At 68.8% G+C, this 56,612-nt stretch carries 55 protein-coding genes, 1 tRNA gene, 1 pseudogene and 1 riboswitch (2 of these 58 running past the window's edge); of the genes and pseudogenes, 33 read left to right on the forward strand and 24 right to left on the reverse strand.

Annotation, left to right across the window (positions count from 1 at the left end; translation table 11 throughout):
- From ribD to LC041_RS07330, 3 genes are all read right to left on the reverse strand, one after another.
- Positions 1 to 384: the beginning of a bifunctional diaminohydroxyphosphoribosylaminopyrimidine deaminase/5-amino-6-(5-phosphoribosylamino)uracil reductase RibD gene (gene ribD, locus LC041_RS07320; protein WP_226532445.1), read on the reverse strand. It extends 660 nt beyond the left edge of the window; only the first 384 of its 1,044 coding nucleotides appear in the window; its start codon is at positions 382 to 384; the stop codon falls past the left edge of the window.
- A 63-nt stretch (positions 385 to 447) separates the two neighbouring features.
- Positions 448 to 592: riboswitch (FMN riboswitch) on the reverse strand.
- A gap of 80 nt (positions 593 to 672) precedes the next feature.
- The gene (locus LC041_RS07325; protein ID WP_226532446.1) at positions 673 to 1,536 is read right to left on the reverse strand and encodes an Fpg/Nei family DNA glycosylase; all 864 of its coding nucleotides are present in this window, start codon (positions 1,534 to 1,536) and stop codon (positions 673 to 675) included.
- A gap of 48 nt (positions 1,537 to 1,584) precedes the next feature.
- Positions 1,585 to 2,148: a GNAT family N-acetyltransferase gene (locus tag LC041_RS07330; protein WP_226532447.1), complete on the reverse strand. Its 564-nt coding sequence runs from the start codon at positions 2,146 to 2,148 to the stop codon at positions 1,585 to 1,587.
- 76 nt (positions 2,149 to 2,224) lie between these two features.
- Here LC041_RS07330 and mfd point away from each other — a divergent pair, with 76 nt between their 5' ends.
- The gene (gene mfd / locus LC041_RS07335) at positions 2,225 to 5,800 is read left to right on the forward strand and encodes a transcription-repair coupling factor (RefSeq protein ID WP_226532448.1); all 3,576 of its coding nucleotides are present in this window, start codon (positions 2,225 to 2,227) and stop codon (positions 5,798 to 5,800) included.
- A gap of 35 nt (positions 5,801 to 5,835) precedes the next feature.
- On the forward strand, positions 5,836 to 6,432 hold the full coding sequence (locus LC041_RS07340; RefSeq protein ID WP_226532449.1) for a gamma carbonic anhydrase family protein: 597 nt from the start codon (positions 5,836 to 5,838) through the stop codon (positions 6,430 to 6,432).
- Between the two features lie 75 nt (positions 6,433 to 6,507).
- On the opposite strand, the gene gdhA is transcribed toward LC041_RS07340, so the two are convergent.
- Together gdhA and LC041_RS07350 are read right to left on the reverse strand one after the other, a co-directional pair.
- On the reverse strand, positions 6,508 to 7,878 hold the full coding sequence (gene gdhA / locus LC041_RS07345; RefSeq protein WP_226532450.1) for an NADP-specific glutamate dehydrogenase: 1,371 nt from the start codon (positions 7,876 to 7,878) through the stop codon (positions 6,508 to 6,510).
- Positions 7,879 to 8,009: 131 nt separating this feature from the next.
- A complete protein-coding gene (locus LC041_RS07350; RefSeq protein ID WP_226532451.1) occupies positions 8,010 to 10,703 on the reverse strand; it encodes a phosphoenolpyruvate carboxylase in 2,694 nt (897 codons plus the stop codon).
- Positions 10,704 to 10,822: 119 nt separating this feature from the next.
- Between LC041_RS07350 and nhaA the strand changes: the two genes are divergently transcribed.
- The 4 genes from nhaA (at position 10,823) to LC041_RS07370 (ending at position 14,897) form a co-directional block, all read left to right on the forward strand.
- Positions 10,823 to 11,992, forward strand: a complete 1,170-nt coding sequence (nhaA, locus tag LC041_RS07355; protein ID WP_226532452.1) for a Na+/H+ antiporter NhaA — start codon at positions 10,823 to 10,825, stop codon at positions 11,990 to 11,992.
- Between the two features lie 37 nt (positions 11,993 to 12,029).
- Entirely contained in the window at positions 12,030 to 12,698 is a 669-nt protein-coding gene (locus LC041_RS07360) for a MazG family protein (RefSeq protein ID WP_226532453.1), read from the forward strand.
- A gap of 72 nt (positions 12,699 to 12,770) precedes the next feature.
- Entirely contained in the window at positions 12,771 to 14,021 is a 1,251-nt protein-coding gene (gene hisS / locus LC041_RS07365; RefSeq protein WP_226532598.1) for a histidine--tRNA ligase, read from the forward strand.
- A gap of 69 nt (positions 14,022 to 14,090) precedes the next feature.
- On the forward strand, positions 14,091 to 14,897 hold the full coding sequence (locus LC041_RS07370) for an SGNH/GDSL hydrolase family protein (RefSeq protein ID WP_226532454.1): 807 nt from the start codon (positions 14,091 to 14,093) through the stop codon (positions 14,895 to 14,897).
- On the opposite strand, the gene LC041_RS07375 is transcribed toward LC041_RS07370, so the two are convergent.
- Complete coding sequence (locus tag LC041_RS07375) at positions 14,869 to 15,408, reverse strand: VOC family protein (protein WP_226532455.1); 540 nt, start codon at positions 15,406 to 15,408, stop codon at positions 14,869 to 14,871. The two genes, LC041_RS07370 and LC041_RS07375, sit on opposite strands and share 29 nt — an antisense overlap.
- Before the next feature lie 87 nt (positions 15,409 to 15,495).
- On the opposite strand from LC041_RS07375, the gene LC041_RS07380 reads away from it, so the two are divergent.
- The gene (locus LC041_RS07380) at positions 15,496 to 16,290 is read left to right on the forward strand and encodes an AraC family transcriptional regulator (protein ID WP_226532456.1); all 795 of its coding nucleotides are present in this window, start codon (positions 15,496 to 15,498) and stop codon (positions 16,288 to 16,290) included.
- Between the two features lie 2 nt (positions 16,291 to 16,292).
- On the opposite strand, the gene LC041_RS07385 is transcribed toward LC041_RS07380, so the two are convergent.
- Both LC041_RS07385 and LC041_RS07390 read right to left on the reverse strand, forming a co-directional pair.
- Positions 16,293 to 17,522, reverse strand: a complete 1,230-nt coding sequence (locus LC041_RS07385) for an APC family permease (protein WP_226532457.1) — start codon at positions 17,520 to 17,522, stop codon at positions 16,293 to 16,295.
- A 43-nt stretch (positions 17,523 to 17,565) separates the two neighbouring features.
- Positions 17,566 to 18,036, reverse strand: coding sequence for a PaaI family thioesterase (locus LC041_RS07390; protein ID WP_226532458.1), 471 nt, complete (start codon positions 18,034 to 18,036; stop codon positions 17,566 to 17,568).
- A gap of 109 nt (positions 18,037 to 18,145) precedes the next feature.
- Here LC041_RS07390 and LC041_RS07395 point away from each other — a divergent pair, with 109 nt between their 5' ends.
- The 10 genes from LC041_RS07395 (at position 18,146) to LC041_RS07440 (ending at position 27,669) form a co-directional block, all read left to right on the forward strand.
- A complete protein-coding gene (locus LC041_RS07395) occupies positions 18,146 to 18,544 on the forward strand; it encodes a GntR family transcriptional regulator (RefSeq protein ID WP_226532459.1) in 399 nt (132 codons plus the stop codon).
- Positions 18,541 to 19,599 (forward strand): DUF1648 domain-containing protein, encoded by a 1,059-nt coding sequence (locus tag LC041_RS07400; RefSeq protein ID WP_226532460.1) that lies wholly within the window; start codon positions 18,541 to 18,543, stop codon positions 19,597 to 19,599. Before LC041_RS07395 ends, LC041_RS07400 begins: the two co-directional genes overlap by 4 nt.
- Positions 19,596 to 20,543: a CPBP family intramembrane glutamic endopeptidase gene (locus LC041_RS07405; RefSeq protein WP_226532461.1), complete on the forward strand. Its 948-nt coding sequence runs from the start codon at positions 19,596 to 19,598 to the stop codon at positions 20,541 to 20,543. The genes LC041_RS07400 and LC041_RS07405 overlap by 4 nt, the downstream gene beginning before the upstream one ends.
- A gap of 31 nt (positions 20,544 to 20,574) precedes the next feature.
- Positions 20,575 to 21,234 carry an O-methyltransferase gene (locus tag LC041_RS07410; protein WP_226532462.1) on the forward strand — a complete coding sequence of 220 codons (660 nt, stop codon included), beginning with the start codon at positions 20,575 to 20,577 and terminating at the stop codon, positions 21,232 to 21,234.
- 112 nt (positions 21,235 to 21,346) lie between these two features.
- Complete coding sequence (gene eno, locus LC041_RS07415) at positions 21,347 to 22,627, forward strand: phosphopyruvate hydratase (RefSeq protein ID WP_226532463.1); 1,281 nt, start codon at positions 21,347 to 21,349, stop codon at positions 22,625 to 22,627.
- 197 nt (positions 22,628 to 22,824) lie between these two features.
- Positions 22,825 to 23,253, forward strand: coding sequence for an FtsB family cell division protein (locus tag LC041_RS07420; protein WP_226532464.1), 429 nt, complete (start codon positions 22,825 to 22,827; stop codon positions 23,251 to 23,253).
- Positions 23,254 to 23,300: 47 nt separating this feature from the next.
- Complete coding sequence (locus LC041_RS07425; RefSeq protein WP_226532465.1) at positions 23,301 to 23,843, forward strand: DUF501 domain-containing protein; 543 nt, start codon at positions 23,301 to 23,303, stop codon at positions 23,841 to 23,843.
- Complete coding sequence (locus LC041_RS07430; protein WP_226532466.1) at positions 23,840 to 25,147, forward strand: S8 family peptidase; 1,308 nt, start codon at positions 23,840 to 23,842, stop codon at positions 25,145 to 25,147. Before LC041_RS07425 ends, LC041_RS07430 begins: the two co-directional genes overlap by 4 nt.
- Before the next feature lie 25 nt (positions 25,148 to 25,172).
- Positions 25,173 to 26,684 carry an NAD(P)/FAD-dependent oxidoreductase gene (locus LC041_RS07435; RefSeq protein WP_226532467.1) on the forward strand — a complete coding sequence of 504 codons (1,512 nt, stop codon included), beginning with the start codon at positions 25,173 to 25,175 and terminating at the stop codon, positions 26,682 to 26,684.
- A 298-nt stretch (positions 26,685 to 26,982) separates the two neighbouring features.
- Positions 26,983 to 27,669, forward strand: a complete 687-nt coding sequence (locus LC041_RS07440) for a DedA family protein (protein WP_226532468.1) — start codon at positions 26,983 to 26,985, stop codon at positions 27,667 to 27,669.
- A 9-nt stretch (positions 27,670 to 27,678) separates the two neighbouring features.
- Here the strand turns inward: LC041_RS07440 and LC041_RS07445 are convergent.
- Positions 27,679 to 27,751 (reverse strand) — tRNA-Leu (locus tag LC041_RS07445).
- An 86-nt stretch (positions 27,752 to 27,837) separates the two neighbouring features.
- Between LC041_RS07445 and LC041_RS07450 the strand changes: the two genes are divergently transcribed.
- The 3 genes from LC041_RS07450 (at position 27,838) to LC041_RS07460 (ending at position 31,052) form a co-directional block, all read left to right on the forward strand.
- Entirely contained in the window at positions 27,838 to 29,085 is a 1,248-nt protein-coding gene (locus tag LC041_RS07450; RefSeq protein WP_226532469.1) for an alanine racemase, read from the forward strand.
- Positions 29,082 to 30,395: a D-arabinono-1,4-lactone oxidase gene (locus tag LC041_RS07455; RefSeq protein WP_226532470.1), complete on the forward strand. Its 1,314-nt coding sequence runs from the start codon at positions 29,082 to 29,084 to the stop codon at positions 30,393 to 30,395. Before LC041_RS07450 ends, LC041_RS07455 begins: the two co-directional genes overlap by 4 nt.
- A 90-nt stretch (positions 30,396 to 30,485) precedes the next feature.
- Positions 30,486 to 31,052 (forward strand): LemA family protein, encoded by a 567-nt coding sequence (locus tag LC041_RS07460; protein ID WP_029262976.1) that lies wholly within the window; start codon positions 30,486 to 30,488, stop codon positions 31,050 to 31,052.
- Between the two features lie 12 nt (positions 31,053 to 31,064).
- Here the strand turns inward: LC041_RS07460 and LC041_RS07465 are convergent, their stop codons facing one another.
- Together LC041_RS07465 and LC041_RS07470 are read right to left on the reverse strand one after the other, a co-directional pair.
- On the reverse strand, positions 31,065 to 31,973 hold the full coding sequence (locus tag LC041_RS07465; RefSeq protein WP_226532471.1) for a hypothetical protein: 909 nt from the start codon (positions 31,971 to 31,973) through the stop codon (positions 31,065 to 31,067).
- Entirely contained in the window at positions 31,970 to 33,226 is a 1,257-nt protein-coding gene (locus LC041_RS07470; RefSeq protein ID WP_226532472.1) for a winged helix-turn-helix domain-containing protein, read from the reverse strand. The genes LC041_RS07465 and LC041_RS07470 overlap by 4 nt, the downstream gene beginning before the upstream one ends.
- Positions 33,227 to 33,314: 88 nt before the next feature.
- Between LC041_RS07470 and LC041_RS07475 the strand changes: the two genes are divergently transcribed.
- Positions 33,315 to 34,511: an AI-2E family transporter gene (locus LC041_RS07475; RefSeq protein ID WP_226532473.1), complete on the forward strand. Its 1,197-nt coding sequence runs from the start codon at positions 33,315 to 33,317 to the stop codon at positions 34,509 to 34,511.
- Positions 34,508 to 35,737, forward strand: a complete 1,230-nt coding sequence (ilvA, locus tag LC041_RS07480; protein WP_226532474.1) for a threonine ammonia-lyase — start codon at positions 34,508 to 34,510, stop codon at positions 35,735 to 35,737. Before LC041_RS07475 ends, ilvA begins: the two co-directional genes overlap by 4 nt.
- A gap of 80 nt (positions 35,738 to 35,817) precedes the next feature.
- Here the strand turns inward: ilvA and greA are convergent, their stop codons facing one another.
- A complete protein-coding gene (greA, locus tag LC041_RS07485; protein ID WP_047523206.1) occupies positions 35,818 to 36,306 on the reverse strand; it encodes a transcription elongation factor GreA in 489 nt (162 codons plus the stop codon).
- A gap of 98 nt (positions 36,307 to 36,404) precedes the next feature.
- A complete protein-coding gene (locus tag LC041_RS07490; protein WP_226532475.1) occupies positions 36,405 to 36,791 on the reverse strand; it encodes a DUF4307 domain-containing protein in 387 nt (128 codons plus the stop codon).
- 68 nt (positions 36,792 to 36,859) lie between these two features.
- Here LC041_RS07490 and LC041_RS07495 point away from each other — a divergent pair, with 68 nt between their 5' ends.
- Positions 36,860 to 37,165, forward strand: coding sequence for a hypothetical protein (locus LC041_RS07495; protein WP_226532476.1), 306 nt, complete (start codon positions 36,860 to 36,862; stop codon positions 37,163 to 37,165).
- A 41-nt stretch (positions 37,166 to 37,206) separates the two neighbouring features.
- Here the strand turns inward: LC041_RS07495 and trhA are convergent, their stop codons facing one another.
- Positions 37,207 to 37,938, reverse strand: coding sequence for a PAQR family membrane homeostasis protein TrhA (trhA, locus tag LC041_RS07500; protein ID WP_226532477.1), 732 nt, complete (start codon positions 37,936 to 37,938; stop codon positions 37,207 to 37,209).
- 97 nt (positions 37,939 to 38,035) lie between these two features.
- Between trhA and LC041_RS07505 the strand changes: the two genes are divergently transcribed.
- The 3 genes from LC041_RS07505 (at position 38,036) to LC041_RS07515 (ending at position 41,526) form a co-directional block, all read left to right on the forward strand.
- A complete protein-coding gene (locus LC041_RS07505) occupies positions 38,036 to 38,815 on the forward strand; it encodes an isoprenyl transferase (protein ID WP_226532599.1) in 780 nt (259 codons plus the stop codon).
- A 39-nt stretch (positions 38,816 to 38,854) separates the two neighbouring features.
- Positions 38,855 to 39,985, forward strand: coding sequence for an aminotransferase class V-fold PLP-dependent enzyme (locus LC041_RS07510; RefSeq protein ID WP_226532478.1), 1,131 nt, complete (start codon positions 38,855 to 38,857; stop codon positions 39,983 to 39,985).
- Positions 39,986 to 40,143: 158 nt separating this feature from the next.
- On the forward strand, positions 40,144 to 41,526 hold the full coding sequence (locus LC041_RS07515; RefSeq protein ID WP_445241956.1) for a PhoH family protein: 1,383 nt from the start codon (positions 40,144 to 40,146) through the stop codon (positions 41,524 to 41,526).
- Between the two features lie 220 nt (positions 41,527 to 41,746).
- Here LC041_RS07515 and LC041_RS07520 read toward each other — a convergent pair whose 3' ends face one another.
- From LC041_RS07520 to xseA, 7 genes and pseudogenes are all read right to left on the reverse strand, one after another.
- Complete coding sequence (locus tag LC041_RS07520) at positions 41,747 to 42,121, reverse strand: endonuclease domain-containing protein (RefSeq protein WP_226532479.1); 375 nt, start codon at positions 42,119 to 42,121, stop codon at positions 41,747 to 41,749.
- A gap of 324 nt (positions 42,122 to 42,445) precedes the next feature.
- Positions 42,446 to 42,583 (reverse strand): annotated as a pseudogene (locus LC041_RS17440) (type IV toxin-antitoxin system AbiEi family antitoxin domain-containing protein); the annotation flags it as partial.
- Between the two features lie 299 nt (positions 42,584 to 42,882).
- A complete protein-coding gene (locus LC041_RS07525; RefSeq protein WP_226532480.1) occupies positions 42,883 to 44,277 on the reverse strand; it encodes a class II fumarate hydratase in 1,395 nt (464 codons plus the stop codon).
- A complete protein-coding gene (locus LC041_RS07530; RefSeq protein ID WP_226532481.1) occupies positions 44,274 to 44,948 on the reverse strand; it encodes a carbonic anhydrase in 675 nt (224 codons plus the stop codon). Before LC041_RS07530 ends, LC041_RS07525 begins: the two co-directional genes overlap by 4 nt.
- The gene (locus LC041_RS07535) at positions 44,945 to 45,598 is read right to left on the reverse strand and encodes a DUF4245 family protein (RefSeq protein WP_226532482.1); all 654 of its coding nucleotides are present in this window, start codon (positions 45,596 to 45,598) and stop codon (positions 44,945 to 44,947) included. The genes LC041_RS07530 and LC041_RS07535 overlap by 4 nt, the downstream gene beginning before the upstream one ends.
- On the reverse strand, positions 45,595 to 45,837 hold the full coding sequence (locus LC041_RS07540) for an exodeoxyribonuclease VII small subunit (protein ID WP_226532483.1): 243 nt from the start codon (positions 45,835 to 45,837) through the stop codon (positions 45,595 to 45,597). The genes LC041_RS07535 and LC041_RS07540 overlap by 4 nt, the downstream gene beginning before the upstream one ends.
- A 36-nt stretch (positions 45,838 to 45,873) precedes the next feature.
- Positions 45,874 to 47,151, reverse strand: coding sequence for an exodeoxyribonuclease VII large subunit (gene xseA, locus LC041_RS07545; protein ID WP_226532484.1), 1,278 nt, complete (start codon positions 47,149 to 47,151; stop codon positions 45,874 to 45,876).
- Between the two features lie 64 nt (positions 47,152 to 47,215).
- Here xseA and LC041_RS07550 point away from each other — a divergent pair, with 64 nt between their 5' ends.
- From LC041_RS07550 to LC041_RS07565, 4 genes are all read left to right on the forward strand, one after another.
- Entirely contained in the window at positions 47,216 to 48,295 is a 1,080-nt protein-coding gene (locus LC041_RS07550) for a 4-hydroxy-3-methylbut-2-enyl diphosphate reductase (protein WP_226532485.1), read from the forward strand.
- 2 nt (positions 48,296 to 48,297) lie between these two features.
- Entirely contained in the window at positions 48,298 to 49,086 is a 789-nt protein-coding gene (locus LC041_RS07555) for an IclR family transcriptional regulator (protein WP_226532486.1), read from the forward strand.
- Positions 49,087 to 49,344: 258 nt separating this feature from the next.
- Complete coding sequence (locus LC041_RS07560) at positions 49,345 to 49,884, forward strand: DUF6264 family protein (RefSeq protein WP_226532487.1); 540 nt, start codon at positions 49,345 to 49,347, stop codon at positions 49,882 to 49,884.
- Positions 49,885 to 49,914: 30 nt separating this feature from the next.
- Positions 49,915 to 51,162: a hypothetical protein gene (locus LC041_RS07565; RefSeq protein ID WP_226532488.1), complete on the forward strand. Its 1,248-nt coding sequence runs from the start codon at positions 49,915 to 49,917 to the stop codon at positions 51,160 to 51,162.
- A gap of 84 nt (positions 51,163 to 51,246) precedes the next feature.
- Here the strand turns inward: LC041_RS07565 and fbaA are convergent, their stop codons facing one another.
- Positions 51,247 to 52,275, reverse strand: coding sequence for a class II fructose-bisphosphate aldolase (fbaA, locus tag LC041_RS07570; RefSeq protein ID WP_226532489.1), 1,029 nt, complete (start codon positions 52,273 to 52,275; stop codon positions 51,247 to 51,249).
- Between the two features lie 185 nt (positions 52,276 to 52,460).
- Here fbaA and glpX point away from each other — a divergent pair, with 185 nt between their 5' ends.
- On the forward strand, positions 52,461 to 53,447 hold the full coding sequence (gene glpX, locus LC041_RS07575; RefSeq protein ID WP_226532490.1) for a class II fructose-bisphosphatase: 987 nt from the start codon (positions 52,461 to 52,463) through the stop codon (positions 53,445 to 53,447).
- 203 nt (positions 53,448 to 53,650) lie between these two features.
- The gene (locus LC041_RS07580) at positions 53,651 to 53,941 is read left to right on the forward strand and encodes a hypothetical protein (protein ID WP_226532491.1); all 291 of its coding nucleotides are present in this window, start codon (positions 53,651 to 53,653) and stop codon (positions 53,939 to 53,941) included.
- Positions 53,942 to 53,975: 34 nt separating this feature from the next.
- On the opposite strand, the gene LC041_RS07585 is transcribed toward LC041_RS07580, so the two are convergent.
- Positions 53,976 to 55,265 (reverse strand): DNA recombination protein RmuC, encoded by a 1,290-nt coding sequence (locus LC041_RS07585; RefSeq protein ID WP_226532492.1) that lies wholly within the window; start codon positions 55,263 to 55,265, stop codon positions 53,976 to 53,978.
- A gap of 64 nt (positions 55,266 to 55,329) precedes the next feature.
- Complete coding sequence (locus tag LC041_RS07590; RefSeq protein WP_226532493.1) at positions 55,330 to 55,932, reverse strand: exonuclease domain-containing protein; 603 nt, start codon at positions 55,930 to 55,932, stop codon at positions 55,330 to 55,332.
- Positions 55,933 to 55,991: 59 nt separating this feature from the next.
- Here LC041_RS07590 and LC041_RS07595 point away from each other — a divergent pair, with 59 nt between their 5' ends.
- Positions 55,992 to 56,612, forward strand: partial view of a class I SAM-dependent methyltransferase gene (locus tag LC041_RS07595; protein ID WP_226532494.1) — the 5' portion only. Its footprint extends 120 nt past the window's final position; 621 of the gene's 741 nt are visible here — the first part of the coding sequence; the start codon lies at positions 55,992 to 55,994; its stop codon lies off the right edge, out of view.

Below are 56,612 nucleotides of genomic sequence, written 5' to 3' on the forward strand. Positions count from 1 at the left end.
GCCCGCCTCGACGTCGATCCCGGCCGCGCGCAGGCGATCTGCTCCTCCGCCCGAGGCAGCTCCCGGGTCATCGAGCGCGTAGACGACGCGGGCGATGCCCGCCTCGATCAGCGCAACGGCGCACGGGCCGGTGCGGCCGGTGTGGTTGCAGGGTTCCAGGGTGACGACCGCGGTGGCCCCGCGGGCCTCGAGGGGGTCGAGCTTCGAGAGCGCGTCGACCTCGGCGTGCGGGGTGCCGGCGCCGTGGTGCCATCCCTCGGCGAGCACCGCGCCGTCGGGGGAGAGGATGACCGCACCCACCTGGGGGTTCGCCCCGCGCGGTCCGCGGGCGGCGAGGTCGAGCGCGCGAACCATCGCGTCGTGCTCTGCCGCGTTCACTGCCATCCGTCGTCCTCCTCTGAGGCTCCGAGGTCAGGCGGGGATGGCGGAACGGACGCACGGATGCGTCTCGTGCTGCCTCCCTTCCGGACTAGCGAGGTCTCCCTCGCATCACCGTCGGTCCCGGAGTTCCACCGGATCGGCATCCCGATCTCTCGAGACGCTCGCGGACTGTCACCGCCGGTTCGGATTCTCACCGACCCCGGAGCACGTTGTTGTTCTGAGTGTACTCAACGCGTCTGCGCGCATTTCATTCCACGACGGGGACTTCTCACCCGCCGCTCGCGCTCGACGTCACTTGAGTAGCCGCGACAGCCGCCGGTCGGCGAGCACCTTGCCACCGGTCTGGCAGGTGGGGCAGTACTCGAGCGAGCGGTCGGCGAAGAACACGCTGCGTACGGTGTCTCCGCACACCGGGCACGCCTCTCCTCGACGGGCGTGCACCTGCATCCCGCGGCGCTTGGCGTCTTTCAGATCGGCCGGCGGCTTGCCGGAGGCTTCGGCGATCGCCTCGGTCAGCGTCGCGCGCAGAGCGGCGAACAGGCGGTCGATCTCGGCGTCGTCCAGCTTTCCCGCGATCGCATACGGTGACATGCGCGCCGCGTGCAGGATCTCGTCGGAGTACGCATTGCCGATGCCCGCGATCACCGCTTGGTCGCGCAGCAGTCCCTTGATCTGCATCCGCCGATCCTCCAGCAGCCCGGCGAAGGTCTCCCTGGTGAATGCGGGGTCGAGAGGATCGGGCCCGAGCCGCGCGATGCCGGGAACCTCTCGCGGATCACGGACCACGTAGACGGCGAGTGACTTCTTCGTTCCGGCCTCCGTGAGATCGAAGCCGCTGCCGTCGTCGAGTGCGATGCGCAGCGCGATGGGGGACTTGCCCGGCTTGAGGAGCGTGGTCGGCAGCGCGTCGTACCACCGGAGCCACCCCGCCTTCGCGAGGTGGAAGACGAGGTGCAGATCGTCGCCGCAGGAGAGCACCACGAACTTGCCGTGACGAGCGGACGCCGTGATCGCCCGACCCTGCACGGCGGTGACCGGCGGGTCGTAGGTCTTGAGCGCGGCGATGGCGGCCACGGTCGCCCGCGTGATCGTCCGCCCCACGGCGCGCTCGTCGAGAAAGGTGGTCAGACCCTGGACTTCCGGCATCTCCGGCATGCGTTCATCCTGTCACCGGCCGCCGACACTGTCACCCGGTAGGGCGCCTCAGAGCACCGGCCAGTCCACCGGGGCGCGGTCGTCGTCGGGCAGCAGCCCCGCGATCCACCCGTCGTCACGGCCGCGCTGGCTGGTCAGCGCCTGGCGCTGCAGACCTTCGTAGCGGAAGCCGAGAGCGCGCGCGGCCCGTGCGGAAGGGACGTTCCCCACCACGGCCTGCCAGCGGATGCGGGCGAGGCCGAGGTCGGCGAAGCCCCAGTCGATCACGGCGTGGGCCGCCTCGACGAGATACCCCTTGCCGCGCGCGGAGGTCTCGACCCAGTAGCCGAGCTCGGCGGTCGCGCCCGTGAAGTGGTCGCCCATGTTGTGGAGACCGATCATGCCGACGAGGGCGCCGTCCGCGTAGACGCCCCACACGGCCTCCGTTCCCGCGTTCCAGTGCTCGGTCACCAGACGCACGAAGGCCTCCGCATCTTCGCGGGAGTACGGGCTCGGCACCGTGGTCCAGCGGGGGAGCTCGGGGTCCTGACACGCCTCGGTGATCGCATCGACGTCGGCATCCGTCGGAACATGAAGGACGAGACGTTCGGTGGTGAGCACGACGGATTCCATCCCGACAGCCTACGCAGGCGAGCGCTCGCCGGCGGACGGCGGCGGGAGTGTCCCTGGGCGCGACTAGTCTTATCCGGTGACTGTTCCGGGGATTCTGCGCGCCTTGGAAGAGGCGTCTCTGTACCGCGACGCCCTCAGTTGGGCGCGCACCGACGCCGACCTCGGCCTGGTCGACGGACTCGACGCGCCGACCCTGGCCGGGCTGCTGGCCCGACGTACCGCGGCGGGACATCCGGCCGCTCTTCTCGCGGTCGTGCCCACCGGTCGGAGGGCGGAGAGCCTGGCACTGGCGATGCACGCCTACATGCCAGACGCCGACGTCCTCACGTTCCCCGCCTGGGAGACGCTCCCGCACGAGCGGCTCAGCCCGAGCCCCGACACGGTGGGCCAGCGCCTCCAGACGCTCCGCCGGATCGCCGAGTGGTCTGGGGATCACCCGTTGATCGTGGTCGCCTCCGTCCGGGCAGCGCTCCAGCCGATCGCGGGAAACCTCGGCGAGATCGCGCCGCTCGAGCTCCTGGTCGGCGGTCGTGGTCACGAACTCGACCGTGTCGTGGAGCAGCTGGTCGAGCGGGCGTATTCGCGCGTCGACATGGTGTCGCGGCGAGGAGAGTTCGCGGTGCGCGGCGGCATCCTCGACGTGTTCCCGCCGACCTCCGAGCACCCCTACCGGGTGGAGTTCTTCGGCGACGAGATCGATCAGATCCGCGCGTTCTCGGTGGCCGACCAGCGCTCGCTGCCGGGCGAAGTCACGAGCGTCGACCTTCCTCCCACCCGGGAACTGCTGCTGACGACAGAGGTCCGCGAACGCGCCCGCGCGCTCGTCGGCGGCTTCCCGGCGATCTCCGGCATGCTCGAGAAGATGGCCGAGGGCATTCCGGTCGAAGGCATGGAGTCACTGCTCCCCGCCGTCGCCGGACCGTTGAAGTCGCTGGCAGAGTACCTGCCGGCCGGGAGCGCGACGGCGGTCATCGATCCCGAGCGCGCGAGCGCACGCGCGATCACCCTGGGCGACACGAACCGCGAGTTCCTGGATGCCGCGTGGAGCGCGGCCACCTCCGGGGCCTCCGCTCCCATCGACCTGGGGGCGGGCGACTTCCTGACCATCGCCGAGCTCCGGGAGGTCGTGCGCGACCGCGGCGGCGTGTGGTGGCGGCTCAGCCCGTTCGGTGCAGGCCTCGGCGAGGGCGATGCCGAGGCGACCAACCTCGGCGCCGCCGTCATCCCCTCCTTCCATGGCAACGTCGACGGGGCCATTTCCTTCGTCGAGGCGAAGGTGACCGACGGGTGGCGCGTGGTCGTGATCGCCGCCGGTCACGGCCTGGTCGATCGTGCACGCGACGTCCTCGCAGACCGGGGACTGGCGGCTCGCGTGCTCGAGGCGCTCGACGAGGCGCCGGAGCCCGGTGTCGCGACGCTCGTCACCGGGTCGATCGAAGCGGGCTTCCAGATCGAAGAGGCGAAGCTCGCGGTCCTCACCGACAACGAGTTCTACGGTCGTACGATCGGCGGGGACCAGCGCGTCGTCAAGAAGCTCGCCTCCCGCCGCAAGAACGTCGTCGATCCGCTCCAGCTCAAGCAGGGCGACTTCGTCGTGCATGCGACGCACGGCATCGGCCGGTTCGTGGAGATGACGAAACGGGAGGTGTCCACCGGCGGACGCAACGCCGCCAAGTCGACGCGCGACTACCTGGTCCTCGAGTACGCACCCTCCAAGCGCGGGTACCCGGGCGACAAGCTCTTCGTTCCGACGGATCAGCTCGACCTGCTCTCGAAGTACGTCGGCGGTGAGGCCCCCACGCTCTCGAAGATGGGCGGCAGCGACTGGTCGCAGGCCAAGGGCAAGGCGCGCAAGGCGGTCCGCGACATCGCCGTCGAGCTCGTGAAGCTCTACTCCGCGCGCATGAGTGCCAAGGGGCACGCCTTCGGCCCGGACACGCCCTGGCAGCGTGAGCTGGAGGAGGCTTTTCCGTTCGCTGAGACGCAGGACCAGTTGCAGACCATCGACGAGATCAAGGCAGACATGGAGCGGCCGATCCCGATGGACAGGCTGCTCTCGGGCGATGTCGGCTTCGGGAAGACCGAGGTCGCTGTCCGTGCCGCGTTCAAGGCGATCCAGGACGGCAAGCAGGTCGCCATGCTCGTGCCCACCACGCTCCTCGTGAAGCAGCACCTCGAGACCTTCACCGAGCGCTTCGCCGGCTTCCCGGTCAAGGTGCGCCCGCTGTCGCGCTTCCAGACCGACAAGGAGGCGCGGCTGACCCTCCAGGGGTTGCTGGAAGGCTCGGTCGACATGGTGATCGGCACCCACCGCATCCTCACCGACCAGGTGATGTTCAAGGACCTCGGTCTCATGATCATCGACGAGGAGCAGCGGTTCGGAGTCGAGCACAAGGACTCGCTGAAGAAGCTGAAGACCAACGTCGATATCCTCGCCATGAGCGCCACCCCGATCCCGCGCACCCTCGAGATGGCGGTCACGGGCATCCGCGAGATGTCGACGCTGGCGACTCCGCCCGAGGACCGTCACCCGATCCTCTCGTTCGTCGGCCCTCGCAGCGACAAGCAGATGGCCGCCGCGATCCGACGCGAGATCCTGCGCGAAGGACAGATCTTCTTCGTGCACAACCGCGTGCAGTCCATCCAGCGCGTGGCGAGCGAGCTCGCGGAGCTCGTCCCGGAGGCCCGCATCGCCGTCGCTCATGGACAGATGGGCGAGCACCAGCTGGAACAGGTCGTCGATGACTTCTGGGAGCGCAAGTTCGACGTCCTCGTCTCGACGACCATCATCGAGACCGGCCTCGACATCGCCAATGCGAACACGATCATCATCGACCGCGCCGACAAGTACGGACTCAGCCAGCTGCATCAGCTTCGGGGTCGTGTCGGACGAGGGCGTGAGCGCGCGTACGCGTACTTCCTCTACGACGACACCAAGCCTCTCTCCGAGACCGCGGCAGACCGGCTGCAGACGATCGCGGTCAACAACGACCTCGGATCCGGCATGCAGGTCGCGCTGAAGGACCTCGAGCTGCGGGGGGCGGGCAACCTCCTCGGCGCCGAGCAGGCCGGACACATCGCCGGTGTCGGATTCGATCTGTACCTACGCATGATCGGCGAGGCCGTGGCGACCTTCCGTGGGGACGAGGTCGAGACCGGACAGGAGCTGCGGCTGGAGCTGCCTCTCGACGCGCGCATCCCCGAGCACTACATCGACAGCGAGCGCCTGCGCCTCGAGGCGTATCAGAAGCTCTCGGCCGCTTCGGCTGCGACGGCGAAGGAGGAGGCGATCGACCTCGTGATCGAGGAGCTCGTCGACCGCTACGGCACACCACCGGAGGAAGTCGAGGGCCTGGTCGCGGTATCGCGTCTGCGCCGCCGGGCCGCGCGCGCCGGGCTCACGGATGTGGTCGTCATGGGCTCGAACCTGCGTATCGCGCCCGCGCGGCTCGAAGACTCGATCAAGGTGCGGTTGCAGCGGCTGTACCCGAAGGCGAAGCTCGTGGCCGGGGGAGAGGCGCTGGTCGTGCCGATGCCCATGGTTCCCGCTGCGGTCGGCGTCGGTCTCGAGCCGCTGCCCGATCCGCAACTGCTCGAGTGGGTCGGTCAGCTGTTCACTGCGATCTTCCCCGAGCCGGTCGCGGCCGAGTAGCGCACGGCGACCGCGGGCGGTACTAGTCTGGCCGCATGTTGTACGAGCACCTCGGGGCTCGGCCCCGCATCCATGACACCGCCGTCATCGCCCCCACCGCCGTCATCTCCGGCGACGTCGAGATCGGGCCGGGCTGCCAGGTGCTGCACGGCGCCGTGATCACGGCCGAAGGGGGAGCGATCACGCTCGGCGAGCACGTGATCGTGATGGAGAACGCGCTCATCCGGGCGACCGCCGCGAACGCGGTGCACATCGGCTCGCACACACTGATCGGCACGCTGTCGAGCATCGCGGGCGCGACCGTGGGCGAGGAGACGTTCCTCGCATCGGGGTCGCGGCTGTTCAACGGTTCGCTGGTGGGGTCGCGCTGCGAGGTCCGCGTCAACGCGATCGTCCTCCGCCGCGCCGTCCTGCCCGAAGGCACGGTGGTTCCGATCGGCTGGGTGGCCGTCGGCGATCCCGTGCAGCTCTTCTCGCCGGACCGGGGGGAGGACATCGCGGCGGCCCAGCCCGACCTCGACTTCCCGGGGCACGTCTTCGGGGTCGACCGGGATACCCCCGACCTGATGGTGCAGCTCACCGAGCGCTACGGCACGTCACTCGCGCGGCACGCTGGTGACAGCGAGGTCTGACCTGTCGCGCCCTTCGAATCGCGCAAACTGTCGTGTATCCGGCCGGGATAGGACCGTTTGCGCGATTCGAAGGGGTCAGATGACGCCCTGGGCGAGCATCGCGGCGGCAACGCGCTCGAAGCCCGCGATGTTGGCACCCGCGACGTAGTCACCCGCGACGCCGTGACGCTCCGCGGCGTCGAAAGCCGCATCGTGGATGTCGGCCATGATCTCGCGCAGCTTGTTCTCGCTGTCTCCGAAGCTCCAGCGCTGGCGCGAGGCGTTCTGGCTCATCTCGAGGGCCGAGGTCGCGACCCCGCCCGCGTTGGCGGCCTTCCCGGGGGCGAACAGCACGCCCGCCTGCTGGAACGCCTCCACGGCATCGGGCACGCAGGGCATGTTCGCGCCCTCGGAGACCACGCGCACGCCGTTGGCGATCAGAGCCTCGGCATCGGCCAGTCCGAGCTCGTTCTGGGTGGCTGACGGCACTGCGATGTCGACCGGGACCTCCCAGACGCTGCCGCCTTCGACAAAGCGGGCGCTCGGGCGGCGGTTGGCGTACTCGACGATGCGGGCGCGCTCGACCTCCTTGAGCTGACGGAGGAGGTCGACGTCGATGCCGGCGTCGTCGACGACGTAGCCGGAGGAATCGGACGCGGTCACCGGCGTCGCGCCGAGCTGTGTGGCCTTCTGGATCGCGTAGATGGCGACGTTGCCGGAGCCCGAGACGCCCACGCGTTTTCCAGCGAGGGAATCGTTGTGGACGGCGAGCATCTCCTCGGCGAAGAACACCGCGCCGTAGCCGGTCGCCTCGGTGCGCACCTCCGCGCCGCCCCAACCGGTGCCCTTGCCGGTGAACATGCCCGACTCGTGGCGGTTGGTGACCTTGCGGTACTGGCCGAACAGGTAGCCGATCTCGCGGCCGCCCACTCCGATGTCGCCGGCGGGAACGTCGGTGTGCTCGCCGAGGTGACGGTAGAGCTCGTTCATGAACGACTGGCAGAAGCGCATGACCTCGGCGTCGGACTTGCCGTGCGGGTCGAAGTCGGATCCGCCCTTGCCGCCACCGATTCCCTGACCGGTGAGCGCGTTCTTGAAGATCTGCTCGAAGCCGAGGAACTTGATGATCGACAGGTTCACCGAGGGGTGGAAGCGGAGCCCGCCCTTGTACGGGCCGAGCACCGACGAGAACTGGACGCGATAGCCACGGTTGACCTGCAGCTTCCCGGAATCGTCGACCCACGGCACGCGGAAGAGGATCTGACGCTCGGGCTCGACGAGCCGCTCCAGGATGCCGCCCTCGACGTACTCCGGGTGCTGTTCCAGGACCGGCGCGATCGAGTGCAGCACCTCATGGACGGCCTGCTGGAACTCCGGCTCGTGCGGACTGCGCGTGAGAACCGTGTCGAAGACGGGCTGCACGGCGGGGGTGAGCGGATGGAAGTCGACGGGAGTCGTAGCGGTCACGCGGAAGGGACTTTCTGGTGGGGGATGATGGTGCAGGCGATCGTGTCGCGTGAGGCTTCGCCGGATCCGGCGCGAGATTTCACTCTAGCGTCGGTCCAGCACGCGCGAAGCACGCGGCGGGTTGGCGCCGATCACCCGGTGTTCTGCAGGCCTGCGGCGACTCCACTCACCGAGAGCAGGAGCAGCCGCTGCTGTTCGGCATCGGCTCCGGAGCCCGTGGGCTCCTCGCCCGCCGAGCGCAGCGCGCGCAGCGCACGCAGCTGCAGGAGGGAGAGCGCATCCACGTAGGGACTGCGCAGCTGCACGGCGCGCTGGAGGACCGGCTTGTTCTCCAGGAGGCTCTCACCGCCGGTGAGCCGGATCACCCAGCGCCTCGTGGTCGCCAGCTCATCGAGGACGAGCTGGGCGAGGTCGTCGCGGTCGCCGAGAGCCAAGTACTGGCGGGCGATGCGCTCGTCCGTCTTGGCCAGGCTCATCGCGACGTTGTCGATCATCGTGCGCAGCAGCGGCCATTCCCGGTAGGCCTCGGCCAGGAGTTCCTCGTCGCCGACGGCATCCAGTGCGGTACCGAGCCCGAACCAGCCGGCGAGGTTGATGCGCGCCTGCGTCCACGCGAACACCCACGGGATCGCCCGCAGGTCCTCCAACGACTCGACCGAGAGCCCGCGGCGTGCGGGGCGGGACCCGAGAGCGAGGAGGCCGATCTCCTCCAGCGGCGTCACCGTGGCGAACCACGGGGCGAAGCCCTCGGCCTTCACGAGTGAGAAGAAGCGCTCCCGCGAGGCCGCATCCATGACCGAGGCGACGTCGGCGTAGCGCTCGGCGGCGCGGCTGGTGCGCGCTTCCTCCGTGGGCGACGAAGCCAGCAGCGTCGCGGCGGCGACCTGGTCGATGTGCCGCATGGCGATGGCGGGCTCGCCGTAGCGGGCGAAGATGACCTCGCCCTGCTCGGTGAGCTTGAACCGGCCGTCCACGGAGTGCGGTGGCTGAGCGAGGATCGCGGAGTTCGCGGGTCCTCCGCCGCGTCCGAGGGCGCCGCCGCGACCGTGGAAGAGCGTCAGGGCGATGCCGGACTCCTGGGCCCAGCGCGCGATCTTCTCCTGCGCCTCGTACAGAGCCAGGTTCGCAGCGACGGGACCGACGTCCTTGGACGAGTCCGAGTAGCCGAGCATGACCTCGAGACGGTTGTCCGTGGCCGCCATGCGATCGCGGAACTCCGGGAACGTCACGGCTTCGGCGAGGATGCCCGGCGCCGCCTGCAGGTCGGCGAAGGTCTCGAACAGCGGGACCACATCGAGGACCGGCGCGTCGTCACCCAGTGCGTATCGTGCGAGGCGATGCACGTTGGCGAGGTCGGAGGCGGCCTGGGTGAAGGAGACGACATAGCGGCCTGCGGCACGGAGACCGCGATCGTTCTGGATGTCGGCGATCGCGCGGAAGACCTCCAGCACCTCCTCGGTCTGGGCGCTGAGAGCCTCACCGGCGTCGAGCTCGGCCAGTGCCTTGGCGTGCACCTGCGAGTGCTGACGCACCTCGAGCTCGGTCAGGTGGAAACCGTACGTCTCGACCTGCCAGATCAGGTGCTGCACGCCGCCGAACGCGTGACGCTGTGCGCCGGCGTCCGCGAGCGACGACTGCACTGCCCGCAGATCGGCGAGCAGCTCCTCGGGGCGGGAGTATGCCCGTGCACCGTCGCCCTGACGCGTGGCGGCGATGCGGCGCGCCATCACCAGCAGGACGCGACGGTGGGGCTCGTCCGGTGAGCGGGTCGCGAGCTCGGCGGCCAGGTCGGGATCACTCGCGGCGAACCGGTCCCACAGTGCTGTGACGTCGGCGCTCGGCGGGGTGTCGTCCGCGGAGAGGGTGAGCGCCCGGCCGATCCGTTCGAGCGCGCGCTCGAGACCGCGCAGCACATGGTCGGCGGCGATCTGCGAGGCCTCACGGGTCACGGAGGCTGTGACGAACGGGTTGCCGTCCCGGTCGCCGCCCACCCAGGAGCCGATCCGCACGAAGGCGGGAACGACAGGGGCGCTGGCGCCGGACTCCTCGCCGCGGAGGGCGTCATCGATGCGGCGGTAGACGTGCGGCACCGTCGTGAAGAGCGTCTCGTCGAACACGCCCATCACGGTGCGGACCTCGTCGGTCGGAGACGGCTTCTGCGATCGCAGCGGCGCCGTGCGCCAGAGCGTGTCGATCTCCTCCAGCATCCGACGGCGGGCGCGGTGCTCCTCGGCGCCGCCTTCGCTCGCCGCATCGTGCTGCGTGAGGAGGTCGGACAGGCGGCGGATGCTCGATGAGACCGCGCGACGACGGGCTTCGGTCGGGTGCGCGGTGAAGACCGGGTGGAAGCGAAGGCCCTCCAGGCGCCGGCGTGCCTCGTCGTCGCCGACCTCGGTCCGCAGTCGCGCGTAGGCGGTCGCCACGGTGTCCGCGGCATCCTCGCGCCCCGGCTGCCCTGCGCGCTCGCGCAGCACGCGCACGCGCTGGTGCTCCTCGGCGAGGTTGACCAGATGGAAGTAGCAGGTGAACGCACGCGCGACCTCGTCGGCGCGGGCGACGGTGAACGACTCGGCGATCGCCGCGGCGCGCTCGAACGCGTCGGAGGTCTCCTGGTCGTAGGCCTGGATCGTGGCGAGCCGGAGTCTTTCGACGTCTTCGAAGAGCCCGTCGCCGCCGGCCTCGCGCAGTACCTGCCCGAGCAGCTGCCCGAGCATCCTGACGTCGGTGCGCATGGCATCGGGGATGCCGCGGCCGGCTTCGAAGCGGCCGATCACGCGGATCGCCTCGGTGTTCGTGGGTTCGGAGAAGGAGTGTGCGGGGGTCACACTTCGAGAGTATCCCGCACACCGAGGGTGTTCCGCACGCATGACGGACGCGTGACCGCGGGGCCCGGGCCGGGGAGGAGCCGGAGCGCGGGGACCGCCGGGACCATACGATGGGATCGATGCGCATCTCAGCGAACCCCCTCCGCGGGCAGCAGTTCCCCGCCGTTCTCCTCCTTCTCGCGGCCGGTCTCGGCTTGCTGCTCGCCAACCTGCCGACGCACGATCCGTTGGCCGCGTTCCTCGAGTTCCACCTCGCCGTCCCCGGCACGGACCTCGACCTGTCGATCGAGCACTGGGTGTCGGACGGACTCCTCGCGGTCTTCTTCCTCGTGGTCGCCATCGAACTGCGCCACGAGCTCACCCACGGCGAGCTCGATTCGCCGCGCAAGGCCGTGCAACCCGCGATCGCGGCGACCGGTGGTGTCCTGGTGCCGATCGCGGTGTACCTGCTCATCGCCGGGGGAGACGGCTCGACCTCTTCCGGCTGGCCCATCCCCACTGCGACCGACATCGCCTTCGCCCTCGGTGTGCTGGCGATGTTCGGGCGGGGCCTGCCGTCGCGCGTGCGCGTCTTCCTCCTCGCGCTCGCGATCCTGGACGACATCATCGGCATCATCTTCATCGCGGTCCTCTTCGCCGGCGATGTGCAGTGGCTCCTGCTGGGCCTGGCGGTCGTGGGCGTCGCCGTGTTCTGGGTGCTCAGCCGCTTCCTGCACGCGAAGGGCCACCCGCTGATCGCGGTCGCGATGGTCGTGGTCGGCGTCGTGACCTGGGGTCTCGTCGCCTCATCGGGCATCCACGCCACGATCGCCGGTGTGCTGCTGGGGCTCGTCATGGCTCCGGTTCCGGCCGCCCGCACCCGTCACGCGCTCGAGCCGACCGTGAACGGCGTGATCCTCCCGATCTTCGCTTTCGTCGCCGCCTTCGTCGTGATCCCCGCGCTCTCGCCCACGCAGCTCTCTCCCGCCTTCTGGGGAATCGTCGTCGCGCTGCCCGTCGGCAAGATCATCGGGATCTCGTTGTTCGGCTGGATCGCGATGCACATCCGCCCGAAGGGCTCTGACCCGGCGCTCCCGTTCGCCGACATCCTCGCCGCCGGTGCCCTCGGCGGCATCGGATTCACCGTGTCGCTGCTCCTGGCGAATCTCGCCTTCGCCGACGATCGCGGCATCCGGGACCAGGCGATCCTCGGTGTGCTCGTCGGGTCGTTGATCGCTCTTGTGCTGTCGGGACTCATCGTGTCGCTGCGAGCGCGCTGGTACCGTCGCACCGCATCCGCCTCGTCCTGAGCGCGGAGCCTGTTCCGCTCTGATCGAAGGAGGACGCATGAGCTCGTATCCTGAGCTCGGCGACGCAGCGGCCGATCCGCTCCGTGCCGCCGCGGAGACCATGCGGGAGGTGCGCGCGCGCTGCGTCTGGTCGCAGCGCATCACACACCACGACCTCGTGCCGTACCTGATCGAGGAGTCGCACGAGGTGATCGATGCGGTGGAGACGGGCACCCGGGACGATCTGCGTGAAGAACTGGGAGATCTGCTCTGGCAGGTGCTGTTCCACGCGGCGATCGCCGCGCAGGACCCCGATGACCCGTTCGACATCGACGACGTGGCTCGCACTCTCACCGAGAAGATGGTGCGCCGGCATCCGCACGTCTTCGCCGATGAGGTCGCCGAGACCCCGGAGCAGGTGCTCGTGCATTGGAACGCGGCGAAGGCTGCGGAGAAGCGCACCCGTCGCAGCGTGCTCGACGGCGTGCCGCGGGGGATGCCGGCCCTCGCCCTCGCCCAGAAGCTGGTAGGTCGCGCCGCCGAGGTGGAAGTGGCAGTCGAACCGCGCGAGAAGATCGACGCTCCGACGTCGGAGGCCGAGCTCGGTGAGGCGCTGCTCGCGCTGGTGGCGATCTCCCGCACCGCAGGATGGGATGCGGAGCGCGCCCTGCGCGACCGGCTGCGTGTACTCGAAGACGACGTGCGAGCGGCCGAAGCGGCATCCTGATCGTGCGGGCGCATCGACCCGGGGTCGACCTGGGAAGATGGAGCCGTGGCTACTGTGAACCCGCCGCGCGGCATGCGCGACATCCTCCCCGCCGACAAGGCCCGCCGTGAGCGCGTGCTCTCCGTCATCCGCGAGCGCTACCTCGCGCACGGCTTCGACGAGATCGAGACGCCCGTCGTCGAAGACTACGACCGTCTCCATGCCGGGATCGGCGGCGACAACGAGAAGCTCTCGTACAACATCCTTCGTCGTGGCCTCGACGCCGACGCGATCCGCGCCGCGGCCGAAGACCCGGCGGCGCTCTCGGACCTCGGTCTCCGCTACGACCTGACCGTGCCGCTCGCACGCTTCTACGCGAGCAACCGCGGCCAGCTCCCCACCGTCTTCCGGTCGATCCAGATCGGATCGGTCTGGCGTGCCGAGCGGCCGCAGAAGGGGCGCTATCGTCAGTTCGTCCAGTGCGACATCGACATCATGGGTGACGACTCCTCGCGGGCCGAGGCGGAGCTGATGGTCGCCTCCCTCGACGCCGTCGACGCGCTCGGGCTCGACGCTGCGACCGTGCGGATCAACGACCGTCGGGTGCTGGACTGGATGCTCGACAGTTTCGGGTTCTCGTCCGAGGAGCGCCCCGGAGTGCTCATCACGATCGACAAGCTCGACAAGATCGGACCGGAGGGGGTCGCCGCGGAGCTGCGCGAGCGCAGCGCCTCGCCCGCAGCGGCCGATGCGTTCGAGGCGTTCCTGCGGCGTCCTCAGACGATGGAGTACCACGCCTTCGGGGAACGGCAGATCCGCAAGGCGCTGCCCGAGGGGGTGCCCGTCGAGCTCGTCGAACACCTGGTCGGCATCGGCGAGGCGGTCGCGGCGGGGCGCGGGCAGTCCGACATCCCGCTCGTGTTCGACCCGTTCCTCGTGCGCGGCATGGGGTACTACACGGGCACGATCTTCGAGCTCGCGCACCCCTCCGTCGGCTACTCGCTCGGCGGTGGCGGACGCTACGACGGCATGATCGGACGGTTCCTGGGTCAGCAGGTTCCGGCGGTCGGGTTCTCGCTCGGCTTCGAGCGTCTCGTCGAGCTGGTCGCCGACGAAGCAGACGCCGAGGCGCGGGCTGTGGTGCTGATCCACGACCCGGATGTCCCGGTGGACGAGCTGGTCCGGCACAAGGCCGCGCTGATCGCCGAGGGTGCCCGCGTGCGGCTGGAGCGACGGACGAAGAACCTCAAGGCGCTGCTCGAGCGGTCGGCGGCCGATGGCTACACGGCGTTCGCGACGGTCACGGCAGGCAGGCGCGATCTGGAGGTCAAGCCGCTCTCCTGACGCCGTCGGGCCTGAGAGTGGGCGCAGACCGTTCACGCCGCGTTCACGCCGATCGGATCGAATCGGGACATGAGCGGCCGTTTTCGTTCCTTGATGCTCGTGGCGCTGCTCGTCGTGGCGGTCGGAGCCTCCCTCCGGGTGATGCTCGTGCAGCAGGCGGCGCTCGCGCGGAAGCGCATCGGCAAGCCGCTGGGGGAGGAATCCATCGATGCGGACCGCGTCTGGCGTGGCGCCCTCGACGGCGAACCACTCGATCTGCTGCTGCTCGGCGACTCCATCGCCGCGGGACTCGGGGCCGAGCGCCGCAAGGAGACCCTCGGCGGGCGTCTGGCGAGGGCGACCGGGCGCCGGATGCACCGACCGGTGCGCCTGCGCACGGCGGCGGTGGTCGGGGCGGAGTCGCCTGACCTGTCGGCTCAGCTCGATGCGCTCCCCGCCGGATACCGTCCGCACGTCGCGGTGATCGTGGTGGGCGGCAACGATGTGACGCATCGGCTGCCCGTGGCCCTGTCGGCGCAGTGTCTGCAGGAGACGATCCGCCGGTTGAGTGCGAGTGGGGTCGGAGTCGTGGTGGGCACCTGCCCCGACCTCGGCGCGTTGCGCCCGGTGCCGCAACCCCTCCGTCGGATCGCCTCGAGCCTGTCGCGTCGTCTCGCAGAGATCCAGGGGGCGACGGCGCGACGGGCGGGCGCGGAACCGGTGGATCTCCGCCGCGCAGTGGGGCCGATGTTCTTCGACGAGCCGGAGAGGATGTTCAGCCTGGACCGGTTCCACCCGAGCGCCTTGGGCTACCGCCGCACGGCGGAAGCGCTGACACCCGCCGTGTGCCGGGCGGCGGAGCGATCGCTCAGCTCGCGTCGGCGGGCGCCTCGCTGAACGATGCCGCCCATTCCGCGACCCGTCGGCTGCTCTCTTCCTCGGAGATGTCCTCGACGCGAGTCATGACCGACCAGCGCACGCCGAACGGATCGCGGATGCTGGCGAACCGATCGCCGGAGACGAAGAGTGCGGGTGCTTCGCGCACGGTGGCTCCGGCGGCCACGGCCTTCTCGACGACGGTGTCGACGTCGGAGACATAGAGACCCATCGAGTAGCAGTCGTCATCGCCTTCGGGCGCGCGGACGAGGTGGTACTCCGGATTCGGTTCGCCCAGCTGGAGACGGCCCAGCCCGAAGTCGAGGTCGGCGTGCACGACGACGCCGCCGAACTCGGTGACGTCGACGACCCGCGCGCCGAACACGTCGCGATAGAAGTCGATCGCCTGCTTCGCGCCTCGGATCGCCAGGAACGGGGTGAGGGAGGTGGCCCCGTGCGGGCGGCCGTCGGTGGTGTGGGCGCCGGTGGCACCGGTGGTCGGGGCGGCTGTCGTGGAGGTGTCGTCGCTCATGTCGCCACGGTACGTCGCGCGGGCGGACCACGGCTTGAAGATCCGCGACAACCTCCGCGCGTCGGTGGCAGCGCCTACCCTGGCCCCATGGTGAATCCGACTCGTGGCGTGCTCTATCCGGCGCGGCTCCCGGAGTTCCATCGGCTGCCCGCGCCGGCGGAGGTCGCGGAGTTGGTCGCGTGGTTCTGGATCCCGGAGTGGGACATCGCTGCCGGGCGCTCATCGCGGCAAGAGATGGTGGCCTACCCCGCGCTCAACCTCGTCGTGGATGCCGATGCCGTGACGCTGTCCGGTGTCACGACCCGCGTCTCCCACCGCGACCTGCGAGGGCGAGGCTGGGCGGTCGGTGCCCTGCTGCGCCCCGCCGCGGTGGCCGCGCTGATCGAAGACCCGGCTGTGCTGATCGACGGCGAGCGCGCACTGACCGCACCCGAGACCGCGGTGGCTGAGCTCCGCCACGACGTGGTGGCCGCGATGGGCTCTGGCGAGGGGCGCCGGGAACGCGCGGCGGAGGTCTTCGCGCAGTGGCTCGCGGCGCGCGTGGGGTCCGTCAGCGAGACGGCCCGGCAGGCGAACGCGCTGGTGGATGTGCTGATGGGCGATCCAGCAGTGCTCACGCCGGAGGAGGCTGCGACGCGCCTGGCCGTCTCGGTGCGGACCCTGCAGCGGATGACGCATCGTCATGTGGGCATCTCGCCGGCGGCGATAATCCGGCGACGACGTCTGCAGGAGGCGGCGCAGCGTGTCCGGGACGAGCCGGGCGTCGACCTCGCCTCGATCGCCGCTGACCTCGGCTATTCCGATCATGCCCATCTCACCCGCGACTTCCAGTCGATCCTGGGCATCGCACCCCGGGTGTACCGCGCCGAGTCGAACCTCTGAGATCAGGATCGGAAGACGCGGAGACGTACCAGCCGATAGGCGACCCCGAGGAGTACCACCGCTGCTCCGAGGAGGGAGGCGACCACCGGAAGCGTGTTCACCAGCAGGAGACAGCCGAGTGCCCCGAGAACCTGCAGCGCGCGGGGGTAGCGGCGAGCGCTTCCTGTCTGCCGGAAGGCAGCCGCATTCGCGATGAGGTAGTACAGGAGCACCCCGAACGATGAGAACCCGATGGCGTCGCGGAGATCAGCGATGAGGACGATCGTGATCACGGCGATCGCGATCACGATCTCCGCGCGCTGCGGCACCTGATGACGCTCATCGATCTTCGCCAGGAACCTCGGCACGTCGCTCTCGCGTGCCATGGCCAGCGTGGTCCGTCCGATTCCGGTCAGCAGCGCAAGGAGCGCTCCGAGGGAGGCGGCCGCCGCAGCCACGCGCACGACCGGCGCGAGGGCGGGCCACCCGACGGCCACGAGGACATCAACGAGAGGTGCAGTCGAGTCCGCCACGTCGGCGCCGAGCACGAGGACCACCACGACCGCCACGAGCAGGTAGACGACGACGGCGCCGCCCAGCGCGACGACGATGGCACGCGGAATGGTGCGCGCGGGGTCGACCACCTCTTCGCCCATCGTCGCGATGCGGGCGTAGCCGGCGAAGGCGAAGAACAGCAGTCCGGCCCCCTGCAACACGCCGTAGGCCGTGGCGTCGGGGAGAGGAGTCGCGTCGGTGGTCGCGCCGACACCGAACCCGAACCCGACCGCGACGGCGATGCCGAGGAGTGAGCAGACGACCAGCACGCGCGTCAGCAGCGCGGTGCGCGTGACACCGAAGCAGTTCACGATGGCGAGAGCGGCCACCGCGGCGACCGCCACCGGAACGGTCCAACCTTCGGGGGCGGCGTAGGCGGCGAAGGTCATCGCCATGGCGGCGCAGCTGGCGATCTTGCCGATCACGAAGCTCCAGCCGGCGACGAAGCCCCACCAGGGACCGATCTCCGCGCGCGCATAGGCGTAGGTTCCGCCCGCGACAGGATGGACCGCGGCGAGCTGCGCTGAGGACGTGGCGTTGCAGTACGCGACGACGGCGGCGATGGCGAGCGCGACGAAGACTCCGCTTCCGGCAACGCCGATCGCCGGTGCCCACACCGCGAACACGCCGGCGCCGATCATGGAGCCGAGGCCGATGGCGACGGCGTCCGCGAGCGTCAGGCGACGAGCGAGGGGCATCCCGTCATCGTGGCATGCGGCGGTGAACGGCGGGTGACGGCGGTCAGCTCCGTGCGGCGGTGACCCGCTTCTTCTCGCGGATGTAGACTTCGCGGCGCACCTTCGCGACGACGTCTCCCTCGCGATCGGTGATCACCGTCTCGAACCACTCGAGCACCTTGGCTCCGCCGCGTGCGCGTTCGCGGATCTCCTCGACCCTCTCCTTCGACACCTCGAACTCGGCCGTGAGCACGCCTCGTCCCGGCTTGAGGAACTCGATCTCGCCACGCGTGTCCCACACGACGTGGTCGCGGCCGAGCTGGTGCATCACCAGCATGAAGAAGTAGGGATCGGTCATCGCCGACATCGAGCCGCCGAACGCGGTCTTGACGTAGTTGCGGGTGAAGACGTTGACGTGCAGTTCGACGGTGGCGTGCGTCCAGTCTTCGCTGAAGCGGCGAATGCGGATGCCGCTGAAGAGATTGGGGATCCACAGGCTCATGCCGATCGCGAGTCGGCGGGGAGTGATGCGCATGAGGTCAGTGTGGAGGATGTCGCCGAGAGAGACAAAGACGTGTGGAGGGTTGTGACAGTTATTCTAGTTCACATAGAATAACTAGCGATTCCGGAAGGGGGACCGTCGTATGCTCATCCGCGTCGATGCTGACAGCCCTCGTCCGCTGTACGACCAGGTGGCGACCTCGATACGCGCCGACCTGCTCGCCGGCGCCTTGGCCCCCGGCGACCGGCTTCCCGCCGCGCGTGACGTCGCCGAAGCGCTGTCGATCAATCAGCACACCGTGCTCCACGCCTACCAGCGGCTGCGCGACGAAGGGCTCGTCGACCTGCGCCGGGGCCGGGGCGCGGTCATCGCGGCGTCGGCCGCGCCTCTCGCCGAACTCGCCCATGACATCGATGACCTGGTGCGCCGTGCCACGGCGCTCGGTGTCTCCGCCGATACGCTCGCGGGCATCGTGCGCTCCCACCGTGATGCCCGCTCCGACCTCGACCACTCCGACCGTCGCGAGGAGGACTCGCCGTGACCACGTACGACCTCACCCGCACCCCGCAACGGCTCCTGAAGCGCGCCCGATGGACATTCTCCGTCGTCGCCGTGCTGGTGCCGATCGTGATCACGGCGGCCGCGCTGGTGGTGCTGCTCTCGTGGCTGCCGTCGTTGCCGGAGGAGGTCGCGACGCATTGGGGGGTGAACGGCGCTGACGCGTTCGGGCCCGCGACCACGTATCTCTGGCTCCTCCTCGGGGCGGGCTTCGGGCTCCCGCTGCTGATCGCCGTCACGACACTCCTCGCGGTCGGTTCGCACTGGGGCGGTGCGGCCCGCCTGATGGGCGCGCTCGCTGCCGGGATGGCCGCCTTCGCCGCAGTCGCGAGCATCGGGTCGCTGGCGATCCAGCGCGATCTGGCCGATGCGTCCGACACCCCGGGCATCGGCGGTGTCGTCGCCCTCGCGTTCGCCGCCTTCCTCATCCTTGGGGGAGCGGCGTGGGCCCTGCAACCTCGCGTCCGCGCCCCGCGGGGACGTACGCTCGAGCCGCGCTACGCCGTGCACATCGAGAAGGGGGAGCGCGTCGTATGGATCGCCACGACGAGCATGCCCCGCGGCGTGATCGCCTTCCTGCTCGTCGTCCTGCTCGGGCTCGTCGCGCTCGCCGCCTACCTGCTCGGGACCGGTACCGAAGGAGGGGCGATCGTGACTCTCGTGGTGCTCGTCGTGGGTGTCGCGCTGGCGGCCACGGCCTCCTTCCGTATCGCCGTCACCCCGGAGGGTTTCGGCGCGCGATCGCTCCTGGGGTGGCCGCGCGTTCGCATCCCGGTCGACGAGGTCGAGTCGGCGCGCGCCGTCGACATCTCGCCGTTCGGTGAGTTCGGGGGATGGGGATGGCGCATCGCTGTCGACGGCCGCTCGGGCATCGTTCTGCGCCGCGGCCCGGCGATCGAAGTCTCACGTCGCGGTCGACGTCCCTTCATCGTGACGATCGACGGCGCAGAAGAGGCCGCGGCACTGCTGCAGGCGTACGTCGACCGCGCGCGAACATCGGGCACGATGCCCACCGACTCCGGAAAGGAGACCTCATGACCGAGTCCACTCCACCACTGCGGCGCGTGCCCTGGCCCGCTGTCCTCCTCTTCGTCTTCGTCGCCTTCGCCCTGGCGTGGCTGGTGTCGCTGCCCCTGTGGCTCGGTGACGGACTCGCCGAGCCGCTGACCGTCGTGCTGCTTCCGCTGATGATGTGCACTCCAGCGGTCGCAGCGATCATCGTCACGTTCGCGGTGGGGGTCCCGGGCCGGGGCGGGCGTGCTCGGTTCCTCGGGCTCTGGCCGCTGCGTCCGGCGAAGCGCGTCGTGTGGCTCATCGTCGTCGGATGGCTGCTGCCGCCCGTGCTGGTGGGGGCGACCCTGCTCGTCGCGATGGCGTTCGGGTTCGTGCAGTTCGACCCGACCTTCCCCGCCTTCGCCGCCGAACTCGAGAAAGCCGTCCCGGCCGGTACGCCGTTGCCCCCTGTCGGCATCCTCGTGTTCGCGCAGCTCGCCGCGATCCCGGTCGGCGCGTTGATCAACAGCATCTTCGCGTTCGGTGAGGAGCTCGGCTGGCGGGGATGGCTGCTGCCGGCGTTGCGCCCGCTCGGAACCTGGCCGGCCCTGATCCTGAGCGGCGTGATCTGGGGCGCCTGGCACAGCCCGGTCATCCTGCTCGGCTACAACTTCGGGCGCACCGACGTCCTGGGCGTGCTGTTCATGATCGGCGGATGCGTCGCCTGGGGTGTGCTGTTCGGCTGGCTGCGTCTGCGCTCGGGCTCGGTGTGGCCCGCCGTGATCGCGCACGGATCGCTCAATGCCGCCGCCGGACTCGTGCTGATCTTCGCCGCCTCGCAGCCGGACATGGCACTCGCCGGGCCGCTGGGGCTGGCGGGATGGATCGTCCTTCTCATCGTCGCGGTCGTGCTCGCGCTGACGGGGCAGTTCCGCACGCAGCCGGAACTCGCCGCTCCGGCGCCCCGGCTCTCACCACGGCAGCCTTGACGCGCGGAGGCGTCGGGGCTTGGCTGAGGGCATGGACTCCACTCCCACCGCCTGGTCGCAGGCCGATTCGTTCCTCGCCGACACCCTGATCGGCTCCGATGCCGAACTCGACGCCGCGCTCACAGCGCAGCGGGAAGCGGGGCTGCCCGAGATCGAGGTCGCCCCCGTGGCGGGCAAGCTGCTGAACCTCCTCGTCCGCATCAGCGGCGCACAGCGAGTGCTCGAGATCGGCACGCTCGGCGGCTACTCCACGATCTGGCTCGCCCGCGCGGTCGGGCGCGAGGGGCGGGTCGTCACGATCGAGGCGGAGTCCGACAACGCCGCCGTCGCCAGAGCGAGCATCGATGCAGCGGGCGTCGGCGATCGCGTCGACATCCGGGTGGGCAGGGGAGCGGACGTGCTCCCGAGCCTGGTCGGTGGTTTCGACCTGGCGTTCATCGACGCCGACAAGGAGTCCAACACGATCTACCTCGACTGGGCGGCGAAGCTCGGCCACCCGGGAACCGTGATCGTGCTGGACAACATCGGGCGCGAGGGGGAGATCGTCTGCGCGGATGCCACCGACCCGAAGGTAGTCGGCACGAGGGAGGGCCTCCGCATGCTCGGGGAGGATCCGCGCTTCGACGCCACGGCGCTTCAGACCGTGGGGGCGAAGGGATGGGACGGCTTCGCGATCGCGGTCGTCGTCTGACTCCGCCTGCGGGGAGCAAAGAGTCCCCGAGACGGTCGGGAGCCCGGGCTAGACTGGGCGCGGATCGACGACGCTCCACACCACGTTTTCCCCCTGAGCAAGGAGCACATCAGTGGCACTGATCGAGGCTGTAGGCGCACGCGAGATTCTCGACTCGCGCGGAAACCCGACCGTCGAGGTGGAGGTCCTCCTCGACGACGGCATCGTGCAGCGGGCGGCAGTCCCGTCCGGTGCATCCACCGGTGCGTTCGAGGCGTACGAGCTCCGCGACGGAGACAAGGACCGCTACGGCGGCAAGGGCGTGCTCAAGGCGGTCGAGGCCGTCGTGGACGAGCTCGGTCCCGCGCTCGAGGGCGTCGAGGCGAGCGAGCAGCGCATCGTCGACGAGATTCTCATCGAGGTCGACGGTACCGAGAACAAGAAGCGCGTCGGCGCCAACGCCATCCTCGGCGTGAGCCTCGCGGTCGCCAAGGCCGCAGCCGATTCGGCGGATCTTCCGCTGTTCCGCTACCTCGGAGGGCCGAACGCGCACGTGCTGCCCGTTCCGCTGTTCAACGTCATCAACGGCGGCGAGCACGCCGACAACGGCATCGACATGCAGGAGTTCTTCCTCGCCCCGATCGGTGCGCAGACCTACTCCGAGGCCCTCCGCTGGGGCGTCGAGACCTACCACGTGCTGCGTGCCGAGCTGAAGGCCGCGGGCTACGCAACCGGCCTCGGCGACGAGGGCGGCTTCGCCCCCGACCTGCCCAGCAACCGCGAGGGCCTGGACTTCCTGGTGAAGGCGATCGAGAAGGCCGGCTTCACCCCGGGCACCGACATCGCCCTCGGCCTCGATGTCGCCGCCACCGAGTTCTTCAAGGACGGCGTCTACCGTCTCGACAACAAGGACTGGGACGCGGCCGCGCTCACGGAGTACTACGTCGGGCTCGTCAACGACTTCCCGATCGTCACGATCGAGGACGCACTGGCCGAGGACGACTGGGACAACTGGAAGCACCTCACCGACGTCCTCGGCTCCAAGGTGCAGTTGGTCGGTGACGATCTGTTCGTCACGAACCCGTCGCGCCTGGCCGATGGCATCAAGCGCGGCGTCGCGAACTCGCTGCTCGTCAAGGTGAACCAGATCGGGACGCTGACCGAGACGTTCGACGCGGTCAGCCTCGCGCAGCGCTCCGGTTACACGGCGATGCTCTCGCACCGGTCGGGCGAGACCGAGGACACCACGATCGCCGACCTCGTCGTCGCGACGAACGCCGGTCAGATCAAGGCGGGTGCGCCTGCCCGCAGCGAGCGCGTGGCGAAGTACAATCAGCTTCTGCGCATCGAGGAAGAGCTGGGCGATGCCGCGGTGTTCGCCGGTCGTTCGGCGTTCCCGCGCTACCAGGCCTGAGCGCAGCAGACACAGCGATAGAGCTCGCCGGCGGAGGGCATACGTGTAATCCGCCAGGCAGCGGCGAAGAAGGAGGAGCCGTGGTACGACGACCGGCTCCTCCTTCGGCGTCTCCCGCGCCGAAGACTCCACGGACGACGGGAAAGTCGGCCTCAGCGCCGAGTGCATCGAAGCCGGTCCGTGGTTCCGCTCCGCGTGTGGACGTCCGCGAATGGGCCTCGGGCATCCGCCTTTCCGCCTTCTCCGTCATCATGCTCTCTCTGGTGGTCCTCGGGGCGTGGGTTCTCGTGCCCACACTCGGCACCTTCATCGATCAGCGCCAGAAGATCGCGGCTCTCGAGGCATCCGTGCAGGTCAGTGAGGATGAGATCGCAACTCTCATCGCGGAGCGCGAGCGCTGGAACGACCCCTCCTACATCACGACCCAGGCGCGGGAGCGGCTGTACTACGTGAAGCCGGGTGAGGTCGTGTATCTGATCGACAACGACCTCGATCCCTCCGAGCTGCCGCGCGAGCAGGAGCCGGTCAGCGACACCATCCAGGAGAAGCCCGCGGACTGGATGCCGCAGTTGCTGCGCACCCTCGTCTCGACGGGCCTGAGCGACACGGCGGCAGTGGCCCGCTGAGGGTTCTCGTCGAGCATCTTCTCGGGCGGCTCCCGTACGCTGGAGAGGTGACCACGCCGCCGTTCCCTGCCCCCACTCCCACGGAGCTCGCCGTCGTGTCGGCTCAGCTCGGCCGTCCCGCGCGGGGTGTCGTCGGCATCGCCGCACGGTGCGCCTGCGGCAACCCGACGGTGGTCGCCACGACGCCCCGCCTCCCGGACGGCACGCCCTTCCCGACCTTCTACTACCTGACCCACCCGGCGGCGACGGCGGCGATGTCGACGCTCGAAGCCACGCAGGTGATGCCTGAGCTCGCCGCCCTGCTCGTCGATGACGAGGAGGTGGCCGCGGCGTACCTCGCCGCCCACCGGGCCTATCTCGCCGATCGCACGCAGTTCGGAGAGGTCGCCGAGATCGACGGCATCTCCGCCGGGGGCATGCCGACGCGTGTGAAGTGCCTCCACGCGCTCGCCGGACACGCTCTTGCGGCAGGCCCGGGCGTGAACCCCATCGGCGACGCCGCCTTGGCGCGGTCCTCGTGGTCTCCGACCGTCTGCCGGTGCGAAGACCCGGGTGCGGCCACGCGCGAAGAGGCGGCTCTCCCGGAATGACCGTGCGCCGGACGTTCCGCAGCGCTGCCGCCATCGTCGTGGTCGCGGCCTCCGTGCTGCTCCTGGGGGCTTCAGCGACCCCGCCTCCGATCCCGGATGATCCGGCCGACCCGACGCGTGCGTCGGAGTATTGGCTCGATGGAGCGAGGATCCGCGAGGCCTGGCAGACGACGCGGGGCGAGGGCGTGACGATCGCCGTGATCGATACGGGCATCGGGAAGGTGCCGCAGGTGTTCGGCGATGCCGTGGTGGGCGGCACGGACGTGTCGGGCGCCGGGACCCCGGACGGGCGCACGCCCCTGGGCGCGGTCGACGGCAACCACGGCTCCTGGGTGGCCTCGCTGGCGGCGGGACGGGGCGCGGCCGACGGTACCGGCATGATCGGCGTGGCGCCCGAGGCGAACCTGCTGTCGATCTCCGTTGGTTTCGGCGCGGCGGCCGCGGTTCCCTTCACTGAGCAGGTCGCGAAGGGGATGCGCTGGGCCGTCGACAACGGCGCAGACATCATCAACCTGTCCTTCACGACGAACACGCTGGACTGGGACGAGAGCTGGGACGACGCGTTCCTGTACGCGTTCGAGCATGATGTCGTGGTCGTCGTCGCGGCCGGGAACCGGGGGAGCGGAACGAACATCATCGGCGCGCCGGCCACGATCCCCGGGGTGCTCACGGTCGGCGGCGTGGACCAGACGGGCACGGCGAGTGTCGAGGCCTCCACGCAGGGCATCACCATCGGCATCTCGGCACCCAGTGAAGGCCTGATCGGCGTCTCGGCGGACGGAACGATCCAGCCGTGGCGCGGAACGAGCGGCGCGGCGCCCATCGTCGCCGGCGTCGCGGCGCTGATCCGCTCGGCGCATCCCGACATCAAGGCGATCGACGTGATCAACCGGATCATCAAGACCGCCATCCCGGTTCCCGATGCCGTCAAGCCGAGGGATCCGCTGTACGGCTACGGGCTCGTGGATGCGGCAGCGGCGATCTCCGCGGACATCGCGCCGGTGACCGAGAATCCGATGGGCGACCTCGCCGAGTGGATCCGGTGGTTCCGCCGTGCGGAGGCGAAACCGGAGCCGGAGACGACCATCACCCCGATCGCCGTGCCGCCTCTGCCCGCGGCGGATGCGCCGAGTGAGGCCGGTTCACCGTTGCTTCCCAGCGCCGATTCGCTGCGTTACGGTACCCTGCCGCTCATTGCGCTCACGGTCCCTGGTATCCTGATAGCGCTTGGCGTCACCGCAGCTGCCCGGCGCATCCGATCGGCGCGCGTTTCCGTACGCCAAATCCCCGACTCCGAGGAGTAGTTCTTCTGTGCCTCAGAACAGCACTGTGCCCAAGATTCTGATCGTCGGCGGAGGGTACGCAGGTTTCTACACTGCGTGGAAGCTCGAGAAGCACCTGCGCAAGGGCGAAGCCGACGTCACGATGGTCGACCCGCTGCCCTACATGACCTACCAGCCGTTCCTCCCCGAGGTCGCCGCCGGTTCGATCGAAGCGCGGCACTCGGTGGTCGCGCACCGTCGCCACCTCAAGCGCACGCACGTCCTCACCGCGAAGGTGACGAACATCAACCACGCGCAGAAGGTCGCGACGATCACGCCGCCCCTGGGCGAGCCGTACGAGTTCGCGTACGATCAGATCGTCGTCACCGCCGGCGCGGTATCGCGCACGTTCCCGATTCCCGGGATCGCCGACAACGCGATCGGGCTGAAGACGATCGAGGAGGCCGTCGCGATCCGTGACAAGGTCATGTCGAACTTCGACAAGGCCGCCTCGCTCCCCGCCGGCCCGGAGCGCGACCGTCTGCTCTCGGTCGTCGTCGTCGGCGGAGGCTTCGCCGGCATCGAAGTGTTCGCGGAGCTGCGCTCGCTGGCCTCCTCCCTCGTCGGCAAGTACCCGCAGATCAGCTTCGAGGACACGCACTTCCACCTCATCGAGGCCATGGGGCGCATCATGCCCGAGGTCTCCCTGAAGACGAGCGAGTGGGTGCTGAAGGATCTCGCCAAGCGTGGCGCCAACGTGCACCTCGACACCCAGGTCACCGGCGCCGTCGACGGCAACGTCGAACTCTCCACGGGCGAGGTCATCCCGACGGACGTCATCGTCTGGACCGCCGGTGTCATGGCCAACCCGACGGTGGTTCGTGGCGGAGATCTTCCCGTCGAGGAGCGCGGTCGTATCCAGACCCGCGCCGACCTGCGCGTGGGTACCCCCGAAGCGTTCGTCGAAGGCGCCTGGGCCGCCGGCGACGTGTCCGCCGTGCCCGACCTCTCCGGTGGTGGCGTCGGTGGGTTCTGCGTGCCGAACGCTCAGCACGCGGTCCGGCAGGCGAAGCTCCTCGCGAAGAACCTCGTCGCTGTGCTCCGCGGGGAGAACCCCAAGGAGTACTTCCACAAGAACCTGGGCGCCGTCGCGGGCTTGGGCCTGTACAACGGCGTCTTCCAGTCCGGCAAGATCGCGCTCAAGGGCTTCGTGGCCTGGGTCGCGCACCGCGGCTACCACGGTCTCGCGATGCCGACGTGGGAGCGCAAGTGGCGCGTGCTGTGGGGCTGGTGGAACAACCTGTGGCTGGGCCGCGACCTGGTCAACCTCGAGACCGTGCAGAATCCGCGCTACGTGTTCGAGGAGTTCGCGGCTCGTCCGCGTCCCGCGGCCCCCGCTGCCCCCGCGGCGGATTCCGCCCCGGCTGCGAAGTCCGAGCCTCCCGTCAAGAAGTCGGCGGCGAAGGCTTCCGACGCCGAGGGTGAGCCAGACGCGAAGAAGCCGGCGACCAAGAAGGCGGCAGCGAAGAAGGCTCCTGCGAAGAAGGCCGCCGAGCCCGTCGAGGCCTCGGCGAAGTAGTCGGACCACCGCGTCCCAGGATCGGCCCCGTGCGCTCAGCGCCGGGGCCGATCCTCGTTCTCGGCGGTCGCGCGTTTCTGGGGCGACGCTCAGGTGACCTCCGATAGTGTCGTCACCGCGAAGGGGAGTACTCCCGTCTGCAGCGTCGTCGTCACTACGAGCACGGGAATGTGCTCCGGCCCGCTGGCCCGCGAGGGTGGAGGAGACCTTGGCACCCCGCACCGCGGGCCGCCGAGAAACCCCCGCAGTCTCCGACACGGGGATCGCCTGTGGCCCGCTCCACGAAGGGACCACGACCATGGGAAGCCTCTCCCCGCTGATGCTGCTCGCGACCGAATCCGATCACGGCTTCACCGGCCTCACCGGCTTCGCGGCCGATGTGCTCGTCGCTCTCGGCGATCTCGGAGTCGGCCTCCTGGTCTTCCTCGAGGTGCTGATCCCGCCCATCCCGAGTGAGGTGATCCTTCCGTTCGCGGGGTATCTCAGCCAGAGCGGTGAGCTGAACTTGGGCTGGCTCATCTTCTGGAGCACGCTGGCATCGTGGCTCGGAGCCCTGCTGCTCTACGGCCTCGGCGCAGCGATCGGCATGGAGCGCGCGGTGCGACTGCTCGCGGCGACGCGCCTGGTGAGCCGCTCCGACCTCGAGCGCGGATCCCAGTGGTTCGTGCGCAGCGGAGCCTGGACGGTGCTGGTCGGGCGCATGGTGCCGGGGGTGCGAAGCCTCATCTCGATCCCCGCGGGCGCCGCTCGTATGAATCTGGTGACTTTCAGCCTCTTCACGATCGTCGGGAGCGGGCTCTGGAACACGCTGCTCCTCGGCGTCGGTGCGGCCTTGGGCACACAGCACGAGCAACTGGAGCACTACCTCGGCTACCTCGACTACGCGGTCTACTCGGCGATCGCGATCGCTCTCGTCGTGCTCATCGTACGTCGGGTACGGGAGGCGGCCGGGGAGCGGAAGAAGCTCGCCCGTGCCCAGGACTGACCTCACGTGTGCCCCCGCTGGGACTCGAACCCAGACTGAAGCGATTTTAAGTCGCCTGCCTCTGCCATTGGGCTACGGGGGCCCGCTCGTCAGCCTAGTCCGGTCAGCGGATGCGACCCGGTGCCGCAGGGGGTGATCCCGAGTACGAGGAGGCCTTAGGGTGGGGGAGTGCTCGACCTCATCGACGAACTGAGCCCGGCCCCGGGCGCGCCTGCGGTCGCCCCCGAGTGGGAGGACCCAGCCCGCTATTGGCCGCGCCTCTCCGCTGTGACCGGCCAGTTGCCTGCGCCCGTCGCAGTGATCGACCGGGAAGCCCTCCGCTACAACGCGATGGATCTACTGGTCCGCGCCGGTGGCCTCCCGATCCGTGTGGCGTCGAAGTCGGTGCGTGTGCGCGCCGTGCTCGATGCGGTGCTCAAGCTTCCCGGGTTCCGAGGCATCCTCGCGTTCACGCTCGAGGAAGCGCTCTGGCTCGCCGAGACGCACGACGACATCATGCTCGGTTATCCGACCGTGGACCGGGCGGGGCTGGAGCGGCTTTTCGCCGACGAGCAGGCGGCGCAGCGCATCACGCTGATGATCGACGACCTCGTCCACCTCGATGTGATCGACAGCGTCGCCGGACCGGGCTCTCGGCCCGAGATCCGAGTGGCCATCGACGTCGACGCCTCGTGGCGCTCCTCGATGCTGGGGCACATCGGTGTGCGCCGCTCAGCACTGTTCTCTGCGGCAGAGGTGGCCGCCTTCGCCCGCAAGGTCGTCGCGCGCCCGGGCTTCCGGCTGGTCGGTCTGCAGATGTACGACGCGCAGATCGCCGGGCAGGGCGACGACGCCGGTCCGGATGCGCCCCTGATCCGGATGGTGCAGGCGCGCTCGCGGAACGAGTTGCGAGCGCGTCGGGCGGAAATCGTCGCCGCGGTCGGCGCGATCACTCCCCTCGAGATCCTCAACGGGGGCGGGACGGGTTCGCTGGAGTTCACGGGAAGCGACGAGTCCCTCACCGAGGCGAGCGCCGGCAGCGGACTGCTCGGAGGGCACCTGTTCGACGGCTACCGCTCATTCCGTCCCGCGCCCGCTTCCGCTTTCGCTTTCGACGTCGTCCGACGCCCGGCCCCGGACATCGCCACCGTGCTCGGCGGCGGGTGGATCGCTTCCGGCCCCGCCGTGGCCTCGCGTCAGCCCCGCGCCGTCTGGCCGCAGGGACTGCACACGCTCTCGCGCGAAGCTGCGGGGGAGGTGCAGACGCCGCTGCAGGGTGCGGCCGCCCGCTCGCTCGGAGTGGGCGATCGGGTCTGGTTCCGCCACGCCAAGAGCGGGGAACCGGCCGAGCGCATCGACGGATACCACCTGGTCTCGGGTGAGGAGATCATCGACGAGCTGCCGACGTATCGCGGCGAGGGAAAGGCGTTCCTGTGACGAGAATCGGCGGATCCTGGCAGAACTGGGGCCGCTCGGCGTCCGTGCGGCCCGTGCGTGTGGAGCGTCCGCGCAGCCCGGAGGGCGTGCAGCGGGCGGTGCTCGCCGCGGTGAAGCAAGGACTCAGCGTGAAGGCGGTGGGCGCCGGACACAGTTTCACCGGCATCGCCGTGGCACCCGGAGTGCTGCTCGAGCTCGACGATCTGCAGGGGCTCGTCTCCGCGGATCCCGCGACCGGTCGGGTGACACTTCTCGCAGGAACCCGGCTGCACCGGATCCCTCGTCTGCTCGCGCCCTTCGGACTCGCGATGGAGAACCTGGGAGACATCGACCGACAGTCGATCGCCGGTGCCATCTCGACCGGCACCCACGGCACCGGCGCAAGGTTCGGAGGGCTCGCGACCCAGGTCGTGGGGGTCACGATGGTCACGGCGGCCGGCGAGTTCCTCCGGATCGACGATGAGCGTGAGAGTGAGCTGCTGCCTGCGGTCGCGCTCGGTCTCGGCGCGCTCGGAATCATCGTCGATGTCACACTCCAGTGCGTGCCTGCCTTCGTGATGCATGCGATCGATGAGCCGGCTCCGCTCGAAGACGTGCTCACGACGCTCGATGAGCGGGTCTCCGCCTCCGATCACTTCGAGTTCTACTGGTTCCCCCATACGGACGTCGCGTTGACCAAGCGTCAGCGCCGCCTTCCCGAGTCGACCGTGCGCCAGCCGCTGCCTGTGGTGGGAAGGTGGATCGACGAGACGCTTCTCTCCAATGGGGTGTACCGGATGGTCTGCGCCGCTGGACAGGCAGTGCCCGCGATCACACCGCCGTTCAGCCGGCTTGCGGTCACGCTCACGGGGAATCGCGAATACACCGAGCTCTCGCATCGAGTCCTGATCCAGAGCCGCACCGTGCGTTTCCGCGAGATGGAGTACGCGCTCCCTGCCGAGAACGTCGTGCCGGCATTCCAGGCGGTGCGTGCACTCATCGTCCAGCGGGGGTGGCGGATCGAGTTCCCGATCGAGGTGCGCTTCGCCGCGAGCGACGACCGGTGGCTGTCGACGGCCCACGGACGAGCGAGCGCGTACATCGCCGTGCACCGGTATTGGCGTGCCGACCCGACCGAGTACTTCGGTGCGGTGGAGGAGATCATGCTTGAGTTCGGTGGTCGCCCGCACTGGGGCAAACTCCACACACTGACCGAGGAGACGCTGCGGGACCGTTATCCGCGCTTCGAGGACTTCGTCGCGTTGCGCGATCGGCTCGACCCCGAGCGCCGGTTCGGCAACCGTTACCTGGAGAGGGTCCTCGGGAGCTGATCCGACATCCGTCGAGAGTGCGGCGGCGCCCAGTCCACGTGCAGGGTGCGCGTCTAGGATGGGAGAAACACGAGGAAGGGTGGGCCTCTGATGGAATGGCTCGTGCCGGTACTGATCGTTGTCGGAGTGATCCTGCTCGCCGGCATCTATCTGTGGGCCACGTACAACTCGTTGGTGCAGCTCAAGGTGCGCGTCGACGAGGCGTGGAGCGGTATCACGGTGCAGTTGAAGCGACGAGCCGACCTCATCCCGAACCTCATCGAGACGGTCAAGGGCTATGCCTCCCACGAGAAGGCGGTCTTCGAGAACGTCACCCGTGCGCGCGCCGAGACGCTCTCGGCCGGAGGACCCGGCGAGGCGGGAATCGCGGAGGGGCATCTGCAGCAAGCCCTGCGCAGTCTGTTCGCGGTCGCCGAGGCATACCCGCAGCTGCAGGCCAGCACGAACTTCCTCCAGGTGCAGCAGGCACTCGTCGATACCGAAGACAAGATCCAGGCCGCGCGCCGGTTCTACAACGGCGGTGTGCGCGAGCTCAACACCAAGATCAAGGTGTTCCCCAACAACCTGTTCGCGAAGGGGCTCGGCTTCACCGAGCGCGAGTTCTTCGAGGTCGCCGACAGCAGCGCGATTTCCGAGCCGCCTCGCGTGCAGTTCTGACGGAGAGCGCGCTCACCAGACGGACAGCGCCAGGCCCTCGGCGGTGAACGACACGTCGCCGCGAACGCCCCACGCCTGCGTCCGGTACGTCGTGGTGCGCGCGTTGCCATCCTGACCGATGCCGACCAGCGTGGCTACGAGTGCTCCGCCGTCGGCATGGAACTCGTCTTCGGACAGCGTCACCGCGGGCAGCTCCTCGACGCGGTAGCGGAACTCCGACACCGCGCGGAACTCGGTGCCCCAGGGGATCCGGATGCCGCAGCCGTCCGGCGGGGCGTCTGAGGATGCTGTGCACGCCGCGAGGTATTCGTCGAGCTGACTCTGCGCGGCGACCGTCGCCTCCGGTCGGAGCGCGGCCTCCACCGTGAGGTCCGTCTCCTCGCCGGGGAGCACCACCAGCGGGCTCGACCCGTCGAGCAGCGCGACCGGAGCGGGGCCAACCGTGTAGGCGGCAGGGAGCAGGGCGGTCTTCTCCCCGGCCGGCATCGTCTGCTCACCGAATGCGACGAAGGAGCCGATCGTGGTCGAGGGTGTCACCGTGCCCAGCCCGGAGGCGTCCATGATCCAGCGGCCGTCGACGGAGGTCAGAGACAGCTCTGCCGTGTGCTCCTCACCGTCGAGCACGAACGAGACCTCGACGGTCGCTTGTTCGTCGGGTGTACCACTGTCGTGCGCGGGTGTCACCGCGCCGTCTTCGATGACGCCGGTTGCGGCCGCGAAGGCCGCCAGAGCCTCGGCGGAGACCTCGATCCCCGTGGCTTCGACGGCGGCGGGATCGCCGGATTCGAGCGCGCGGAGATAGCTGAGGGCCGCGTCCTCCGGCGTCGGGGAGCGCGTCGTCGTCTGCCAGATCCACAGCCCGGCCGCGACGAGCACGACTCCTGCGGCTCCGCCGATCATCCACCACCGCGCGCGACTCACGTCACGCCCTCCCTGAGATGTGTGTGGCGCTGGACGGAACCGCCGGCCCCGACCAGTGCGCCGTGAACCGCGGAGGTGGCGTCACCCCACCCCGACACCGACACGTGCTCGAGACCCTGCCAGCGTGCGGCGAGTACCAGTTCTGCGGCGATCGCGTCGGCGTCTCCGGGGCGAGCATGAGGTTCCCACCAGGCGGACTGCACCTGAAGAGTGGAGGCGGCGCGATCGGCCTTGAGATCGACGCGCGCGACGATGCGGTCATCGACGAGAACGGGCAGGGAGTAGTACCCGAACCGACGCTTCTCGGCCGGCACGTAGATTTCGATGCGGTAGTCGAGGTCGAAGATGCGGAGGGCTCGCTCGCGGAACCAGACCACAGGATCGAACGGCGTCAGCAGAGCCGCCGCGTTGACTCTGCGGGGGAGGACGGCGTCACGGTGTCGCCAGGCGGCCAGCGGACGTCCGCCACGGAGCCACCCGCGGACCTGCACCGGGATCAGCTCCCCTTCGTCGACCAGTACGGCGATCGATCGGGCGACGGCCGCGCGATCGCGGATCCGGTAGTAGTCGGCGAGGTCGGATTGTGTGGCGACCCCGCTTGAGCGGGCGGCACGGCGCGTCAGTTCGAGGATGGAATCGGCGCGCGAGATCTCCTGGGAACGGATCGGATCGGGAATGACCTGCTCGGCGAGCGCGTAGGTCCGTTCGAATCCCTTGCGCCCGCTGACGGCGACGTCGCCGGTGCGCCAGAGATGCTCGAGCGCGAGCTTGACCTCGTCCCAGTCCCACCAAGTGCCCCGTTCGCGCGGTGCATCCGCGCGGAGGTCGGCCGGTCGCAGGGGGCCGCGGGAGCGCAGCTCGTCTTGCACCCACGCCACGGTGCGGGCGTTGCGGCTCATCCAGGAGTCCTCGTCGGACCAGCGTCGCCGGAAGTCCTCCATGCGGAAACGCCACAGGGGCCAGTCATCGATCGGGATGAACGTCGCCTCGTGGGCCAGGTACTCGACGTAGTGCGTGGTGCGTGAGAGGAAGACCCTGTCCAGGAGAGCCGGCTCGTAGTCGCCGAGACGCGAGAACAACGGCAGGTAGTGGGAGCGGGCGAACACGTTCACCGAGTCGATCTGGAGCACGCCGAGCCGGTCCATCACCCGATGCACGTGGCGCGCGGCGACCGAGCTCGGGCGCGCTCGCGTGAAGCCCTGAGCGGCCAACGCGATACGGCGCGCCTGGGTCGCGCTGAGGGATTCGGTCACGTCGCCAGCGTATCGTCGGCGTCCGACATCGTGCCGCGGCGACGAAGGATGCGTCCAACGGCATACGGCATGACCGTAGACTTGGGCGATGAGTGAGGACCAGCGACCCCGGCTGCGAGATCTCTTCCGTCCGCGGCCCGTCTCCACAGACCGCACCGTGACGACCGAAGCCGATGAGGCGGTACCTCTGCCGCTGCGGATCACGGCGAGCTATGCCTGGCGATTGTTGCTCATCGCGGCGGCGATCGGTGTCTTCATCTGGCTGGTCATGCTTCTCAAGCTCCTGGTCATCCCGCTCATGGTCGGCATCCTGATCACCGCTCTGCTCTGGCCGGCGTTCTCATGGATGCTGCGTCACAGCGTCCCGCGCTGGCTGGCGATCACCCTCTCCCTCATCGGCACCGCCGCCATCGTCACGGGGCTGATGTGGCTGGTGGTCTGGCAGGTGCGCGCTCAGCTCCCTGACGTCCAGGCGCGCTCGACCGAGGCGTTCGATCAGTTCCAGGTCTGGCTTCACGAAGGTCCGTTGAAGCTCTCCGACACGCAGATCGCCGACTACCTGCAGCAGGGACTCGACTTCCTCACCGAGCAGACCCAGGCACTTTGGACCGGCGCTCTCGCCATCGGCACGACCGTCGGGCACGTCGCCACGGGCGCCTTGCTGTCGCTGTTCATCCTCATCTGCCTGCTCGCCGATGGCGCGGGCATCTGGCGGTGGACGCTCAAGATCTTCCCGCGCAAAGCACGGCAGGCGGTCGATGGGGCCGCGCGCAACGGCTGGGCCACGATCGTGAACTACGCCCGCACGCAGTTGTTCGTGGCGACCATCGATGCGATCGGCATCGGGCTCGGAGCCTTCCTGCTCCAGGTGCCCCTCGCCCTCCCCGTCGCCGTCCTGGTCTTCTTGGGCTCCTTCATCCCGATCGTCGGTGCCGTCGTGACCGGCGCCGTCGCCGTCTTCCTCGCGCTCGTCTACAACGGTCCGTGGATCGCACTGTGGATGCTCGTGGTCGTGCTGGCCGTCCAGCAGATCGAGGGGCACATCCTGCAGCCGATCATGATGGGCTCGGCGGTCAAGGTGCACCCCCTGGCCGTCGTCCTCGTGGTCGCGGGCGGCGCGATGATCGCGGGAATCCCCGGAGCCCTGTTCGCCGTGCCGTTGGCAGCTTTCGTCAACGTCGCGGCGGTGACGATCAGCACGGGATCCTGGCGCACCGGCGCCGGCCCGAGCGGAGACCTAATCTGGAGCACAGTACCGCGTGAGCGGAGACGGAGGAATCGATGAGCGAAGTCCCCAGCCTGACCGAGTTCGAGCACGCAGCTCAGAGTCTGGCTGAGGTGATCTCGCACACGCCGACGCTGCCCTCGCGAGCGCTGTCGGACATCCACGGCAGCGCGGTCCTGCTGAAGATGGAGAATCTCCAGCGCACGGGCTCCTTCAAGATCCGCGGTGCCGCCTACCGGCTGTCGCGACTGAGCGCCGAGGAACGCTCCCGCGGGGTCGTCGCGGCTTCCGCGGGCAACCATGCGCAGGGTGTCGCCCTCGCCGCGCAGGCCCTGGGCATCCCGGCGACGATCTTCATGCCGCTGGGTGTTCCGGTGCCCAAGCTCCTCGCCACCCGCGGGTACGGTGCGGAGGTCGTGCTGGAGGGGGAGACCGTCGCGACATCGCTGCGCCTGGCGGCCGAGTTCTCCGAGCGGACCGGAGCCGTGCTGATCCACCCCTTCGATCACCGCGACGTCGTGATCGGACAGGGGACGCTCGGCCTGGAACTGCTGGAGGACGCGCCCGACGTGGACACCGTCGTGCTCGGTATCGGCGGCGGGGGCCTCATCGCGGGCGTCGCCGCGGCTGTCAAAGCCCGTGCCGCCGAGCTCGGCCGGACCGTCCGCGTCATCGGAGTCCAGGCGGAGAACGCCGCTGCTGTGCCGCCGTCGCTCGCGGCGGGGGAGCCGGTAGACATCGTCACGCGTCCGACCATCGCCGACGGCATCCTCGTCGCCCGGCCGGGTGCCGTCCCCTTCGAGATCATCAAGGATCTCGTCGACGAGGTGGTCACCGTCTCCGACGACGATCTCGCGCGAGCCATCCTCATCCTGCTGGAGCAGGCGAAGGTCGTGGTCGAACCGGCCGGTGCCGCCGGAGTCGCGGCGATCCTGGCGGGCAAGGTCTCCGGAACGGGGACGACGATGGCGGTCCTCTCCGGAGGCAACATCGATCCGCTGCTGCTGCAGCGCGTGGTCTCCCACGGCCTCGCGGCGTCGGGCCGCTACCTGACGATCCGGATTCCACTCCCTGATCGGCCGGGGCAGCTCGCCCGTGTCTCGGAGCTCATCGCCGAAGCCGGGGCGAACGTCATCGAAGCCATGCACACGCGGCACGGACATGGACTCCAGATCAGCGATGTGATCCTGGAGCTCAGCGTCGAGACGCGCGGACCCGAGCATTCGGAGCACACGCTCGACACTCTGCGCCGCGCCGGTTTCGAGCCCATCCTCGTCCCGGATTGAGCGACGAGCGTCCGGACGCCCTCCACGAAGAAGCGCCCCCGCGTCCTGAGAGGATGCGGGGGCGCTTCTTCGACGGTGCGTCAGCCCGTGTAGGTCTCGACGTTCACGATCTCGACGTCGATGCTGCGTCCGTTCGGAGCTTCGTACGACGACTTCTCGCCGACCTTGAGGCCCAGGATCGCCTGGCCCAGCGGGCTCGCCTCGCTGTAAACGTCGAGGTCGCCACCGGAAGCGATCTCCCGGCTGCCGAGGAGGAAGACCTCTTCACCGCCGGCCACGAGTGCCGTGACCACGGTGCCGGGCTCGACGATCCCACGGCTGGCGGGAGCCTCGCCGACCTTGGCGGTCTTCAGCAGACCTTCGAGGGTGCGGATGCGGGCTTCCTGCTTGCCCTGCTCGTCCTTCGCGGCGTGGTATCCGCCGTTCTCCTTGAGGTCGCCTTCTTCGCGGGCCGCCTCGATGCGCTTGGCGATCTCATCGCGACCGACGGTCGACAGGTGCTCCAGCTCGGCGACGAGCCGGTCGTACGCTTCCTGCGTGAGAAAGGGGACCTGAGCATCGGTGGACATGGCGAAGCTCCTTCTTTCGGGATCCCACCGACAAGGTTGCGGGGGATATGCCAAGACGCCCCGGCACGGTGCCGGGGCGTCGTCTGTCTGGCACGAGTCTAAGCGACCCAGCAGGTGTTCACCAAACCTGTGGTGGCCTCCGCGACGGTCGGGACGGTGACCGAGAGGGCCTGGGAGTGGCTGTCTCCGGCGGCGATCTCGACGATCTTCCACCCCACCACGCCGAACTCCTCGTCGAGCGCTTCGAGTGCGCACACGACGTCCTTTCCCTGCACGCCGGTGACCTGGAAGCTCACATCGACGGAGTACTCGTCGATGAGTGTGAAACCGAGGTCGTCGGCGTCGACAGAGGCCATCGACTGCGCTACGGTCATCCAGCTGAAGGCGCCGATGACCACGAGCGCGACAGCGCTGCCGATGATCCACGGCAGCCGACGTCGTCGGGTTCGGCCATAGCGTTCGTCGAGCTGTTGTGCGGTCGTCACTGGTGGGTCTTCCCGGTCGTTAGGCTGGTGATACCAGGTTATGCGACCTGCGCACGAAAGGCCGATTCATGCTCGCTCTGACCGAGACCCCGATGCCGACGCCATCGATGACCGTGGCTCCGGAGGCCGTCTCCCCGGGCTTCATCGGCTTCGCCGCCATCGTGGTGGTCGTGATCGCCGTGATTCTGCTCATCTGGGACATGAACCGCCGTATCCGACGGGTGCGCTACCGCGACGAGGTGCGAGAAGAGCTCGACGCCGAAGAAGCCGCACGCGCGGCGGGCGAAGCGGCGGCAGCCCCGCGCTCTCCGGAGTCCTCATCGCCCGAGGGAGCGGGCGCCCGCGACGGGGATGAAGAACCGCCGACACGCTGAGTCGTCGTTCGACCCGGTCGCACGACCCGTGTCCGCGGCGGCTACGGCATGCCCAATGAGGGCGACAGCGGAGCGAGAGTGATGAGCAGACACGCGGTCCAGTGGCAGAGGAACGCGAGCACCGTGCACACATGGAAGATCTCGTGGAATCCGAAATGGCCGGGCCACGGGTTGGGTTTCTTCAACGCGTAGACGACGGCGCCGCCCGTGTAGAGGAGGCCGCCGACGATCACCAGCACCATCATCGCGAAGTTCGCGTTCATGAGGTCGACGATGTACATCACCGCCGCCCAGCCGAGAAGCAGGTAGAGGGCGACGTAGAGCCACCGCGGCGCGTGGATCCAGAACACGCGGAAGAGGATGCCGAGCAGGGTTCCTCCCCAGACCACGCAGAGCAGGAGGAGGCCCTTGTCCGGGGGGAGCGCCAGCGTCGCCAGGGGAGTGTACGTCCCGGCGATCAGCAGCAGAATGTTCGCGTGGTCGATCCGCTTCAGGACCACCTTCACCCGGGGGGACCAGTTGAACCGGTGGTAGAGCGCGGAGTTTCCGAACAGCAGCAGTGATGTGAGCATGAACACGGCCGACGCCCATTTCGCCGGGGCGCCGTCGGCCACGATGATCAGGACGATGCCCGCGGCGATGGCCACCGGGAAGGTGGCGGCGTGGATCCAGCCCCGCCACGTCGGCTTGATCTCGACTGCAGCGTCCACGGCCGCCGCCTCGAGAAGGGGCAGCTGGGGGACATCGGGACCGGACTGCTCGGGTGTGCTCACGTGCTCACTCTAAGCCGCGGGGCATTCCGTGCAGGGCACATATCCTCAGCGTCCGCACACGATGGCGCACGCAACGGCACGATAGCGTAGGGAGGTGATATCACGCGAGAATCCGGTGCGGGGGCCGTTGTATCGGCTCTACACCAGTCGGCTGCGTCGCCACCTCGATCCTGCATCGGTGCCGCATCATGTCGCGATGATGATCGACGGCAACCGGCGCTGGGCGCGTCAGCTCGGGTTCGCCACGCCGGCCGAGGGACATCGGGCGGGCGCGGCGAAGATGCATGAGTTCCTGGGCTGGTGCGACGAGCTCGGCGTGCGCGTCGTGTCGCTGTACCTCCTCTCCAGCGACAACCTGCGCAAGCGCGACTCGGCTGAGCTCGCGGACCTCATCGAGATCATCGCCGAGCTGGCGGAAGCTCTGTCGCAGGAGGGGAACTGGCGGGTCAAGCACGTCGGACGATCCGACCTCCTGCCGCCGGAACTCGCTCGCGTGCTCGCGGACGCGGAGGAGCGGACGAAGGGGCACAGCGGGCTCCACGTGAACCTCGCGGTCGGCTACGGCGGCCGCAACGAGATCGTCGACGCGGTCCGGAGCATCATCACCAAGCACGAGGCCTCGGGTGGAACGATGGAGGACCTCGCCGCCCAGCTCACCCCGGAGATGATCGGCGAGCACCTCTACACCGGAGGACAGCCCGACCCCGATCTGGTCATCCGGACCAGTGGTGAGCAGCGGCTCAGCGACTTCCTGCTCTGGCAGAGCGCGCACAGCGAGTTCTACTTCGTCGAGGCGCTGGGGCCCGATCTCCGGCAGGTGGACTTCCTCCGCGCCATCCGCGACTACGCGGACCGCGACCGCAGATACGGTCGGTGACCGCCCGCGCGATGCGCGACGCCGTGCCACAATGACGAAGTGAGCACTTTCCAGGACTACGTCGACACGTTCGACAACGAGTCCGGCTATCTGAACTGGGCCGCCTTCGGGCCGTTGTCGCCCTCGGTGCGCGAAGAGGTGTTCGCCGACGCCGACCTGCTCGGCAGCGGACGCCCGTCGTCATTGTCGCTCGTCGCGGAGCGGATCGGCCAGGCCCAGGAGATCGTCGCTGAGCTCCTCGGGGGCGATGCGGACGATGTCACCCTCCAGCCGTCATCGACTCATGGGCTCATGCACGCGCTGTACGGGCTCAAGGGCACCGTCATCGCGAGCACGGCGGAGTTCCCCAGCGTCAGCCTGACCGTCGAGCGGGCCGCGTCGGCCTCGGATCACGCTGTGACGCCGCGATGGATCACCCCGGCGGACGGACGCGTGACCCCCGACGCCGTCGCCGACGCACTCGACGACGACGTGGTCGCGCTCGCCGTGAGCCACGTCGACTTCCGGACGGGCTATCGGGCCGACCTCGCTGCCCTTCGCGAGCTCATCGGCCGCGATCGCCTGCTCATCGTCGACGCCGTGCAGTCTTTCGGAATCATGGACGTCGACTACGGTCCCGCCGATGTCGTGGTGGGTCATGGCTACAAGTGGCTGCGCTCCGGGCGTGGCAGTGCATTCGCCTGGTTCTCACCGCGTGCGCGGGAGCGGATCGTCCCCGTGCTGTCCGGGATCGCCGGGACCGCCGCGACGGGCCTGTTCGTCGATGAGCTTCCTGCACCGGCAGCCTCGGCGCGGGCGTACACGGTCAGCCAGCCCGACACGCTCGCGGCCGGGCGACTCGCGATCGGCGTCCGCGATGTGCGGGACGCCGGGGTCGCCGCGATCGAGGCGCGCCTCGCCGAGAACGTCGACGCCATCATCGAGATCGCCGATCGTCACGGCATCGAGGTGAGTTCGCCGCGAGCGCGCGGAGAGCGCGCGGGTATCGTCGCCCTCGAACCGGAGGAGCCGGCACGTCTCGCCGCAGCTCTCGCGAACGCGGGCCTCGTGGTGACGGCACGCGGGTCGTCGGTGCGTCTCGCGCCGCACGCGGGAACCGACGCTGCCACTTTCGAACTCCTCGACGAGGCGCTGCACGCGTTCGGCAACGAGACGTTCACCAGTACGTAACGAACGCCCTGGCGTGTCGGCGTCGCGTACATGCCCTCGCGGTCGTACGTTCTAGGCATCGGGCAAGGCGCCCGGTCGGGTCGGCCTCAGGTTGACGACTCGTGACCCCCTGGTCGACTCGTTCGAATAGCCGGGATTCCCCGGGTCGGGAGTGGGTCGTGACCACACGTACAGCGCAGCAGGCCACCAGCACCGCGCAGCAGTCCACCCGTAAGACGACGAGACGCGCATCATCCGCAGAGCCCGATCAGGATCTGCGGACATACGTCCTCGACACCTCGGTCCTGCTGAGCGATCCGCAGGCGTTCTTCCGGTTCGCAGAGCACTCCGTCGTCCTTCCGGTCGTCGTGATCACAGAGCTCGAGGGCAAGCGCCACGACCCGGAGATCGGCTACTTCGCACGTCAGGCACTGCGACACCTCGATGATCTGCGCATCGAGCACGGGCGACTGGACTTCCCGGTCGAGGTCGGTGAAGGAGGCACGCTTCGCGTGGAACTCGCGAACACCGACTCCTCGGTTCTCCCGGCGGGCATCCGGCTCAGCGACAACGACACGAGGATCCTGTCCGTCGCCATGCACCTCGCGCAGGACGGTCAGGATGTGACGATCGTCTCCAAAGACCTCCCGATGCGCGTGAAGGCTGCGTCGCTGGGGCTGCGTGCTGAGGAGTATCTCGCCGAGCAGGCGGTCGACTCCGGATGGACCGGGATCTCGACGCTCGACCTCTCCGGCGACGACATCAGCGACCTGTACGAGAGCGAGGTCGGGATCAGCGAGGAGGCGAGAGGGCTTCCGGTCAACACGGGCTTGATCATCCACTCCGAGCGCGGCTCCGCACTCGGACGCGTCACCGGGGACGGCGAGTACCGACTGGTGCGCGGCGACCGAGACATCTTCGGGATGCACGGGCGGTCGGCAGAGCAACGGATCGCGATCGACCTGCTCCTCGACCAGGAGGTGGGCATCGTCTCCCTCGGCGGTCGGGCCGGTACCGGCAAGTCGGCGCTCGCGCTGTGCGCCGGTCTGGAAGCGGTGCTGGAGAGACAACAGCAGAAGAAGATCATCGTGTTCCGGCCGTTGTTCGCCGTCGGCGGGCAGGAACTCGGCTACCTCCCCGGCGATCAGGGCGAGAAGATGGGGCCGTGGGGACAGGCGGTGTACGACACGCTCGGTTCGGTCGTGTCCGGCAATGTGATCGAGGAGGTCATCGAACGCGGGTTGCTGGAGGTGCTGCCGCTCACCCACATCCGTGGTCGTTCCCTTCACGATGCGTTCGTGATCGTGGACGAGGCTCAGTCGCTCGAACGCAACGTCCTGCTCACCGTGCTGAGCCGGATGGGTCAGAACTCGCGAGTCATCCTCACCCACGATGTGGGCCAGCGCGACAATCTCCGCGTCGGCCGGCACGACGGGATCGCCAGCGTGATCGAGACGTTGAAGGGACATGACCTCTTCGGGCATGTGACCCTGACACGCTCCGAGCGTTCGGCGATCGCAGCCCTCGTCACCGAGCTCCTGGAGGGTGGAGAGCTCAGCTGACGACGGGCGACAGCGGATGCCGCGCGGACTGCCCCGCGGCATCCGCTGTCGTGTGTCCGGGGACCGCGCCGGATGCACGAGTGCGGGTGCGGGTGCGTGTGCGGGTGCGGGTGCGGGTGCGGGTTTGGCTCCCGTTGCAGACCGCTGCCGACACGCCAGATGTCGGACGTCGAAGGTCTACGTGTCCGACATCTGGCGTGTCGGCATGCGTCGTGTGTGCTCACGCGTGCTCTCGGCAGCGGGCGAGAGCGGTGAGGATGGCGCTCTGCACCGCTGGCCAGTCGTAGACGATCTGCGCGAAGTCGAACCGCAGCGTCTCCAGTCCCAGCGCGGATGCGGCCGCGTCCCTGGCGAGATCTTTGTGGCGGTGCGAGACGCCGTCGTGATTCTGCCGCCCATCGATCTCGATGATCAAGCGTCCATCGATGATGAAGTCGACCCTTCCCACGCCGCTGATCAGCACCTGGCACTCGACGAAGATGCCAAGCACATGCAGCCGCAGCCGAACCAGGGATTCGAGTCCGCTATCGGCATCGGAACGCCCGATGTCGACCAACCATCTTGCGTAGGCCGGAAGGGCCTTGCGGATTCGCATTCTCGCTGCCGAGGAGAGCAGCCGATTCCTCCACGCCGATTCGAACGCTGCGAAGAACGCCTCGTCGCCGCAGCACCGATGGAAGTGAATCAGGGCCGTCTCGACGTCCACCAGTCCGAGACCTGGTGTGCCTCGGAAGTAGTGGGTGACGCACCGGCACCCGACATGCGGATTGACGCGTCCCCGCCTCCCTACCCAGACGTGGGGTTGCGAATCGTCGCCGAGTACCCACACTCCGTGCAGCCGCAGTGCTTGCCCACACGTGAGCGCACCCCCGTGTAGTGCGGCGCGCCGTAGATCTGCATCCAGCGTGGGTGATGCGAACACGCCTGGGCGGACGCGCTCGATCCTCTTGTCTTGGACAGCCTTCGCGAGTTCCGGGCGCGACACGCCGCAACGCTGCAGCTCGACACCGCGCGCAAGGCCACCGAGTCGGGTCAGAAGAACAGTTGGATCGAGCACTCGTCCACTTTGAGCTCAACGCCGGCACGCGGATCGACGTCGAGACAGTGACTGTGAACAACGGGCAGGTCCTGTGCATAGGGCAGGAGCAGTCCCTCGCGCACGAGTCCGCCGACACGCCAGATGTCGGATCCGGTCTCCCAAAAGGTCCGACATCTGGCGTGTCGGCGGGCGTCAGAACGGAGCCGCACGGGGGCTCGAAGGGGCTTGCACGTCGCACACCGGAAGGCGCGGCAGGCCGGAAACCACGGATGCCGCGAGGAACGTGTCCTCGCGGCATCCGGTCGTGCGTTCGAAGCTCAGCCCGGGTGGGTCATCGAGAGCAGGTCGAGCTTCTCATCGAGCTGTTCGAGGGTGAGCTCACCGCGTTCGACGTAGCCGAGATCGATCACGGCGTCGCGCACCGTGATGCCCTTCGCGACCGAGTGCTTGGCGATCTTCGCCGCAGCTTCGTAGCCGATGAGCTTGTTGAGGGGGGTGACGATCGACGGGCTCATGCCGGCGAAGGAAGCGGCGCGCTCGACGTTCGCCTGCAGGCCGTCGATGGTCTTGTCGGCGAGCACACGGGAGGCGTTCGAGAGCAGTCGGATGGACTCGAGCACCGCCGTGCCCATGACCGGGATCGAGACGTTGAGCTCGAAGGATCCTGAGGCTCCTGCCCAGGCCACGGTCGCGTCATTGCCGATCACCCGGGCGCACACCATCAGCACGGCTTCCGGGACGACGGGGTTGACCTTGCCGGGCATGATCGAGGAGCCGGGCTGCAGATCGGGGATGTGCAGTTCGCCGAGACCCGTGTTGGGGCCGGAGCCCATCCAGCGGAGGTCGTTGTTGATCTTGGTCAGGGAGACGGCGATCGTGCGCAGTGCGCCCGAGGCCTCGACCAGACCATCGCGGTTCGCCTGCGCCTCGAAGTGGTCCTTCGCCTCGGCGATGGGCAGCTCGGTCTCGGCAGCGAGCAGGGCGATGACCTTCTGCGGGAAGCCGAGCGGGGTGTTGATGCCGGTGCCGACCGCCGTACCGCCCAGGGGGACCTCGGCGACGCGGGGGAGGGCGGACTGCACGCGCTCGATGCCGAGGCGCACCTGGCGGGCGTAGCCGCCGAACTCCTGGCCGAGGGTCACGGGCGTCGCATCCATGAGGTGCGTGCGGCCGGACTTGACAGCGTCCTTCCAGAGCTCGGCCTTCGCCTCCAGCGCGACGGCGAGGTGGTCGAGCGCGGGGATGAGAGTGTCGATGAGCGCCTGGGTCACGGCGATGTGCACCGATGTCGGGAACACGTCGTTCGACGACTGGGAAGCGTTGACGTGGTCGTTGGGGTGCACGGTCGCGCCGAGGATGCGGGTCGCGAGAGTCGCCAGCACCTCGTTCATGTTCATGTTCGAAGAGGTGCCGGAACCGGTCTGGTAGGTGTCGACCGGGAACTCGCCGTCGTGGGCACCCGAGGCGACCTGGTCGGCAGCCTGGGCGATCGCATCGGCGATGGCGCCGTCGAGCGTGCCCAGCTCCTTGTTGGCGAGCGCGGCGGCCTTCTTGATCCGGGCGAGCGCGGCGATCTGCGTCGACTCCAGCCCCTTGCCCGAAATCGGGAAGTTCTCCACTGCGCGCTGCGTCTGCGCCCCGTAGAGCGCGTTCACGGGCACCCGCACCTCACCCATGGTGTCGTGCTCGATCCGGTACTCGGTGTCGGTCATTCCGTACCCTCCTTGGTCACGGGGCTGTCCCCCTCGGTGTCGATTCCGACCGTGATCGCCGGTACGGCGGTCCCTTCGGCCAGACGGTAGTTCGCGCCGACGATGCCCAGGCGGCCCTCGGCGACGGCGTCGCTGATGATCTCCGATGACTGCAGCAGGTCGTGGACCGTGTTGCGGAGGTGCTCGCGTCCGACGAGCTCCGCGTCGATGTCCGCGACCGTGCCGCCGCCGCTCTCGGCGAGCACCTTGCGCGCGGCAGGCACGATCGGAGCGACGAGCTTCCAGATATGGGGCGGGAGAGGAGCGGCATCGATGGCCGTTCCGTCGATCGCCGCGCGAACCGCACCGCACGAGTCGTGCGCCAGGACGACGATCAGCGGTACCTCGAGGACGGCGACCGCATACTCCAGACTGGCGACGATCGACTCACCGATGACCTGGCCGGCGTTGCGCACGACGAACAGGTCGCCGAGACCGAGATCGAAGATGATCTCGGCGGCGAGGCGAGAGTCCGAGCAGCCGAAGAGGGTCGCGACGGGGTGCTGCGCCGCGGCGAGATCCTTGCGCCGGACCACGTCCTGGTTCGGGTGCCGGGGCTCGTCCGCCACGAATCGACGGTTGCCCTCCCGCATCTGCTGCCAGGCGGCAGAAGGAGTCAAGGGGTGTGTCATGGGGCCTCCGAGAGTGAACGGATCTGCGGGATGAGGGACTCCGCGAGCTCTGCTGTGGAGTCGGACGAGCGCGAGCCGTAGAGCAGGATGTAGTCGTCGCCGGCCTGGGTGCCGATGGCGTAGGTGACGTTGGCGTTCGAATCGGCGTTTCCCGGCTCGTAGACGTCCCAGTCGAGACCGCCGATGCGGGTGGTGTCCGTGGGGGCGATACCGTTCAGGCGCTGCGGAGCCCAGGAGGCATCGGCGTCGAAGGCCTGAGCGACCTTGACGAACCCGCGTTCATCGTCTGCAGCCGGGGCCAGCGCGACCTCCCAGACGGCGGTGGCACCGCCGAGCAGCTTGGCGCTGTTCGCCCGCCAGAAGTCGCCCAGCTCGGGAACGAGCACGGGGCTGTCCATCGTTGATTCCACGCCTGCGGCGATGCCGGCGACATCGATCGGCTCGGGCTCGACAGGCTCCCCACGGGGGACCGCGAGGATGATCACGGCGACCACGGCGACCGTCACGAGTAGGGCGGCGATGAGGTTCCGGAAAGTCTGACTCGAGCGATACGCCTTGCTGGAGGCGGCCTTACGCGCTGCGGTCTCGTCCGGTGTCTCCGGGCGACCGAGCTCTGCGCTGATCGGCGGCTGTCTGGTCTGCTTGCTCATGACTGCGCACCCGGGGTTTCGCCGTCGGATGACGCGGCCCTGGCTTCTTCGAGGCGGCGCTTCGCCCCGAGGAGCCACTCCTCGCACCGGGCGGCCAGCGCCTCACCGCGCTCCCAGAGTGCGAGCGAGTGCTCGAGGGTCGGTGACCCCTGTTCGAGTTCGGCGACGACCTTGACGAGCTCGTCACGGGCTGCCTCGAACGACAGCGTGTCCACGGGGGTGTCGTTGAGGGCGCTCACTCCTCCATCCTACGTCGTGTGACGTGGCGTTCCGGCTCAGGCGGACTCTGGGATCTCGCCCTCCGAACGCGCGGCGACGGAGCCGCGATCGACCGTGATCGTGAGGGCACTCCCCGCCGGGGCATCGGCGGCATCGCGCAGTATCACGCCGCCGTCGAGGTGGGCGATGGCGTAGCCGCGAGCGAGCGTGGCCGCGGGGGATAGTGCGCGGAGGGAGGCGCGCAGCTCACCGGTCCGCCGTCCGGCGGAGTCGATCTCCCGGGTCACGGCGTCGCGCCCCCGTGAGAGCAGGAGCCACAAGTCCTGGGAGCGGGCGTCGATGATCGGATCGGGGGAGCGGAGGACGGGACGTGAGCGGAGCTGCTCCAACTGCGCGATGTCGTGCGCGAGGCGCTGGGTGAGGCGCGTCGTCGCGCGCGAGCGCAACTGGGCGATGAGGGCGCGCTGCTCACCCACGTCGGGCACGACGCGCTTCGCCGCGTCGGTCGGCGTCGACGCGCGAAGGTCGGCGACATCGTCGAGGAGCGGATGGTCGTTCTCATGTCCGATCGCGCTGACGACCGGCGTGGACGAGGCGGCGACGGCGCGGATGAGCCGTTCGTCGCTGAAACCGAGGAGGGTCTGCGGGTCGCCGCCGCCGCGCGCGATGATGATCACGTCGACGTCCGGGTCGGCATCGAGGCGTGCGAGCGCGGCGAGGGTGTCCGGCACGCACCGGTCACCCTGGACCGCGGCGTACTCGGTCCGGAACCGCACCTGGGGCCAACGCAACTCGGCGTTGCGGTGCACGTCTTTCTCGGCGTCCGACCGCTCACCGGTGATCAGTCCGATGACGTGGGGGAGGAAGGGGAGGCGCTGCTTGCGTGCGGGATCGAACAGGCCCTCCTGGCGCAGCTGGATACGGAGCTTCTCGAGGCGTTCGAGCTGATCTCCCAAGCCCACGTGCTTCATCGCTGAGACCGTGAAACTGAAGTCTCCCGCCTTGACGAAGTAATCGGCCTTCACCGCGGCCACGACGTGATCGCCGATGCCGATGTCGGACGGGATGCGTCCGCGAACGCTCGACCACACGCGGATCGAGATCTGGGCGTCGGACCGGTTGTCCTTCAGGCGCGCGAAGACGTTCCCGGCGCGCACGTTCCAGGAGGTGACCTCACCTTCGACCCAGACGGTGTTCCACCGTGCGACGAAGTCGCGGATGGTCGCGTTGAGGCGGGTGACCGAGGTCGGGGCGTCCGCCGTGGAGTCACGCGGGGCGACGGAGTCGGCCGGCGGCGTCTCGCCCTGTCCTGTCGTCGCTTCGAAGACTGTCATCCGCTCCCGCTCCCGTCCGGAGTCTCCCCGGCCCCGCACAGCCGTGCGGCGGTAGAATCCAGGGGTGACTTCGACTGCCGTTCATCTTCCCATTCCCCGTCTCCCTCGAGTGCGGGCGGCGGCCGGGCGGCTTCAGGATAACCCGGTGGTCGGACGCAAGCGGGTCCTGCTCGCCGCGCCTCGCGGCTATTGTGCCGGTGTCGACCGCGCTGTCGTGGCCGTCGAGAAGGCGCTGGAGCGCTACGGCGCGCCCGTGTACGTGCGCAAGCAGATCGTGCACAACATCCACGTCGTGACGGAGCTCGAGGAGAAGGGTGCGATCTTCGTCGAAGAGGTCGATGAAGTCCCCGAGGGCGCGCACGTCGTGTTCAGCGCCCACGGCGTGTCGCCGGCGGTCGTGGGTGCGGCATCCGACCGCGGTCTGCACGCGATCGACGCCACCTGCCCCCTGGTCACCAAGGTGCACCGTGAGGCCGTGCGCTTCGCGCGGGACGATTTCGAGATCCTGCTCATCGGCCACGAAGGGCATGAAGAGGTCGAGGGGACGGCGGGGGAAGCGCCCGAGCACGTCACGATCGTGAACTCACCCGAAGAGGCCGACACGGTGGTCGTGAAGGATCCGAACAAGGTCGTGTGGCTCTCGCAGACCACGCTGTCGGTCGACGAGACCATGGAGACCGTGAACCGTCTACGCACGCGGTTCCCCGAACTGCACAATCCGCCGTCCGACGACATCTGCTACGCCACCCAGAACCGACAGGTCGCCATCAAGAAGGTCGCCGCTGGCGCCGACCTGGTGATCGTCGTCGGATCGTCCAACTCCTCGAACAGCGTGCGCCTGGTCGAGGTGGCTCTCGAATACGGCGCCAAGGCCGCGTACCGGGTGGACTATGCCGAGGAGATCCAGCAGGAGTGGCTCGACGGTGTCGAGACCATCGGCGTGACCAGCGGGGCGTCCGTCCCCGAGGTGCTCGTGCGCGAAGTTCTCGACGCGATCGGCGATGCCGGTTACCGCGACGTCGAAGAGGTGAAGACGGCTGAAGAGGATCTGATGTTCTCCCTCCCCAAGGAGTTGCGTCAGGACGCCGCCGGACAACGCGACGAGCGGGCGCTCGGCGGTCGCGCATCTGGAGGAGGCGCGTAGCGTTGAGCGCCGCGGAGGCGGAGCCCACCCTCATCGGGTCGGTGCAGCGCGCTCTGCGGTTGATCGACATCGTCGCGAACTCTCCCCGTCCGCTGCCTGCCAAGATGCTCGCGGCGATCACCGGATTGACGCCCGGCACGACCTACAACCTCGTGCGCACCCTGATCCATGAGGGCTATCTGAACGCCGAACCGGACGGGCTGGTGCTGGGATCGCGATTTCCGGCTTTCCAGCAGCAGGTCGACTCCCGGGGCGTCTTCCTCGCACGCGTCCGCGCTGCGCTTCGTGACGTGACCGAGGTCGTCGGAGCGACCGCCTACCTCTCCCGCTTCCACGATGGTGAGATGCACCTCGTCGACATCGTCGATGCGGTCAGGAACCCACGCGTCGAGTTGTGGGTGGGATTGCAGTCCAGCGCCCATGCGACGGCGCTGGGCAAGCAGATCCTCGCAGACCTCCCGGATGACGAGAGGCTCGACTACCTCTCTCGTCATCGGCTGGAGGAGCTCACTCCACGCACGATCAGCGATCGCCGGACTCTCCTGACGCAGTTGGAGCACTCACCGGGATGGGCGGTGGACGAGGAGGAGTATGCGATCGGTGCGACGTGCGTTGCCGTGCCGGTCGTCGCGCCCGGGGTCACCGCTTCCTTGGCGATCTCCCTGCCCGCGGACCGCGCCGTGGTCGATCGTGCTCTCGTCACGACGCTGCAGCGCGAGGCGCGTCGATTGTCCCTGCAGCTCGGCGCCGCCTCCCTCGATGGTGACGCAAGCCCGGAGTTCACTATCTGAACACCGACCCCTGGTGCAGCGGCATGCGTTTTCCTATGATCGGGGGAGTAGCGCCATACGAGATCGCTACTGACCGCCCGAGCGTCCCCAGCGCCGGTGGTCTACATGGATGAGAAGCGTCCCCAGCGCTTCACGTCCGCGGCCCCGAGAAGTCCCCACTTCTCCGGGGCCGCTATCGTCTCCGGGCGCGTTGCTCACTCGTGTTGCCCGCAGGCGTCGCTGTGAACAGCGCGAAGCCGGGACGGTTAGCATGGCGGGATGACCGATCAACGTCCGCAGTACGGCGAACTCGCAACGCCGGAGGAGCAGCGCCGTGCCGCAGGCCTGCCCCCGCTGGACGAGGTCGCCATCGCGCCGCCGGCCCCTCCCGCCGCACCGATCGACGCCGCTGCGGCCCCGGCGTCGGGCGGTAGCCCGACTCCGCGTCGGCGCCCCGTGGATCGGCTCGTGACGGTCGCGCTTCTCGCCTATGGCTTGGTGAACGTCGTCGTAACCGGGCTGTCATATCTCGACCTTCCGAACGTGATGAACGAGACCATGAGGATCCTCGGCATCGACGGAGAGTTCACCAACTTCGCCCAGGGGCGCATCTGGGGGACCATCGGCGCGATCGTCCTGGCCGCCGGGTGGGCGATCACCGCCGCGCTCTCCATCCGTCGCCTGCGTCGCGGGCGTCTCACCTGGTGGTTGCCGATCGTGGGCGCGATCGTGACGGGTGTGATCGTGTCGATGTGCATCGCTGTGCCGATGATGAGCGACCCGGCGTTCATCGCCTACCTGACGTCCGTCGGTCAGTAGCCGCTGCCGACACCCCGGTACTGTCGAAGGATGCTTCAGAACAGCTTCGGCGTCCACCTCTCTGCTGCGTCCGTCGATCGCGGCGACGGCTCCGACCCTCGGTCGCAGGCGCACGACATCCTGGCCGGTCTGCGGGTCCCGGCGGGCGTTCGCGATGCGGGGGACGAGTGGGACGACCACTCTGAGGCTCTGCTCGCGATCCCGGTGACGGACGACGGGCAGGTGTTGACGCTCACCGGGGAGGACCGCATCGCCACGACGCTCTCTGTCACCGACCTGCGCGAGGCCTTCCGGGCTCAGGGGCTGTCGCTCTGGCTGGAGAGCGGCATCGATCCGGACGACGACGGGCTCGAGACCGAAGACCTCGACGACCTCGTCGACGAGAACGGCGAGGAAGATCCTGAGGAGGTGGAAGACGAGCTCGACTCGCCCTTCGTCCTCCCCACCGTCCGGGTCTGCGCGTTCTCGCATCGTGGTCCCGCCGTCGCGCGCCTGCTCTCGTCGATGCGTCGGATGGCCGTGGATCACCAGGAGTCCGGGGAATGGTCTCTCCAGCAGTTCGAGACTTCGGAGCCGACGGGGGACTGGACGACCTCCCGGGCGGAGTTGCCCGTGATCGAGCTCAACCGCGTCGACGGCGACGCGTGGATCGAAGTGACGGCGCCGAAGGGAGGCCCGATCCCGTTCTGGATCGATGCCGAGCGTGGCACCCGCCCCGTTCTCGATCTCGAAGCGATTCGCGTCCCGGAGACCCTGGAGATCTGCCGACGGCTGCTTGCTGAAGGGGATGGAAGCCGTGATGAGCTTCTGGAGATCGCCGCGACAGTGCGACTCGACGTGGATGCGGCCCATCGCGCACTGATGCCGGAGTCGCTGGGCGGAGTGGTCGGTGCCGAAGCCCGTCAACGCGCGTTCCTGGCAGCGTTCGGGATTGCGCCCGACTTGATCGACGCGGCGTTCGATGGTCGGGTCGCGCGTCCGAACCGACGGTTCCTGCCTTTGGGGCCGTGGGCGACGCTGCGGGAGACGGCCATCGCCGGCGTCGGCGAGTTCACTGCGCTGACCCGACGGGACCGACCCATCGCACGCCTCGGACAGGCGGTACGGCGGCGGCCGACGGTCGGCCTCTCGCTGGCACTGGCGGAGTTCGGCGCCGGAATGTGGCTGACGTCGCGAGCGAGCGGACGCGGCAAATCGGTGGGTGTACTGCTCGTGGTGGACGCGCTGATCGATGTCGCGATCTGGATCACGCGCATCCGTCGCGGACGCCAGGGATAGGTCTTCGTGCGGCGGGCACCGCGCCGCAGACACGAGATGCCCCGGCCCTCAGGGGCCGGGGCATCGCTTCGATGCGGGAAGTGCTCAGCTCTGAGACTGACCGTACGAGCCGAGCTGACGGGTCGACTCGACCACGCGGGCGGCCATGGCCGTCTCTGCGATCTTGCCCCACGCGCGCGGGTCGTACTGCTTCTTGTTTCCGACCTCGCCGTCGACCTTGAGGACGCCGTCGTAGTTCTTGAACATGTAGTCGGCGATCGCCCGGGTGTACGCGTACTGCGTGTCGGTATCGATGTTCATCTTGATGACGCCGTTGGCGACCGCGAGGGCGATCTCGTCATCGGTGGAGCCCGATCCGCCGTGGAAGACCAGGTCGAGCGGCTTCGCACCCGTGTTGTACTTGGCCGCGACCTCCGCCTGGATCTCGCCGAGGAGTTCCGGACGAAGCTTCACGCCGCCGGGCTTGTACACGCCGTGCACGTTGCCGAATGTGAGGGCTGCGATGTACCGGCCCTGCTCGCCGAGGCCGAGCGCCTGCACGGCCTGGTCGACGTCGGCGAAGGTCGTGTAGAGGGCCTCGTTCGAGCCCTCGTGCTGCACGCCGTCCTCTTCGCCGCCGACGACGCCGATCTCGACCTCGAGGATCGCGTTGATGTTCTTCATGCGGGGGAGGAGGTCTTTCGCGATCTCGATGTTCTCCGCGAGCGGAACCGCCGATCCGTCCCACATGTGCGACTGGAAGATCGGGTTGCGTCCGGCCTTGACCTCTTCTTCGGAAGCGGCGATCAGCGGCTCCACGAAGCCGGCCAGAGCGTCCTTCGGGCAGTGGTCCGTGTGCAGAGCCACGGTGATCGGGTAGTTCTTGGCCACCTCGGTGGCGTAGCGGGCGAACGCGAGCGCACCCGTGGCGCGAGCCTTCACCGTGTGGCCGGCGAAGTAGTCAGCACCCCCGGTGGTGACCTGGATGATGCCGTCGGAGCCGGCCTCGGTCAACCCCTGGAGGACGGAGTTGATCGTCTGCGAACTCGAGACGTTGAAAGCGGGGTATGCGAAGCCGCCGGCCTTCGCGCGGTCGAGCATTTCGGCGTACTGATCCGGGGTGGCGACGGGCATGAGATCTCCTGCGGTAGGTGAAGCCGGGACAGGTGCCACTCTATCGGGGCGCATGCGGACTTGCCGCAGACGTGACGGCGCACGCGCGTGCCAGCTTCTGCGGTGATGTTAAGAATTGAGATTCCTTCGCGGTCTCGACGAAGAAAACCGGGCAGTTCCGCTCGCTCGCTCGCTAGGCTGACCGCATGGTGAGTCTGACAGCGGATCTGAGTCCTCTTCGTCCCGATCGAAACCTCGCGATGGAGCTGGTCCGCGCGACCGAGGCTGCGGCCATCCGGGCGGTGCCCTTCATCGGGCGCGGTGCGAAGGAAGCCGCGGATGGTGCTGCCGTGGATGCGATGCGCGCGTTCCTCGGCACCGTCGATTTCCAGGGTCGCGTCGTCATCGGTGAGGGCGAGAAGGACAACGCGCCCATGCTCTTCAACGGCGAGGTCGTCGGCACCGGCCGCGGCCCGCTCTGCGACATCGCGGTGGACCCCATCGACGGCACGTCCCTCACCGCAGCCGGTCGGCAGAACGCGCTCTCCGTGATCGCTGTCTCGGACCGGGGGACCATGCTGGACGCCTCCTCCGTCTTCTACATGGACAAGCTGGTCACGGGCCCCGCTGGCGTCGGCGTCGTCGACATCCGCCTTCCGATCGCCGAGAACATCCGCAAACTCGCCGGTGCGCTCGACAAGCCCGTCGACGAGATCGTCGTCTCCGTGCTCAACCGTCCGCGTCACGAGCGGTTGATCCAGGAGATCCGCGATGCCGGCGCCGGTACCCGCCTGATGAGCGATGGCGACGTCGCCGGCGGGATCAACGCCGCTCGGCACGACGCTCGCACCGACATGTGCGTCGGCGTCGGGGGAAGCCCCGAGGGAATCGTCACTGCGTGCGCGATCAAGGCACTGGGCGGACACATCCAGGGACGCCTGTGGCCGCGCGACGACGAGGAGCGGCAGCGGGGAATCGACGCCGGCCTCGACATGGACAAGGTCTACGAGGCCGATGACCTGGTGCAGGGAAGCAACACGATCTTCGTCGCGACCGGCGTCACGGACGGGCAGCTCGTCGCAGGCGTGCGGCGTGAGCGGGGCTATGTGTACACCGAGAGCGTCGTGCTTCGTGGCGCCTCCGGAACACTGCGTCGTATCGCATCGGAGCACCTCGTCTCGAAGTGGCTCTGAACCTCCGCCTCCTCCGCTCTCGCCGGGTTCGTGGTGTCGTCGTCGTGGTGACGACGGCGTTGCATGCCGCGCCATCGTTATCGAGCCGGTATCGGTTCCGAGTGGCGTGAGCCACGCTTTCAGGAGCGCCATGTCACAATTGTGACTGGGTTTGTCGCCGTGGACGGAGCCGCAAGGCAACGCAGGCACAGGAGGGCGAACGGATGACAACGCAGCACACGAGCGGTTCGAAGGCCGCCGCGACGAAGATGATCACCACGAATACGGGGCGTATTCTCCGGGTCAGCGCCGATGTCGAACCCGGCGCCGCAGTCGCTCCTCCCGTGACACCTCCGCCCGCAGCTCTGGTGGATCCCGCGCGTCGCGCTGACGTGCTGTTCCGTGTCCGCCGAGACGAGGGCCACGAGATCAGTGCGTGGTGGATGATCGGAGCTTTCCTCGCTACCAGCGGTCTCGTCATCCTGCTTCTCAGCGGCGTCCCCGGCATCGCCTGACGCGTCTGCAGCGACCCCGACCTGACGTTTTCGCTCAGTCGGACGGGCTATCGCTCCCCGCGAGCCGAATTCGCACATCGCCGACGTCTGCGGTGACTGCCGCGGCCCCCGCGCGCTCCGCGGCGAGATCGGCGTCGTGGGGAAGACCGTCGGAGGTGAGCAGCTCGGGAGCCGTGAAGTGTCGTGCGTTCGCCGCGGTCGACGGGGAGGCGGAGGCGAGCGCGCTCGCGTCGACCCCGGGGAACTGTCGGGCTGTCACCAGTACCCGTGTCTCGAGGGAACCCGCGAAGCGGTTGTAGCTGTCGACCGTCCGCTCCAGGGCGCGGCGCAGATCGTCGGCGTGCCCGGCGAGGGTCCCCAAGCGGTCGTACAGCTGGGTCCCGAGAGTGAGAAGCGTGCGGGCTTCGGTCGAAACCTCCTGTTGTGTCCACGTGAAGGCCACTGTCTTCAGGACCGCCCACAGGTTTACCGGTGAAGCGAGTGCCACGCGGCGACTGAAGGCGTAGTCGAGCAGCGTCGGATCCTCATCGATGGCGGCGGCCAGAAGCGACTCGCTCGGCAGGAAGCAGATCACGAACTCGGGACTCGCATCGAGACCGGTCCAGTACGCCTTCTTCGCCAGGGCATCGATGTGCGCGCGAACCGCCTTCACATGCTTCTGCATGTGGGCTCGGCGCTGTGGTTCATGTGCATCGCCCAGCGGAAGCGCCGAGGCCTCGAGGTAGGCGTCGAGGGGTACCTTGGCGTCGACCGCGATGGAACTGCCTCCCGCGAGGCGGATGACCATGTCGGGACGCCCCTGCCCGCGGTCAGAGGAGATCGTCGCCTGCAAGTCGAAGTCGATGTGTCGGGTGAGGCCGGCCGCTTCGACTACTCGGCGGAGCTGCGTCTCGCCCCAGACACCGCGGGTGGCGGTCGAGCGCAGGGCTCCCGCGAGTGATTCCGTGGTGGCCCGCAGCGCCTCGTCGGACTCCTGGGCGCGGCGCAGCTGTTCCTCGAGTGTGCCGAACTGTGAGTGACGCTCCCGTTCGATCGCGGTGACCTTGGCCTGCATCTCCTGCAGGCTCTCCCGGACCGGAGCGAGGGCGGTCAGCACCGCGTTCTGCTGCTGCACCCGCTGGGCTTCTGCGCGCTGCTCGGCCCGGGCATGCTCGACGGCATCGCGGTAGAGATCATACTGGCGGTCGCGGTCATCGCGGACGGCGGCGAGCTCGGCCTCCGCGCGGGCGAGCTCTGCGGCACCGCGACCCGCCCGCAGGAACCAGCCCACCGCGACGCCCGCAACGAGGGCGACGAGCACGAGAACGACAGACAGTGCATCCATGTGTTCATGATGCGCCCGGCGTCCGACATTCCGAGGTCGCCGCGCACAAGAGGCGAGCGGAGGATCAGGCGACCGCGCGCTCCAGAACGGGTGCGACAGGGGCGACCGGTGCGGTCACGCGCAGGCTCAGGGCTTCGGCGAGGGCGAAGACGTCAGCGGCACCCGCTCTGGCTGCCGCATCGATCACGATCTGCGCGCACGCCAGGGCGTCCGCGAGGGCATCGTGGTGCGAGAACTCCGCGTAGCCGGCCGCGGCCGCAGCCACGGGCAGGCGGTAGGACTCGAGTTCGTAGGTCTTGCGAGCGACCTGAAGGCTGCACAGCGAACGATAGGGGGGACAGCTCTGCCCCGTGGCCTCGGAGGCGCGGCGCAGGACATTGAGGTCGAATCCGGCATTGTGGGCGACCAGCACATCGGCGCCGGCGAACGCGCACAGGCGGTCGAACTGATCGACCCAGGTGGCGGCCGACAGCACGTCCTCCGGCTGGATGCCGTGGATACGCACGTTCCATTCCTGGAACTCGTCATGCCCGGGCGGCGGCTGGATCAGCCACCCCGCGCTGGCGACGACCTCGCCCCCGCGCACCCGGACGAGTCCGACGGAACAGGCCGAGGCAGGACTGGAGTTCGCGGTCTCGAAATCGATCGCAGTGAAGTCCAAGGGCACAGGACCACTCTCCCTCCGAGCGCGTCGAGCGGCCCGCAGACTCGCCGTAGGCTGGCGGCATGGCTGAGGAGATGGCGACGTCGTTCGGGGCGCAGGCCGGGGACTACGAGGTCGGAAGGCCCGAGTACCCCTTCGACGCGGTCGCGTGGATGCTGGAGAAGATGCCGGTCGGCTCGCGGCGGATCGCCGATGTCGGCGCGGGCACGGGGAAACTCACCCGGGTCCTGACCGCCGCGCCGGAAGCGGAGGTCGTCGCGATCGATCCGGATCCGCAGATGCTCGCCGCTCTTCGGTCTGCCGTGCCCGGAGTTCCGACGTTCGCGGGCACGGCGGAATGCCTCCCGCTGCCGGACGCCAGCCTCGACGCCGTGGTGCTCGGGCAAGCCTGGCACTGGGTGGATCCGGTCGCCGGCTCTGTCGAGATCGGCCGCGCGGTGCGGAGCGGGGGAGTGCTCGGCCTGATCTGGAACATCCGCGACGAGCGGGTCTCCTGGGTGCATCGTCTCACCGAGATCATGCACGGCAGCAATGCCGAGATCATGATGGCTGGGGGCGGGCCGGAGGTCGCCCCGCCGTTCGGGGCGTTGGAGGAGGAGTCCTGGGAGTGGGTGCGTCCGATCACGCGCGATCATCTGCACCGGATGGCATCGTCGCGCAGCTACGTGATCACCGCCTCCGCC

It is taken from the genome of Microbacterium paraoxydans, assembly GCF_020524545.1.
Taxonomy (GTDB): Bacteria; Actinomycetota; Actinomycetes; order Actinomycetales; family Microbacteriaceae; genus Microbacterium; species Microbacterium paraoxydans_C.

Bases quoted from the DNA above. Each gene is read 5' to 3' on its own strand.
- LC041_RS07405 (WP_226532461.1), top strand. From the start codon at position 19,596: ATGACCGAGTCCACTCCACCACTGCGGCGCGTGCCCTGGCCCGCTGTC.
- LC041_RS07580 (WP_226532491.1), top strand. From the start codon at position 53,651: ATGACAACGCAGCACACGAGCGGTTCGAAGGCCGCCGCGACGAAGATG.
- LC041_RS07495 (WP_226532476.1), top strand. From the start codon at position 36,860: ATGCTCGCTCTGACCGAGACCCCGATGCCGACGCCATCGATGACCGTG.
- LC041_RS07360 (WP_226532453.1), top strand. From the start codon at position 12,030: ATGAGCTCGTATCCTGAGCTCGGCGACGCAGCGGCCGATCCGCTCCGT.
- ilvA (WP_226532474.1), top strand. From the start codon at position 34,508: ATGAGCGAAGTCCCCAGCCTGACCGAGTTCGAGCACGCAGCTCAGAGT.
- LC041_RS07375 (WP_226532455.1), bottom strand. From the start codon at position 15,408: ATGAGCGACGACACCTCCACGACAGCCGCCCCGACCACCGGTGCCACC.
- LC041_RS07430 (WP_226532466.1), top strand. From the start codon at position 23,840: ATGACCGTGCGCCGGACGTTCCGCAGCGCTGCCGCCATCGTCGTGGTC.
- LC041_RS07585 (WP_226532492.1), bottom strand. From the start codon at position 55,265: ATGGATGCACTGTCTGTCGTTCTCGTGCTCGTCGCCCTCGTTGCGGGC.
- hisS (WP_226532598.1), top strand. From the start codon at position 12,771: ATGCGCGACATCCTCCCCGCCGACAAGGCCCGCCGTGAGCGCGTGCTC.
- LC041_RS07535 (WP_226532482.1), bottom strand. From the start codon at position 45,598: ATGAGCAAGCAGACCAGACAGCCGCCGATCAGCGCAGAGCTCGGTCGC.
- fbaA (WP_226532489.1), bottom strand. From the start codon at position 52,275: ATGCCCGTCGCCACCCCGGATCAGTACGCCGAAATGCTCGACCGCGCG.
- glpX (WP_226532490.1), top strand. From the start codon at position 52,461: ATGGTGAGTCTGACAGCGGATCTGAGTCCTCTTCGTCCCGATCGAAAC.
- xseA (WP_226532484.1), bottom strand. From the start codon at position 47,151: ATGACAGTCTTCGAAGCGACGACAGGACAGGGCGAGACGCCGCCGGCC.
- LC041_RS07330 (WP_226532447.1), bottom strand. From the start codon at position 2,148: ATGGAATCCGTCGTGCTCACCACCGAACGTCTCGTCCTTCATGTTCCG.
- LC041_RS07560 (WP_226532487.1), top strand. From the start codon at position 49,345: ATGACCGATCAACGTCCGCAGTACGGCGAACTCGCAACGCCGGAGGAG.
- LC041_RS07390 (WP_226532458.1), bottom strand. From the start codon at position 18,036: ATGCGCATCACTCCCCGCCGACTCGCGATCGGCATGAGCCTGTGGATC.
- LC041_RS07525 (WP_226532480.1), bottom strand. From the start codon at position 44,277: ATGACCGACACCGAGTACCGGATCGAGCACGACACCATGGGTGAGGTG.
- LC041_RS07340 (WP_226532449.1), top strand. From the start codon at position 5,836: ATGTTGTACGAGCACCTCGGGGCTCGGCCCCGCATCCATGACACCGCC.
- LC041_RS07460 (WP_029262976.1), top strand. From the start codon at position 30,486: ATGGAATGGCTCGTGCCGGTACTGATCGTTGTCGGAGTGATCCTGCTC.
- LC041_RS07385 (WP_226532457.1), bottom strand. From the start codon at position 17,522: ATGCCCCTCGCTCGTCGCCTGACGCTCGCGGACGCCGTCGCCATCGGC.
- greA (WP_047523206.1), bottom strand. From the start codon at position 36,306: ATGTCCACCGATGCTCAGGTCCCCTTTCTCACGCAGGAAGCGTACGAC.
- LC041_RS07395 (WP_226532459.1), top strand. From the start codon at position 18,146: ATGCTCATCCGCGTCGATGCTGACAGCCCTCGTCCGCTGTACGACCAG.
- LC041_RS07410 (WP_226532462.1), top strand. From the start codon at position 20,575: ATGGACTCCACTCCCACCGCCTGGTCGCAGGCCGATTCGTTCCTCGCC.
- LC041_RS07325 (WP_226532446.1), bottom strand. From the start codon at position 1,536: ATGCCGGAGATGCCGGAAGTCCAGGGTCTGACCACCTTTCTCGACGAG.
- LC041_RS07530 (WP_226532481.1), bottom strand. From the start codon at position 44,948: ATGACACACCCCTTGACTCCTTCTGCCGCCTGGCAGCAGATGCGGGAG.
- LC041_RS07370 (WP_226532454.1), top strand. From the start codon at position 14,091: ATGAGCGGCCGTTTTCGTTCCTTGATGCTCGTGGCGCTGCTCGTCGTG.
- LC041_RS07475 (WP_226532473.1), top strand. From the start codon at position 33,315: ATGAGTGAGGACCAGCGACCCCGGCTGCGAGATCTCTTCCGTCCGCGG.
- LC041_RS07440 (WP_226532468.1), top strand. From the start codon at position 26,983: ATGGGAAGCCTCTCCCCGCTGATGCTGCTCGCGACCGAATCCGATCAC.
- LC041_RS07565 (WP_226532488.1), top strand. From the start codon at position 49,915: ATGCTTCAGAACAGCTTCGGCGTCCACCTCTCTGCTGCGTCCGTCGAT.
- LC041_RS07380 (WP_226532456.1), top strand. From the start codon at position 15,496: ATGGTGAATCCGACTCGTGGCGTGCTCTATCCGGCGCGGCTCCCGGAG.
- nhaA (WP_226532452.1), top strand. From the start codon at position 10,823: ATGCGCATCTCAGCGAACCCCCTCCGCGGGCAGCAGTTCCCCGCCGTT.
- LC041_RS07520 (WP_226532479.1), bottom strand. From the start codon at position 42,121: ATGCGAATCCGCAAGGCCCTTCCGGCCTACGCAAGATGGTTGGTCGAC.